The sequence below is a fragment of the Amycolatopsis dendrobii genome, assembly GCF_014145675.1.
Taxonomy (GTDB): domain Bacteria; phylum Actinomycetota; class Actinomycetes; order Mycobacteriales; family Pseudonocardiaceae; genus Amycolatopsis; species Amycolatopsis dendrobii.
The window spans coordinates 451,481-509,151 of the sequence record NZ_JACGZW010000002.1 but is presented as its reverse complement, the minus strand read 5'-3'; the positions used below and the strand labels follow the sequence as shown (position 1 = coordinate 509,151).

Below are 57,671 nucleotides of genomic sequence, written 5' to 3'. Positions count from 1 at the left end.
CGCGGCCATATCCACTTCTGGTCGTTCTTCGGCGCGGTCGCCGCGGCCGCCACGCTGATCAGCCTCGCCGCGTCGACGGTCTCGCCGGTAGCAGCACTGGCGACGTCCGTGTACGGCCTCACCGTGCTAGGCGTCTTCGGCGTGAGCGCGCTGTATCACCGCAGGCTGTGGAGCCCGCGCGCGTACAAGTGGATGAAGCGCGCCGACCACTCGATGATCTTCCTGTTCATCGCCGGCACGTACACGCCGTTCACCCTCCTGGCCATGTCGAAGCCGACCGGATACATCGTCCTGGGCATCGTCTGGGGCGGCGCGATCCTGGGCGTGGCGATGAAGATGCTGTGGCCGCACGCACCGCGCTGGCTGGGCGTGCCGATCTACATCGCGCTCGGGTGGGTCGCGGTGTTCGTCCTGCCGGAACTGCTGAGCCATGCCGGGGTCGCGGCTTTGGTGCTGCTTTGCGTGGGCGGGCTGTTTTATACCGTTGGGGCCGTTTTTTACGCGGTCAAGTGGCCTAATCACTGGCCGGAGACCTTCGGGTACCACGAGTTCTTCCACGCTTGCACAGTGCTGGCGGCGGTTTCGCATTACATCGCGATCTGGTTGGCGATGTACTCCTAGCTGCGGCTTGGTTTCTGTCGAGCTTTCTCAGGCCGTCTCCAGGCCGTCACACTGCCTGGGGACGGCCTGAGTCGTTTCCGAAGCGGCGACGGGGCTCGCTTCTTCGGAAAGAGGCCGTGGCGCTCAGAGCAGATCGAGCGCTGTCGCGATCTCCTCGACCTCAGTGCGAGTGGTGTAGTTGGGGTGCACATCGATCCACCGGATCGTGCCTTCGGCGTCGACCAGGACGACCGTCGGCATCGGTACGCCATGACTGCCGTCGGCATTGGCCGCGGTGAGGTCCAGGCCGAGAGTCGCCTGCGCGGCGCGGGCGCTCTCGGTGGGGGCGGTGAGCACGCCGAGGGCGGCAGCGATCTGGTTGCCGGGATCGGACAGCACGGTGAAGGTCAGCTCGTTCTTCTCCGCCATGGACAGCGAGCCGTCTGGCTTCTGCGGGCTGATCGCGATCAGTTCAATGCCCCGTTCGGCGAGCACAGGCACGAGCTGCTCCTGGTAAGCGCGCAGCGCCACGTTGCAGTACGGGCACCACGCGCCTCGGTAGGTCACGACCACAGCGGGCCTGCCATGCCGGGCGGATTCGAGCGTCGCCGGGTCGCCGTGAGCGTCGAGCAGCTCTCCGTCGGGCATCGCCGCGCCTGCGGCGAGCACACCCTCGGGCAAGCCGGCGGCGTCCAGTTCCGCCTGCTCGCCGCCGAAAGCCGCCAGGACCTCGGCTGGAAGTCGACCTGCGATGCCCTGCTGCATGGCGGATACCCGCTCGGCGATGGTGCTGTTGATGGTGGTCACATCAAGCCTTTCGGACACGGGAGGTGCTTCACGGGACAGGGGCCGAGCCCCAAACTGGATTGCGCTATCCAGTAGTACCGGCGGAAAACTGGATAGTCAAATCCAGTTTTGGCGAACTTCCGTATCCTGCAGGGGTGAGCGAGACCGTGACCCCGGCTGCCGAGGGCGCCGGCGCGACGAAACGGACGACCCGCGGGCTCGTCACGCGTGAGCGGATCGTCGCCGCAGCCGCACAGCTGATGTTCGAACGCGGCGTCGCAGGCACCAGCACACCCGACGTCCGGGACGCGGCTGGGGTCAGCTCGTCGCAGATCTACCACTACTTCGCGGACAAGAGCGCTCTCACCCGCGCGGTGATCGAGTTCCAGACGGCTCGCATCCTGACCGGACAGCGAGTGCTCCTCTCCCGCTTGGACAGCTTCGAGGCGCTGCGCGACTGGCGAGACGCGATCGTGCAGATCGAACACGATCTCGACTGCCGCGGCGGCTGCCCGCTCGGGAGCTTGACCAGCGAACTCGCTGAACATGACCCTGCCGCGCGCACCGCATTGGCGGAGGGCTTCACCCAGTGGACCGATGCGATCCGCGACGGCCTGCAGGACATGCTCGACCGGGGCGTGCTGCGCGACGACGCCGACCCGCACCGCCTGTCGTTGGCGACGATGGCCGCACTGCAGGGCGGCCTGCTCCTCGCGCAGGCCCAGCGCAGCACCGCGGCGCTGGAAGCCGGGCTGGACGCGATGATCGAACGCATCGCGTTCCACGCTGTCGCTCCCTGACGGGCCGGGCAGACGGCTGCGCTCAACTTCGCGAGATCGCAGCGAGTCCGCTGGCCGTAGGCCTGGGCACCGTGCTTCGCGGCCAGGATTCACCTGTCCGGGCCGACGAGGAAGTTCTCCTGGAAGCCCGCGGTGGCGTCCACCGGTGCCGACGGTCCACCGCCAACCTTCGTGCCGAGTCGATCGAGCGATGCCACGCAGTACGTGATGTGGCTTAATCGCTGTCGTCGCACTCGTATCGAGAAGAATCCATGACCGCTTCGTCGCGATCTGGTTGGCGACGCACTCTTAGCGAACCGCGCGCACGTACAGAAACACCGGTGTTGTCCGCAAGATCCTGTCCAGTTCCGGGTCTTCCACTCCTGGGGCCGGTTGCGGTTCCTCCACCGCGTCGATCGCGAACCCGGCTTCCAGCAGCGACGTGAAGACCGCCGATACCGGGCGGCGGTACATCCGCCCGGTCACCGTCTTTCCGTTCCAGTCCCAGTTTTCGCTGATCAGCTCGACGCGGTGGTAGTCCGTGCGATCGGAACGGAGCCAGCCGGTGATCGGGTGGTGGATGGAGAACACCAGGGCACCGCCCGGTTTGAGGCAGCGGTGCAGTTCCGCCAAGAGCGGGCCCCAATCCTTGAGGTAGTGCAGGACCAGCGACGCCACCACCACGTCCGTCGAGGCACTCGGCACCATGGTCAGCGGTTCGTTCAGGTCCGCGGTTTCAAGCCTGGCCCGGGCGCCCAATCGTTTCCTGGCGAGGTCGACCAGGCGGGGATCGTGGTCGAGCCCCAAGACCTCAGGCCGCGGCCAGATGCTCGGTCAGACCGCCGCCAGCGGAACCTAGTTCCAGGATCTGTTTGCCAGCCGTCTCACCGGCGAGACGCATGATCGCTGGACGGTCATAATGCGCGTTCGGCCCGCTGTTTTCGACAAAACTCGTGTATCGCTCGGCATGATCTCCGAAGAGTTTCGACACCTCGCCAAGCGTACCGATTTCAGCCGTTCAGCATCGGGGCTGCCAGGAACTGCTCCGGAACCGCGAACCCATCCACCAACGTCCGCGCATGGGGCCGCAAAGCCCCGCACAGCGCGTTAACCGCCGCAGTCACCGCCTTGGAGCGGCTTGCTGAGATGCGGCCGTGCTCAAGGAACCACGCGCGGTCTGCTTCGATCGTCGACAGGGCGTACAGGTCGCAGAGCCTCGAAAGCAGCGCAGCCGCCTCCGGGTCACTACAGCTGGAGACAGCGCGGGCGAAGGCGTCGAGGATCAAGCGGTCCACGTGTACGCGGCCAGCGAGCAGCACATGGTCCTGTACAGAGTTGAAGACACCAAAAGGATCCGAAGCAGCACCGCGGAGACGGTTGGCCACACCACTCAGCACGTGCTCTTCACGGTCCTCGAAGAGACGCTGTTGCCACTCCCGGTCGAAGAGCACCGAAGCATCGTCAGACTCTGTAAGGCGCTCCAGGAACTTCCACGCGGCCGACCGTTCCATGACGGTGTCCACCAGTTGCTCAGCGACAAATCGCGCCGTCGCCAGGGGGCTGAGGTCCTCGAAGTGTTCCTTGTACTGCGTCAGCAAGCCCTTCGCGACCAGTTGCAACAGCACGGTGTTGTCGCCTTCGAAGGTGGTGAAAACATCAGTGTCGGCTTTCAACCCGGCCAGCAGGTTCTCCGCCAAGTATCCGCTGCCGCCGCAGGCTTCGCGGGCCGTTTGGATCGCCGCGGTTGCGTGCCAGGTGTTCAGGGCCTTCAGACCGGCGGCGCGGGATTCGAGTTCGCGTTGCTCTTCTTCCGGCGCGTCGGAGGCGATGTCGTGCAGGGCGGCGACCAGTTCCTCCTGCGCGAAGTGCAAAGCATAAGTCTTCGCCAACGCCGGCAGCAGTTTTCGCTGGTGCCCCAGGTAATCGAGGATGACCACCTCGTCACCCTCCGGCCGCTGGAACTGCCGCCGCTGGTCGCCGTAGCGGATTGCCAGGGTCAGGGCTCGTTGGGTGGCGCATCCGGCGCTGCCGCCGACGCTCACGCGGCCGCGGATGAGCGTCCCCAGCATCGTGAAGAACCGGCGGCCGTCGCTCTCGATGGGGCTCGTGTAGGTGCCGTCTTCGGCTACGTCGCCGAAGCGGTTCAGCAGCGCTTCCCTTGGCACGCGGACCTGATCGAAGGTCAACCGTCCGTTGTCGACGCCGTTCAAACCCGCTTTCACGCCGCAGTCCGCGATGGTGACACCAGGAGCAGGAGCACCCGAATCGTCGCGGATCGGGACCAGGAAAGCGTGTACGCCACGGGATTCGCCGCCGGTGATCAGTTGCGCGAAGACCACCGCGAGTTGCCCGTCGCGGGCGGCGTTGCCGATGTATTCCTTGGTGGCGCCGGGATCTGGGCTGTGCACGACGAATTCGCGCGTCGAAGGGTCGTAGGTCGCGGTGGTGTGCAGGTGCTGGACATCCGAACCGTGGCCGTGTTCGGTCATCGCGAAGCACCCGAGCAGGTCCAGATTCATGATGCGGCGCAAGTATTTCTCATGGTGCGCCGCGGTGCCGAGCAGCTGCACCGCACCGCCGAACAGGCCCCATTGGACCCCGGCCTTGACCATCAGCGACAGGTCGCCGTAGCCGAGCATCTCGAACGACATCACCGACCCGCCGACGTCGCTCAGCCCGCCGTACGCGGCGTCGAAGCCGAGCGCGGGACGGTCTGTCTCAGCGAGTTTCCGCAGCTGGTCCAGCACCTGCACGCGGTGCGCCTCGACGTCGAGGCCGATCGTGTCCCGGAACTTCTCCGTGCTCATCTGCGCGCGCACGTCGCGCTTCAACCCGGCCCAGCGTCCATCGAGGACGGCGGTCAACGCGTCCGGGTCCACTTTCTCGGGCACAGCAGGGACGTCCACGGTTCCTCCGATACAGCAGGCTGCCTCCAGCCTGCCGCAGCGGAGGAAATCCCGCAGCTCAGCCCAAATCGGGCCCCTTCGACCGCAGGTCGTCGACCTTGGTCATCGCTTCGCGCAGTTCGGACAGCCACGCGTCCGCGTGCTCGCCGACCAGCCGCACCGCCCAGGCCAGCGCCTCGGACCGCGACCGCGCGACGCCGGCGTCCACGAGCGTGTCGAGGACCAGGCGTTCGGGCTGCCGCAGCCGGGTCATCACCGGCACGGACAACGTCGTGAAGTGCACCGTCGTGCCGCCCAGCTTCGCGCCCCACGCCACCTTGCGCTGGTAGCGGTGCTCAGCCTGCCGCGCGATCTCGATCCGCTCGTCGCGGGTTTCCTCGCGGAACCTGCTGATCCGCCCGTCCGCCGCCGCCGCGCGGGCCGCGTCGTCGGCGTAATCGCCGGTCAGCGCGGGCAGCTCGCCGACGATGAGGATCTCTTCGCGGTCCACGGTGAGTTCCGGGTCGCCGGTGAACCAGCCGTCCGGGAGCCTCCCGCCGAACCACGCCGCCGCGTCGTCCGCCGACGGCACTTCGGCCTGCTGCCAGCCCCGGCCTTTCCAACCTCGCCCCATGACGTCCACCATCCTTGATTACATGATTACGTCACTACTGAAGCTACGCTGATTCCACCGAAGCAGGTAGTGCGTTCACCAGGGGCGGAATTCGTCAGAGCTGGGCGATGAGCTGGTCCGCCGCGGTCACCGGGCGTTCGCAGACGTAGCCGCGGCAGACGTATGCCGCCGCCTCGCCGTCGACCAGCGGCCGATCGGCCAGCAGCGGGACGCCGTACGCGTCCGGCTCGCCGCCGAGCACGATGCCGCCGCCGTGGATGTGCCGTGCCGCGGCGGCCATCAGCTCCGCACGGTCCGCGCCGACGACCGCGACCTGCACCGGCCCGGACTGCGCCGCCTCCGCCACGGACAGCCAGTGCCCAGCGAACCGCGGCACGCGCGCGGCGAGCAGACCGACGCGACGCAACGCGAGCTCAGCCGCGTCGCGGTAGCGCGCCGCCTGGTCAGGCCCGGCCAGCGCGGACGCGGTGAGCAGCGCGCCAGCCAGCGCCGAAGCACCGGACGGGCTGGCGTTGTCCGTCGGATCGGACGGGCGCTGCACCAGGATTTCGGCGTCGTCGGCGGTGTCGTGATACGCGCCAGGTGCGGAGTCGGACGCGAAGTGCGCCAAGGCAACGTCCAGCAGCCGGGTCGCTTCGGTGAGCCAGCGCGGTTCGCCAGTGGCCTGGTGGAGGGCGAGAAGACCGTCGGCGAGGCAGGCGTAGTCCTCCAGTACGCCGACCGGTGCGCCGACCGCGCCGTCCCGCGAGCTGCGGCGGAGTCGTCCGTCCACGATGTGCAGGTCCAGCAGCAGGGACGCCGCGCCACGAGCGAGTTCGATCCACTGTGGACGTTCCAACGCGACGCCCGCTTCGGCCAGCGCGGAAATCGCGAGACCGTTCCAGGCCGCGACCACCTTGTCGTCCCGTCCCGGTTGCGGACGCTCCGCTCGCGCTTCGAGCAACGCCTGCCGGACGCGCTCGAAACGGTCGAAATCATCCGGGTCTGCCCGCAGCTGAAGGGTCGATGCGCCTTCTTCGAAAGTGCCCTCTTCGGTCACGCTGAACAGCTCAGCCGCCCACGGACCGTCCACGCCGAGCACGTCGTTGAGCTGCGCAGGAGTCCACACGTAGGTCAATCCCTCGACACCTTCGGTGTCCGCATCGAGCGACGCGGCGAAACCTCCTTGCGGCGTAAGGAGATCGTGCTCAAGGAACCGGACGATGCCTTCCGCCACCCGACGCGCCGACGCCGACCCACGACGCGCGAGATGCGCGTACACTCGAAGGAGCAACGCGTTGTCATACAACATTTTCTCGAAGTGGGGAACGATCCACTCCGCGTCCACGGAGTAGCGCGCGAACCCGCCGCCCAGCTGGTCGTGAATGCCCCCGCGCGCCATCGCGGCCGCCGCGGACTCGGCGAGATCGCGCGCCTGCGCCGAACCCGTGCGCTCGTGGTGGCGGATCAGGAACTCCAGCACCATGGACGGCGGAAACTTCGGCGCGCCACCGAAACCGCCGTGCACGGGATCTGCTTCCTGCGCGAGTTTCGTCACCGCGTCCGCCAAAGCGTCGGCATCGACGGCGGCTTCCTTCAGCGGACCGCTCTGCTCGGCAAGATGCCCGACGATCTGTTTCGCACCCTCGCGCAGATCGTCCGGCCGCTCTTCCCACGCCTCCGCGACCGCCACCAGCAGCTGCGTGAACGAGGGAATCCCCGGACGCGGCGCGGGCGGATAGTAAGTGCCGCAATGGAATGGCTCGCCCTCGGGCGTGAGGAAGCACGTCATCGGCCAGCCGCCCTGCCCGGTCATCGCCTGCGTGGCGGCCATGTAGACGGCGTCGATGTCCGGCCGCTCCTCGCGGTCGACCTTGATGTTGACGAAGTGCGCGTTCATCAGGGTCGCAGTGCCTTCGTGCTCGAAGGATTCGTGCGCCATGACGTGACACCAATGGCAGGCGGCGTACCCGACGGACAGCAGAATCGGCACCCCGCGACGACGCGCCTCGGCCAGCGCTTCCGGACCCCACTCCCACCAGTCGACCGGGTTGCCTGCGTGCTGCAGAAGGTACGGGGACGTCGCATCGGCGAGGCGGTTCGTCATGGTGCCGAGTGTGCCTCATGCCGCGCGAGACCGGTCCCGTCCCCGCGACACCAGAAGATCCGGCTTGCCCGGCACTCGCCACGCGCTCTCGTCAGAACGCCGAAATCGACCGATAAATCCGATGAATCACAACGATCGGCCTTGTCGTGCGAAAATCAAGATCACTAGAATCCTTCTCCATGAAGCGATTCCTTCGCGCAGGCTCGACGCGTTCCGTCACCGCGATCGCATTCATCGGATGTCTTGGTTTGTCCGGTTGCAGTGCCCATGCGGCTTCCGCGGCACCGAACTGGATCAGTTTCGCCCACGGCCGCCTCTCCTACGGCACCGACGCGCAAGGCAACCGGGTCCCCGATTTCTCCCGCGTCGGCTACCGCGACGGCGACGCTCCGCCGCCTGAACTGCCGGCCGCGGCGACAGTCGGGCCGCAGCCGTCCGGCGACGACACCGCACGCATTCAGCAGGCCATCGACCAGGTCGCCAGCAGCGGCAAGCCCGGCGCGGTCCAGCTGACAGCGGGCGACTACCGGCTCGAAGGAACCTTGCGCATCGGCGCCAGCAACATCGAACTGCGCGGCGCGGGCAGCGGCCCGAACGGGACCAGGCTGGTCGCGGCGGGCAAGCTGCACACGCTCGTCACGATCGCCGGCACCGGCTCGCGCGCCTCCGCCGGTGTCGCGGTACCGGTCACCAGCGGCTACGTCCCGGTCGGCGCCGACCAGCTCGACGTGAGCGATGCTTCCTCCTTCCACGTCGGCGACCACGTCATCGTGCAACGCCCGCAGGAACAGTCGTGGATTCACGCGATCGGCATGGACCGGATCCCGCCGCGGCCGAACGGAACGCCGAGCAAACAGTGGACCCCGAACTCCGGACTGCAGTTCGACCGGACGGTCACGGCCGTCAACGGCAAAACCGTCCGCTTCGACGTGCCGCTGACCAACGCACTGGAAAGCCAGTACACCCACGCCACCGTCACTCGCTACTCGTATCCCGGCCGCATCAGCGGTTCCGGCCTCGCGCACCTGTCCGCGGACGGCGCCGAGTTCGAGCAGGATCCCGCCTGGCACGACGACGGTTTCTTCAAGTCCCAGCTGGCGTCCGTGGACGCCGCGCAGGACAGCTGGATCGACGACGTGGTCGCGGACCATTTCGGTTCCGCCTTCGCGATCGGGCAGAACGCGCTCCGGGTCAGCCTGCTGCGCACCTCGTCTCTCGACGAGTCCGTCCCGCAGGACATCCACGATCAGCCCGCCGCCTACACCATCAGCGGCCAGGAAACCCTGATCCGGCAGTGCACCGTCACCGGCAGCAACCTGCACGCCTGGGTCACCCAGGCCAGGGTGCCCGGCCCCAACGTGGTCAGTCGCTGCACGGCGACGAACACCGGCTCCCGGATCCTCGACGCCGGTCCGCACCAGCGCTGGGCCAGCGGCACTCTCTACGACGACCTGACGATGAGCCCGCCATCGGGACATCTCCAGCTGTCGGACCGGCAGTGGATGGGCAGCGGCCAAGGCTGGGCAGGCGCGAACTCGGTGCTGTGGAATTGCTCCGTCGGCTCGTATCTCGTGGAAAACCCGCCGACCGCGCACAACTGGGCGCTCGGGTGCACCGGAACTCAGGACAAGCCGCAGCCGGACCACCGGAGCGGGGAGATCGGCTCGCCCGGCAAGCATCTGCCGCCGGAAAGCCTTTACGACGAGCAACTGGCTGAACGGCACTGACGAGGCCTTCCCCGCTGTCTGCGGCTTAAGACATTCGAGTGATGCTTGTTGTTGGCCGTACGACAGCCGCCCTGCTCAAGTCCATAAACGGCGAACTCCCTTGCGATTTGCAGTTCGCAAATGCAGACAGGCTTAATCGCGGCGACTAGAGTAACTACCCGGCTCCATAGGGTGACTAAGCACCTGGGCCCAGCGGACCCGGGACGATCTACGCAAGGGGAGGCGTACATCGTGGCCGACAATCAGCAGTCCAGCCTGCCTCCGATCCAGCGATTCGGCGGCGCGTCGATCGAGACGATGGCGGTGGCGCCGTTGCTGGGCGACGGGTACTCCTACGACAGAGCGACGCTGGAAGAAATCGCGAAACTCTACGAAAGCCTCGCCGACAAGTACTACCTCGACAGGGACCACGCAGGAATCATCGCGCGAACACAGTCACCCGGGCTGGAGTTTTCCAGCACGGACAACGCGGCCATCTTCCGAAATTCCGGGGAAGTCCTGAAAGGTTCGCTGGAGCAATGCGAACGGTACTGTCGTGATCAGGCAGCCAAACATCGCGCGGCACTCAAAAAATACGCGGATGCCGAGCACGCGCACTCGGCCGAAATACGCCGGGCCGGGGGACATCTGTGAGACGCGCCCTAGCGCTTACCCCGTTGGCCCTGCTCATTCTCGCCGGCTGCTCGGACACCACTCCAGGACAAGCCGTTCCGGCCGACCGCACCGGTCAACCAGCGCCAAGAAGCACCTCGGCGAACCAGGTACCCGGCCCCGGCGTGCCGAAAGTGCCGAACCCCATCGACATCACCAGATTCAAACAGAACCCGTGCGAATCCCTGACCTCGGCGCAAGTCGTGGACCTGCTCGGCGACGAGGCCCGGATCACCCCGGACCCGAACGGCCCCGGCGGGCCCGGCTGCGGCTGGTTCTCCCAGGCGAAAATCGCGGTCGTGTTCCCGAACGTGGACAAGCTGGGCCTGACGTCTGTCTACCGGGCCAAGGGCGGAGCGTATCCCTTCTTCATGCCCCTCGCTCCGGTCGAGGGATATCCGGTCGTCGCCTACGGCACGGAGGACGTGCGGGCAAGGCTCGGCGAATGCAACGTCGCGCTGGGCACAAGCGACCGCGAAACCCTGGACGTGTCGATCACTCAATCACCGGCGCACAAAGGCGAGAAGGATCCGTGCGATTCCGCCCGCGACGTCGCGGACAAAGTACTCGGCAATCTGCGAGGAGGACGCTGATGGCCGGTCGATCATTGACCCCGGCGGAGATCTACGAGCAAGTCACCGGCGGGCAAGGAGCCGAATCGCTTGGCGAAACCCGAAAAACCGCCGAGGACCTCAGCCAGCGACTGGTGGAACGGATCGACGAAATCGCCGCCCTCGCAGAAAAAGTGCGTGCCGGATGGCACGGCGTCACCGCCGAGGAGTCAGCGAGCGCGACCGCTCCCCTGATGGCCGCATCCGCGGCCATCAGCGCCAATCTCGGGTTCGCCCGGACCGCGGCGGACGGGCAGGTATCGGCCTTTCACGCTGTCAAGAACACCGTGAAACCGATCGGCGACCGACCGGAAATCAGCGTGCAGGACGTGTACGACCTGCTCCACGGCAAACCCGGTTACTTCGGCAAACTCCACCAATGGCAGGCCGACGCCCAGCACAACATCGACGCCTACACCGGCTATCACTCGGCTACGGGGACGAACTCCGACCGCATCCCGGCGCACTACGCGGAGCTGAGCGACACCGGCGCGTCCATTGGGCTCGCCAGTACCAGCACGCCGCGGAAACCGGTCGAGGCGCCTGGCGGACCGGGCGGTGAACCGCCTGACGGCCGCGGTCCTCGTGCGGTCGAGCCGCCTCCTGGCGTAGCGGGACCAGCAGCGGAGCCGGCCGGCCCCGTTCCGAAGCGACGGGAGCCAGTGCCGGCGACCCGCGGCGACCGCCCCTCGACGCACGCTGGCCGCCGCGGACCTGACCCCACGGGAAGCGGTTCTCCGGCGACGCCGTCCGAAGCGGCCAAGCAGTCCGATGCGACTCACACCAGTTCGTACCGTCCCAGCCCGATCGCATTGCCGCCCGGATATCAATTCGGGCCTTCCGGCCAGCCGATCAACCCTCTCGCTACCGAATTCGATCCGGTACCCGGCAGCGGCTACGACTTCAGCAGCCCCGGCGGCAACCCGAACGGCGGCCAAGGCAGCGGAAACCGGGTCGGCGCCCGCGCTCCCGGCGAACCGGCTCCGGCCCGCGGCGGCCAAGCCGGAACCCCAGGCGCGGCAGGGAAAAACGGCAACCTGGTCGGCAACGGCATATCGGGGAAAAGCAAGGAAAAGGACAAGGAGAGAACCGCTCCGCCCTACCTCCGAGAGACCGATCCGGACGTGTTCGGCGGGAGCGACGGCAAACCGACCCCGCCGGTGATCGGGGACCGGCCGGTTCGTTAGGCCGGGAGGAAGCGGTGCGCGTGACCGAGCTGTCCCTCGACGCCCTTCTCGGCGCGCTCCGGGAAGCTGGGTTCGCCGAGCCGCATCCGGTGTTTTCGGGGCGGCTCCGGTTCACGGCCGACGATCGGCGGCTCGACCAGACCGTGCGCGACGAGCTGGCCTGGCTCGGCCTGACCGAGCACGGGCGGTTCGTCGACGAGTTCGAGGACGTGCTCTGCGCGCTGGGCCGCGCCGACACGGAATATGTCGCCCACGTCGAGAATCAGGACGTCCGCTATGGCGTGCTCGTCGCCGTCCGGGGCCGGACTGGGGTCAAGGCGTTGTGTCGCAGCGATCGGGTGCGGCTGAAGGTGCTCGACGGCACCCGCACTCCTGCCGGGGCGCTGGTCGCGAGCCTGCCCCGGTACCGGCCAGCTCAGCTGAGCGCGTTCTCCCTGCCGCAGGAGGACTTCCAGGCGGATTTCTCCGACGAGCGCAGCCCGGCCGCCCGCGCGGTCGACGCACTGTTCCAGCAGACCTGGTTCGGGGTCGGCGAAATGGCCGTCGCCGTGCGCGAACCGGGCCGGCCAGGGCGCACGGAAGCCGGGCCGCTGAGCTACCTCGACCTCACCGACGGCCGGGTCGCGTTCGAGGTTGCCGGGCCGGAAGGAAACCGGTACATCACGGTGCTGCCCGGCGAGGACAGCCTGCTCACGGCCAAGCTCGCCGCTCTCCGCGACGGGCTGACCAGCTAGTCCAGCCCCGTCGCGGGGAACTCAGTCGCTCTTCTTGGCCGCCGCCGCGTCCGGCTTCTTCTCCGCCGCAGCCGTCTCCGGTGCCTCTCCGGCCGACTCCGGACCAGCCTCGACGGCCTCGGAACCGGACTCCGAACCAGCCTCTTCCTTGTCGAAGCTCTGCGGCACCTTCTTCAGGTGCTTGCTCATCGAGCGAACCAGGAAGACGACCGCGATCAGGAACAGGATCAGCACCAGCAGGCCGACCGGCGAGGATTTGCCGAAGTCCTCGCCCTGGCCGCCGTTGTCCCCGCTGTCCGGCTGCTGGGCCAGTACCAGCGCCGACGCGGTGAGCGGGACGACCGCGACGGCCGGCACACCGAAACTCATGGGCTCACCTTCTCCTTGATGCCTGCGAACAGATCGTCCTCCGGCAGCGTGCTGTCCACCAGGGAGCGGTTCAGCTCGTACTCCTCAGTGGGCCACACCTCGCGCTGGATCTCCAGCGGAACGGCGAACCAGCGGCTGGTCGGGTCGATCTGCGTGGCGTGCGCCTTCAGCGCCTCGTCGCGCACCTCGAAGTATTCCCCGCACTCGATCCGGGTCGTCACCCGCTCCATGATGTCGGCGCGGTTCGGGTCCCAGGACTTGAGCCACTCCTCGTACGGCGACTCCAGCCCGGCCTCCTTGAGCGCGGTGTCGAACGCCACCATCCTGGCCTTGGAGAACCCGTGCATGTAGTAGAGCTTGAGCGGCTGCCACGGCTCGCCCGCCTCCGGGAACCGCTCCGGGTCGCCTGCCGCGTCGAAGGCCGCCATCGACACCTCGTGCGTGCGGATGTGGTCCGGATGCGGGTACCCGCCGTTCTCGTCGTAGGTCGTGATGACGTGCGGGCGGAACTCGCGGATCACGCGTACCAGCGCCTCGGTGGACTCCTCCAGCGGGATCACCGCGAACGAGCCCTCCGGCACCGGCGGAAGCGGGTCGCCCTCGGGCAGCCCGGAGTCGATGAATCCCAGCCAGCGGTGGCTCACGCCGAGGATCTTCGCCGCGCGCGCCATCTCCTCGCGGCGGATCTCGGTCATGTTCGCCAGCACGTCCGGCCGGTCCATGGCCGGGTTGAGAATGCTGCCCGCCTCGCCTCCGGTGCAGGTCACGACCATGACCTCGTGCCCGTCGGCGACGTATTTGGCCATCGTGGCGGCACCCTTGCTCGACTCGTCGTCGGGATGGGCGTGCACCGCCATCAGGCGCAGTCGCTGCTTGCGGTCTTCTGTTGTCAGCTCGTCGGCTCCCACCATGGTCCGAACGGCCCTTTCCTGTCCTGTTATTCCGTGACACCTGGTTGCGCCGCGGTAAACCGCCCCGGCTCCGCGCCGCCGGAACGGGTCGCGGATACTCGACCAGGGTGGTGCCCCGGACCGGCCGCACTGCCTATTGTCCCCAGGGGTACGACAAGTTTGACCGGAGGCCCGGATTTGCAGAGCGGGGAGACCGTGACCGCCGAGGGTGGCGCCGTGCCGGCGCGGCCCGCGGACCGGTACGGCGCCGCGGGCAAGGGCAAGCCGTCGAAGCGCTGGCGCAGGTGGCTTTTCGTGGCCGTCGCGCTGGTTGTGAGCGGCGCGGTCGGCTTCGTCTACTACCTCAATCTCGGCCAGACCCCGATCGAGGCGGAGCGCGTCGGCTTCCAGGAACTGCCGAACGACGCGATGCAGGTCACGCTCAACGTCACCCGGGACGACGACAGCAAGCCCGGCGTGTGCGTCGTCCGGGTGCGCGACCGCTCCGGCGCGGAAAGCGGCCGCCGGGAGGTGCTGGTTCCCGCCGGGGCCGGCCACAGCAGGCTGAACACAGTGGTGAAGAGCATCGGGACCCCGGTGACCGCCGACGTGTTCGGCTGCTCGTATTCCATACCACGCTATCTGTCAACCCCGTAGCGGCCAACGGAGTGAAATGCGCGGCGAGCGTCCGCGCGGCGTGAAATGGACCGGCGTCGACCTGTCCTGCCGTGATACGCTCGTACACCAGCACGGCCCCCGACGGGCCGTGTTTTTCCTTTATCTCAGCCGCGTGCGTACGCGGTGGCCGGCTTGTACACCCAAGCCTGGCAGGCCCTACGAGGAGATGGTGACCGTGAGCGACACCAAGGTGACCTGGCTGACCCAGGATGCCTACGACAGGCTCAAGCACGAGCTCGACGAAATGATCGAGAATCGTCCGGTCATCGCCGCCCGCATCAACGACAGCCGCGAAGAGGGCGACCTCAAGGAGAACGGCGGCTACCACGCGGCCCGCGAAGAGCAGGGCCAGGCCGAAGCCCGGATCCGGCATCTCCAGGAGCTGCTGCGCAACGCGAAGGTCGGCGAGGCTCCGGACGACGACGGCACGGCGGGCCCCGGCAAGGTGCTCACCGTCAAGTACGACGGGGACGACGAGGAGGAGAAGTTCCTGCTCGCCACCCGCGAAGAGGGCGCGGAGGGCGCGCTCGACGTGTACTCCCCCGAGTCGCCGCTCGGCAAGGCGCTGCTCGGCGCCAAGGAGGGCGAGTCCCGCGAGTACGAGCTGCCCAACGGCAAGACCATGAAGGTCACCCTGGTCAAGGCGGTGCCTTACAGCGAGTCCTGACTCGTTTCCGCCGAACGCGCGCCCGCCCGGTTTTCCGTGGCCCGGCGCGCGTTCGGCGGTCTAGCGTGTCTTTCAGCAAAACCACTGGAGGACACCGATGAGCACCCAGCCGCTCTGCCTGACCTGCGGGACGCAGTACGCCGCCCCGCGCGCGGACTGCCCGATCTGCGAGGACGAGCGCCAATACGTGCCGCCGGGCGGGCAGCAGTGGACCGATCTGGCCACGCTCCGGGCGGACGGCGACCTCAAACCGCGGGTCGAGGAGCAGGGCCCGGGGCTCATCGGCGTCGGTTCGGATCCGCGGTTCGCGATCGGCCAGCGCGCGTTGCTGGTGCGCGCGGCGAGCGGCAACTTCCTCTGGGACTGCTCCGCCTACCTCGACGACGAGCTGATCGGCAGGATCACCGAACTCGGCGGCATCACCGGCATCGCGATCAGCCATCCGCACTACTACACGACGATGGTCGAGTGGGCGCACGCCTTCGACGTCCCGGTCTATCTGCACGAGAACGACCAGCAGTGGATCGGCCGCCCCGATCCGTCGATCCAGCTGTGGACCGGCACGACGCTCGACGTCTCGCCGGATCTCCAGCTGATCAACCTGGGCGTGCACTTCGCCGGCGGCACCGTAATGCACTGGCCGGAGGGCGAGGAAGGCCGCGGCGCGCTGCTGACCGGCGACATCGTGCAGGTGATCCCGGATCGCACGCACGTCGGTTTCATGTACAGCTACCCAAACCTCATCCCGGAGCGGCCAAGCGTCGTACGGCACGCCGCGGAACTGTTGGAGCCGTACGCGTTTGGCGCCATCTACGGCGCTTGGTGGGACGCCATCGTGCATACGGACGCCCATAACGTCGTACAGCGCTCCGCGAAGCGCTATCTCACGTACGTGTCCTAGCCGTTCGTTCGAGCAACGGCCGCACTCGCGGCGGCACTGGTGTCGACAACGCGATCGAAGTCGACGTACGCAAGACATCCGGCACGCCAACCACTTCGTCGATGACACGTTGCAGATCGTCGTTGTCACGCGCGACAAGGCGTACGAAGAGGTCGCCTTGTCCGGTGGTGGCGTGCACTTCGCACACTTCGTCGATCGCAGCCAGTGCCTCCGCGACACCGGCGCGTTTGCCCTGCGCGATTTCCAGCACGGCGAACGCGGTGAGGCTGTACCCCATCGCGGCCAGATCGAGTTCGGGCGGGAAGCCGCCGAGGATTCCGCGTTCGGTGAGCCGGTCGAGCCGCGCCTGCACGGTGCCGCGCGCGACGCCGAGCCGGCGCGCGCATTCGAGCACGCCGAGGCGCGGCGAGTCGGTGAGCAACAGCAGCAGCCGCGCGTCGAGCGAGTCAAGCACCGGTTTTCTCCCTGCGCAGGTTGTCCAAGATGACCGAGCCTATCCAGGATATGCTGAACATATTGTCCAGCTGAAACGGAAACCGTTGCGCAGCTTGCCAGGCGCGACTCATGCTCAGTGCATGACCTCCACGATGGATCCGCACGGCGCACTCGACGACGTCAGCTATGACCAGCTCCGCCAGCTCGTCGGACTGGTGGACCACGACGCCTCGACCGACCCGTTCCCGGTCAAGGCACTCGACGCGGTGGTGTTCATCGCGGGCAACGCGACCCAGACCGCGTGGTTCTACCAGGTCGCGTTCGGCATGCAGCTGGTCGCGTACTCCGGTCCCGAAACGGGACAGCTCGACCACAAGGCCTTCGTGCTCAAGTCCGGTTCCGGGCGCTTCGTGATCACCGGCGGCGTGAAGCCGGACTCTCCGCTGCTCGACCACCACCGCCGCCACGGCGACGGCGTGATCGACCTCGCGCTGGAGACCACCGACGTCGACAAGTGCATCGAGCACGCCCGCAAGGAGGGCGCGACGATCCTCGAGGAGCCGCACGACGTCTCCGACGAGCACGGCACGATCCGCCGCGCGGCCATCGCGACCTACGGCGAGACCCGGCACACGCTCATCGACCGGTCCCGCTACAACGGCGTCTACCTGCCCGGCTACGAGCCGCGCGAGGGCACCGTCAAGCGGCCCGAGGGCGCGCCGAAGCGGCTGTTCCAGGCGGTCGACCACTGCGTCGGCAACGTCGAACTCGGCAAGATGGACTACTGGGTCGACTGGTACCACCGCGTCATGGGCTTCGTGAACATGGCGGAGTTCGTCGGCGACGACATCGCCACCGACTACTCGGCGCTGATGAGCAAGGTGGTGTCGAACGGCAACCACCGGGTCAAGTTCCCGCTCAACGAGCCCGCGATCGCGAAGAAGAAGTCGCAGATCGACGAGTACCTCGAGTTCTACGAGGGCGCGGGCTGCCAGCACATCGCGTTGGCCACCAACGACATCATCGCCACCATCACCGCGATGCGGGAGGCGGGCGTCGAATTCCTCGACACCCCGGACTCGTACTACGACGACCCCGAGCTGCGCGCCCGGATCGGCAAGGTGCGCGTGCCGATCGAAACACTGAAGGAGCACCGGATCCTGGTCGACCGCGACGAGGACGGCTACCTGCTGCAGGTCTTCACCAAGCCGATCGGCGACCGGCCCACCGTGTTCTACGAGCTCATCGAGCGGCACGGTTCGCTCGGCTTCGGCAAGGGCAACTTCAAGGCCCTGTTCGAGGCGATCGAACGGGAGCAGGAGCGCCGCGGCAACCTCTGACCCGCTCCCTCCGCTTTCCCCGGCCCGTCCGCGAACCTCGCGGGCGGGCCGTTTTACGTTACGGCGCGCAACCTCAAGTTCGCGTACAGTAGTCGACATCAGGTAGGAAACCGCGCCGCGCGGACAATTCGGAACCGCGTGGAACCGACGGGGCAGCGCGTCCGTCATTCTGGAGAAGTCACCGTGGAGGAAGGGGCCCGATGCCGGACAGCGTCGACGCCAGCGAGCAGATGATCGAGGGCTGGACCAAGCAGCTCCAGCAGACTGCTGCCCGCTACCAGGCGATGGCCGAGCGCATGCAGGGCCAAACCGTCACCGAGCGGTCCAAGGACGGATCGGTCGAGGTCACCGTGGACGCCAAGGGACTGCTGAAGAACCTGGTGCTCGCGGACTCCGCGGCTGGCAAGAAGATGGCCGACGTCTCCGCCGAGGTGATGCGGCTCGTGCAGCGCGCGCAGGCCCGGATTCCCGAGCTGTTGCAGCAGGCCGCGGCCGAGACCGTCGGCGGAGACGAGACCACGGAAACGCTGGTGGCCGACGCGCAGCGGACCTTCCCCGCGCCGCCCGCCGAGGAACCGGCCGAGTCCGCGTCCGACCGGGTGCGCCGGTTCCTGCCCGAGGACGCTGAGGAAACCGGTGCCCCCGCGCCCCCGCCAGCGCGTCCGGCAAGCCCGCCTGCCTCGCCGCCGCCACCGCAGCAGCAACGCCGCCGCAGGAGCTCGTCGGACGATGACGACGACTTCGGCGGATCGATCCTGCACTGACTCAAACCGTTCCAGGGGGAAGAAAAACCATGGCACCCAGGGGTTATGAGATCGGCGGCGATCTCGAGGCGCACGCCCGTCAGCTCGACGGGATCGCCGACGGGCTGAAGCAGGCTGTCGACGCGGCGAACCAGGTCAGCATGCCGACCGACGCGTACGGCATCCTCTGCCAGCCGTTCCGGATGATGCTCGACCCGGTCGAGAACTACGGGATCAACGCGCTGGAGAACACCGTCACGGCGATGGACGCGCAGGCGCAGAAGGTGCGCGACGCGGCGAAGGCGTACGACAGCTACGAAGGCGAAGCCGCCGGTTCGATGAAGGCGAGCGACTGATGCCCGAAGGAAATCCGCTGGTCGCAGAGTCCAAAAAGGACGGCGACGGCCCCGGGCCCTTCACCGAGGGCAACGGCGATTACGGCTACGCCACCGGCATCAACATCGCCGAATCGGCGACCGACGCGTTCAAGGGCATCGCGGACGGCGACTGGGTTTCCGGCGGCCTCGGCGTCGCGAGCCTCGCCGGCGAGATCGCGGGCGCGGCGATCGACCCGTTCGGCTACCTGATGTCGTCGGTGGCGTCGTTCCTGATGGAGCACGTGCAGCCGCTGAAGGACATGCTGGATTCGGTCGCGGGCAACCCGCCGGTGATCCAGTCCTATGCCGACACCTGGGGCAACGTCGCGAAGGCGTTGCAGGAACGGCAGAAAGACCTCGAGAACGCGGTCAAGACCGGCACCGCGGAGTGGAAGGGCGACGGCGCGGACGCCTATCGGAAGTCCGCGGCGGAGGCGGCCGAGGCGATCGGCGGCGCGGCGACGGTCGCGAGCGCGATCGGCACCGTCACCATGATCATGGGCCAGGTCGTCGCGTTCGTGCGCGGCCTGGTGCGCCAGCTCATCGCGGACCTGGTGGGCAAGCTGATCTCCTGGGTCATGGAGGAGGTGTTCTCGCTCGGGTTCGGGACGCCGCTGGTGGTCGCGCAGGCCGTCACGGCGATCTCCAAGTGGGGCGAGAAGATCAGCGAGCTGCTGACGAAGCTGTGCGAGACGATGCGCCGCGTCTCGCCGCTGCTCGGCAAGCTCGCCGAGGTGTTCACGAAGATCATCAAGGTGCTGGGCAAGCTGGCGGGCAAGGTCACCGGCCTCGACGTCATCAGCACGAAGAACATCAAGGCGGGCGGCTTCTTCCACCGCGGCGGTTCCGGCGGCGGTGCGGGCGGTTCCGGCGGCGGGCACCACACCGGATCCGGCGACGGGGACGTGGATCCCGGTTCGCCGTCCGGTTCGCGTCGCTCCAACGGGTCGGACAGCGCCGACGGCGACGGTCCGAACGGCAGCCACAACGGTTCGGACGGTTCCGACGCACCCGGCGACCACGCGGGCGATTCGGGCAGCCCCAACGGATCCGACAGTCCGAGCAGCGACAGCCCGTCGTCGGGCGACTCGCATTCGTCGTCGCCGGACGGCACCGGACCGTCCGCAATAGACACTGCGACATCGTCTTCCCGGCGCGGTTCCGACAGTACTGGCGGGAGCCACACCGACTCCAGCCCGTCGACGTTCGCCGGCGATGCGAGCCCGACGTCGCGCGGCGGAAGCAGTCCCTCGGACAGTTCTTACTCGCCGCAAAGCTCTTCGCACAGCGATGGCCCGTCCTCGGTCAGCGCGCCGCCCAGCTCTCCGCACTCCGGCGGGGCACCGCACTCGTCATCGGGCGGCGGCACGCATTCCGGTGGCACCGAGCCGAGCCCGCATCACTCGAGCAGCAACGATTCGACGTCGGCGAGCGGGTACGCGCCACCTCGCGCGGACGCTCCCTCGCCGCAATCCGCTCCCCCGCAGCACATCCGCTCGAACGACGGCGGCGGTTCGACACCGAACCAGAGTCCGGCGGGCGGCGGAATTCCGCAGCAGGGTGGCGGCGGCAGCCCGACCAGCGCTCCGGCCAGCGGCGGCAGCCCGTCGCCTCGGCCCAGCGGCAGCGGCTGGACCGGGACGCCCGGGTCGCGGGCTCCTGAGGTGCCGAACCGGGTTCCGGACAGCGGCCCTTCCGGTCGGCGGCCGAGCGGTGGCCCGAGCCCGGCGGACGGTGGCGGGCCGAGCCGTACTCCGGACCGCTCCGGTCCTGGGCCGCAGCGGCCTTCGGATGGCGGCTCGACGCCGCCGCAGCGCACTGGCGACGGCGGGTCCAGTCGGCCTGCGGACGGTGGTTCTGCACCGCGTACCGGCGACGGTGGGTCGACGCCGCGCACTGGCGATTCCACTGGTGGCGGCGGTTCTTCGCCGCAGCGTCCGGCGGATTCGTCGAGCAGCGGTCCGCAGCGTCCCGGCGACGGCGGCGATGTCGGACAGCCCAAACGGCCCGGTACGGAACCGGGTCTCGGTCGTTCGGAACCAGCACCGGCGTCCGGCGGCGGATCGCCCTCGTCGACGAGCCGCGGGTCCGGCGACGGTTCCGCACCTCCGGCCGCGGCGGCTGTCGCGACCGGTCCCGGTGGCGCCCAGCGCGGACCGGAGGCAGGCGGCGCACGGCGTCCCGACGGCTCCCCCGAGCCCGTCGCACGCGGCGGTGCCCGTACTGACGCGCCGCCCGCCAAGCCTGGCGAAGCCAACAGTCCACAACGGACGGGGAAGGAATCCCCGGCCCAGAACGGCAAACCGAACGCCGAGGAGCCGGGGAAGCCGAAGGACGGCGGCAAGCCCGAGAAGACTGCCCCGGACAAGAAGCCCGGGCAGCACGAAGACGCGAAAGACAAGCCGGGCAACGACAAGTCCGACCACAAACCGGATCGCGACGCGCCCGAACGCAAGCCGGAGCACGCCGACCCGGAGCCCAAACCTGAGCACCAGGACCCGAAGCACCACGATTCGGACGGGTCGAACCACCACGACGACACCGACGGCACCTCGCCGCACCACGACGAGCCGCTGTCGCCGGACGAGGTCAACCACCGGCACGCCGAGGACACTCCGGCGGGCAGTTCGTACCACCGCGGCGACCCGGAACTCGGCGATCTGCCGCACCGCGTCCAGCCGGACCCGGACGGGCGCTACACGGTGGACGTGCACGTCACGGCGGACGGCCACGCCCGCATCGGCGACCGGCTGTACACGCCGGAAGAGTTCGCGGACGTCCTGCGGCGCAACGGAAACTACGACGGCAGGCCGATCCGGCTGATCGGCTGCGACGCGGGGTCGAACGATTTCGCGCACCGGCTGTCGCGCGACCTCGACACCGAGGTGCTGGCCCCGAGCAAGCCGGCGTGGACCGATTCGAACGGCCGGGTCTTCTCCTCCGCCTACGAAATCGGCCCGGACGGACGGATGCGGCCGCGGATTCCGCCGGACGGCGAATGGTCGGTGCACCGCCCGGACGGCACGTCGCACCACGTCGGCGACGACGGTTTCGCCCCGGACGGCAAGCACCACAACCCGGACGACATCGACGCCGACAGCGCCGTCGACCGCGGACAGCCGCCGTTCAACCAGGAACAGCGGGACCAGGACGTGCGCGATCTCCGGCAGGAGAACCGCGACCGCCGCGCCGAGGGTCTCGACGACGTGCGCGAGCTGAACGGCAACCGCAACCCGCTGACTGACGACGTGCGCCGCCCGCACGAACGAGCCCTCACCACGGCGAGGTACCGCGACGCGAACGGCGACACCGTCGATCTCTACAGCTTCAGCGGCAAGTCCCACGACTGGGCTCCGGCGAAGGACGGTCCCGAGTGGCCGAAGTCCGAGCGGCTGTTCGGCACCAAGGACGCCGGTCCGTACCGGCCCGAACTCGGCATGCCGGATCCCGACGGCAAGTTCGGCCGCACCCACGACTCGGAGCCGAAGCTGCTCGAAGAAATGGTGCGGCACAATTTCGCGGCCCGTTCCGGACTCGACCGCGACGAAATCGACGACATCGTCAAGAAGCAAATCGAGAAGTCCCGGCGCGAGGAAGCGGCGTACCTCAAGAACAACCACGAAAACATGTACCGCGAAGGACTTCGCGGCGACACGGCGCGCGCCCGGGACCGAATGGACGGCGCACTCGAGGAAATCAACCGGCGCGGTGCGGAACGCGCGCACCAGAACGGGCAGAGCTACACGCCGGTCACGCGCGAAGACATGAGCGGCGACCTGCGGATGGTGGTGGACCTGCCCTCGACCAAGCGGGACATGATTCCGAACGAGTACCAGATCTGCGACTCCTGTACCGATGTTATCCTTCAGTACAAGCAGCTTTTCCCGAATGTCCGGGTCGAGGTCGTCAACCTCGCCGGTGAAAGGTTGATGTGATGACGGCGTCTCCGGGCGACGGCGCGGAACTGGTTCGCGCGATCTTCGCCGGTGCGGTCGAAGCCGGTTTGCGCGCGGAATCGGTGCGCGGAGCATCCGATGCCGAGATCGACGCGATGGCGGCAGACCAGCGCGCCCGGGCCGTGCCCGCCGCGGCGAGGGAAGTGCTGCGCCTCATCGGCACGACGCACGGACTGTGGCTGCCGGGCAGTTCGCTGGGCGTGGACGCGGTGCGCGGGGAGGCCAAGAACCACGCTGCCGCCACCGCGAACGCGCAGAACGCCGAACTGTCCGATGTGGACGGCGCGCTGGTGCTGGCCGCGCACGGCGGGTACACCTACCACGTGGTCGACGGGGCCGACGCCGATCAGGACGACCCGCAGGTGTGGCTGCTGACCGAAGACGAGCCCGCGCGCGTCGCCTGGCCTTCGGTCAGCGCGTGGTTCAAGGCCATCACGCCGGACGTCGAGCGTTACCGCGAGCGGCTGGAGGTCATGCGCGAGACCGGGTCCGATTTCCTGCCGCCGTGGGCGCAGGACATCGTCGTCGGCGGATGACCGTGCCGCCCGCAGACCAGCGAAGCGGGACCGCTGTTGCCCGGCGTTCGGTCGGCATCGACGTCGCGTGGAAGCAGATCGAGAAGTTGTCGCCGCAGGTGGCCTTCTACTTCGACTACCTCGCGCAGGACACCAGCGCACTGGCGAACGTCGTGCGCCGGGAACTGATGCTCGCGCAGTACCGCACCGTCGTCGACCCGGACGCCGAGGACCCGGACACCTGGGGCGACCTCGGTCTCGCCGCACAGGCCGCGGCCGCCGCTTTCACCGCGGCGTGCGCGCCGGAGGGCCAAGAGGTCGAGGCGGTGGTCGGCCGCCCTCGGCGCTTCGCGGCCACCGGCCCCACGTCGCGCACCGGCCCGGCTGCCTGGCTCACCGCGGCCTGGCTCGCCGTGATCCAGCGGGATGACGTGCTGATCCAGCAGCTGGCGTCGGTACCGCTGGACGTGCTGCGCGCGTCCGGTATCGAGTACGACGCCTATATGTACCCGTGGGTCGAAACGCTGCAGGCGTTCCTCGCGCACCGCGAGGTCACCCCGGAGATGTTCCTGCCCGCGATGGACGGCACCGACCCCGACACCGCGCGGTTCACTCCTCCGGCGGCGATGCTGCAGCTCGTGTACCCGCCGATCCGGATGTTCTATTACGTGCTGCGCCGGGACTCGGAGAAGTTCGCCGAGGCGTTCGTCTCCGCGCTGGAGCGGCACCGCGAGTACTGGACCGCCGAGGACCGCGCCACCGATCCGGACGGGTTCCTCGCGCTGGCCGCGCTGGCGGTCGCGGTGCTCGCCCGTTCGGTCGGGATGACGTTCGACGTGCAGTCCGGTTACACGCCGGCCAACCTGCTCGCGGGCATTCTCCCGCCGCGGAACGGTTGATCGAAATGAAGCGTTCGCCCGGTGAGGAGCCGCTGAACTCATGACCCGGCCACCGGTGCCGCTCACCGCAGCCCAGCAGCAGGAGCTCGTCCAGCAAATCGGCCAGGCGGCCGCGGCCGCGCTGCCCGCGGGCTGGCAGCAGCTCCAGGCAGTCTGCCGCGCCGCGGGAAGGCACGTCGAAGTCGACGTCTCCGTGCTCGCCCCGGACAACCGGACTTATCCGGTCCAGCCGCATCCAGACCTGCTGCGGCTGTTCGGCGTGCTGCGCACCGGGATGTACCAGCCGGGCCGCGGCACGTGGCTGACCGCGACCCTGGTGTTTTCGCCGCAGCGGCCGCCGTTCACGGACTATCAGCCGGACGTCGAACCGCGGTGGCGGCAGGCGCCTCCGCCGATCGGTTTCCAGGACGAGCTGCGGTTCTTCCCGCGCGAGGACCAGTTCGTACCGCCGTGGCTGCGGCAGCGGGCCGGTGCGATGCCGCCTCCGGGTGCTGCTCCCGGACAGCCGGTTTCGCCGTCCGTCCCCAGCCCGGCGGCGCCTCCGCCGTTGCCAGGCAACGAAAATCCACCGGCCGCTCCTCCAGCGCAGGCCGTCGAGCCCTCGGTTCCCGCGCTCCCGGTGGACGAGCCCAGCTCGCCCCCGCCGCTGCCCGCGACTCCGCCGCCGCTGCCCGACGAGGGGCAGGCCGCGTCGGCGTCGGCTGGCGACGAGGCGCAGGCCGGGCCCAGCGAGGCCGCGGCGACCGCCCCCGATGCTTCCGAACCGGAAGACGGAGCACCGGCCGAGCCAGAAAAGGCTGCTGCGGAAGCACCGGAAACCGTTGCGTCCGAAGAGGATTCAGCGAGTCCGGCGGTCGAGCTGCGTACTCCGCGGGTCTACGACGGGTTCGACGAGGCGGGAAATCCGGTCGTCGAGCGAGAAGCGTTGCCGGCGGAGGAGCGCGAGCGAGTTCTCGCCTATCTCGACGGCGCGCCGGTCATCCTGGCGTCCCGCAGCAAGGACACCGACGCCTTCGATCCGTCGCGCACGGACGCTGTTCCGCTGAACTTCCGGACCGACGGCAGCTGGGTGTGGCCCGGCGCGGTCGCCTATTACCTGCGTGAGCACGGGATTTCGCCGGATCCGGAGCTGCTCGGGCACATCCGGGCGGCCGGATACGCCGTGCCGGAGGTGGACGAAGCGACGCAGGAACGAATGCTCGATGCGATGGTCAGCATGCCTGCCGAGGAAAGCCGTCCCAGCGAAGCGGAACCGCCTGCGGCTCCGAAGGACCCAGAGCAGCTGTTAAGCGAGATCTCAACGGCCCTCGTCGCCGCGGCTCCGCAAGGATGGCAGCAGATCGTCTTCGACTTCATGACGCTGGGCAGGCACGCGAACCTCGCCTGCGGCGCGCGGATGGCCGACGGGAGCACGCAACAGATTCCCGTCGCGCGAGAGCTGTCGAAGCCGTTGGCTGAACTGCGGCGCGCCAAGTACGTCCAAGGACGCGGCACCTGGTACACGCTCTCGCTGGTCATCGACCTGCCGTCGAACTACCAGGCCAGCTTCAACGAGGACGACGAACCGGCCTTCCACACACCGCCCCGGCCCGAGGATTACGTGCTGGACCAGGAACTTTACCCACGCGAAGAGGATTATCTCCCGCTGTGGTTCAGTGCCCGGCTGCCGGAAAGTCCACAGTAGACTCTTCAGCTGACGATCGTGAACCCCGCGTCGGCGAGCGCGGCCTCGACGTCCTTGCAGTGTTCCGGGCCGCGGGTTTCCAGGGCGAGGGCGACGTCGACCTCGCCGAGGGCGAGGCTGCCGGAGATGCGGGAGTGCTCGACGTCGAGGACGTTCGCGCCCAGGTCCTTCACGCACGACAGCACCGAAACCAGCGAGCCCGGCCGGTCCGGCACGCGCAGGTGCAGCTTCAGGTAGCGCCCGCCCGCGGTCATGCCGTGCTGAATGATCTGCTGCAACAGCACGGGATCCACGTTGCCGCCGGAGAGGATCGCCACCACCGGCGGCTCGAAAGCGCCGGGATGCTGCAAAAGCGCGGCCACTGAAGCGGCCCCGGCCGGTTCGACGACCAGTTTCCGGCGCTCCAGGCACAGCAGCACCGCGCGGGACAGGGATTCCTCGGTGACCGTCACGACGTCGTCGACCAAAGACTCGACGTGCGCGTAGCTGACCTTGCCCGGCTCGCCGACCGCGATCCCGTCCGCCATCGTGTGCACCTCGCGCAACCGGACCGGCGCGCCCGCCGTCAGCGAGGACGGATACGCGGCGGCGTCTTCGGCCTGCACGCCGATCACCCGGATCTCCGGGTGCAACGCCTTCACCGCCGCCGCGACCCCGCCGACCAGCCCGCCGCCGCCGGTCGGCACGAGGATCGTCTTCGCGCCCGGCACCTGCTCGAGAATCTCCAGCCCGACGGTGCCCTGGCCGGCGATGACGTCGGCATGGTCGAACGGATGGATGAAGACCGCACCGGTGCGTTCCGAGAACGCGACGGCCTCGGCAAGGGTTTCGTCGACGACCGCGCCGTGAAGGTGGACCTCCGCACCGTAACCGCGAGTCGCGGCGAGTTTCGGCAGCGGAGCGCGCAGCGGCATGAAGACGGTCGAGGAAATCCCGAGCAGCGACGAGGCCAGCGCGACCCCCTGCGCGTGGTTGCCCGCACTGGCCGCGACGACGCCGCGCGCACGTTCCTCGGCGCTCAGGCCGTGGATGCGGGTGTAGGCGCCGCGGATCTTGAAGGAACCGGTGCGCTGCAGGTTCTCGCACTTGAGATACACCGGGCCGCCGTGCAGCCGGCGCAGGTCACGGGCGTGCTCCATCGGCGTGACGCGGGTGATGCCCTCGAGAAGCTTGCGAGCTTCCTGGATGCGCTCGACGCTGACCAGTTCCATGGCGCCGATGATGCCACCGACGGACGGCCGGGGTGCGCCGCCCGCCGGACCGGTACCCTGATTACGGCAGCCACACATGATCAGGGAGTGCGACCATGGCACGCGCGCAGCACGGGACCACCTCCGGGGCCAAGTCCCGCACCGGTCTGCTGCCGCTCGCCGCGGGCATCCTCTCCGCAGTGGCCCTCACCGGAGCCGCCTTCGCGACCGTCGAAGCGGCCGCCTGCACCGGCCCCGCCCAGTACATCCGGCACGACAACCACATCGAACTGGTCGGCGGCTGCGTGAACGGCAGCGAACTCCCGGCGACGACCGGGACCCGGCAGGCCAATGCGATACCGGAGAACAGCAAGCCCTGACCGGCTGGCTGGGCCGGGCTTCGGTTGGGCTGAGCTTGGGCCGCGGTGGTTCCGCGGGGTTCGGCAGGCGAGGTGGGGAAGCGGTTCGCCAGGCGGCAACGGTTTCGCCGGGTGAGGCGGGAAACGGTTCGCCAGGAGACTACCGCTTCCCCGGATTTGTCAGCCATGGCCGGGAAGCGCTTCGCCCGGCGGCGACGGTTTCGCCGAGTGAGGCGGGAAACGGTTCGCCAGGAGACTACCGCTTCCCCGGATTTGTCAGCCATGGCCGGGAAGCGCTTCGCCCGGCGGCAACGGTTTCGCCGAGTTCGTCGGGCGAGACGGGAAGCCGGGGCGGCGTGATTCGGCCGCTGGAGCAGCTTGACCACGTCAAGCGAGGCAGCCGGAGTCCACGCAGCGGACGACTTCGGCGAAGACGGCCGCGCCTCGCTCTGGAACTGGCCCCCGCCCCGCCAGTTCCCGCGATGGCAGAGGGCAGATATGCGCTGCCGCGCGAGCCCTGGGCACCTGGCTCGGCCAAGCTTCGGCTGAGTTGAGCAGCTGGGGCTGGAGGCGGGCAAGGGTTTCGCCGCAGCCCACTGTTCAGCCAGCGGCCACGCGGCGACCGGCCGAGGCACAAGCCCGGCAAAACCAAGCTCCCCGGCCGTGAACGGGGCACCGGAAACCAGTGCCCCGCCCGAAATCAGCCCAGCGCCTGCGTCAGGTCCGCCACCAAATCGCGCCCGTCCTCGATGCCCACCGAAAGCCGGATCAGGTCTTCCGGAACCTCCAGGGTCGAGCCTGCCGTCGAGGCGTGCGTCATCTTGCCTGGGTGCTCGATCAGGCTCTCGATCCCGCCGAGCGACTCCGCCAGTACGAACAGTTTCGTGCGGGACGCGACTTCCAGCGCCGCAGCCTCGCCGCCCGCGACGCGGAAGGACACCATTCCGCCGAAGCGGCGCATCTGCTTCGCCGCTACCTCGTGGCCGGGGTGTTCCGGGAGGCCCGGGTAGTAGACCTTGGTGACCTTCGGGTGCTTCGCCAGGGTGCGGGCGACCAGGTCGGCGTTGTCGCTGTGCCGTTCCATCCGCAGGGCCAGCGTCTTGAGACCGCGCAGGGTCAGCCACGCGTCGAACGGGCCGGGGACGGCACCCGCGGCGTTGCGCAGGTAGAAGAGCTGCTCGCGCAGTTCGTCCTCGTTGGTGACGACCGCGCCGCCGACGACGTCGGAGTGGCCGCCCAGGTACTTGGTGGTCGAGTGCACCACGATGTCCGCGCCCAGGGCCAGCGGGGTTTGCAGGTACGGCGTGGCGAAGGTGTTGTCCACGACCAGCCGCGCGCCCGCGTCGTGGGCGGCACCGGCCAGTGCGGCGATGTCGGCGACGCCCAGCAGCGGGTTGGTCGGCGACTCGCACCAGATCAGCTTGGTCTCCGGGCGCATCGCGGCCCGGACGTCGTCGATGCGGCTCAGGTCGGCGACCGTGTGCTCGACGCCCCACAGGCTGAGCACCTTGTCGATCAGCCGGAACGTGCCGCCGTACGCGTCGTTGCCCAGAACCAGGTGGTCGCCGGGGCGCAGGACCGTGCGCAGCACCGCGTCGGACGCGGCCATGCCGGACGCGAACGCCAGCGTGTGCCGGGCTCCCTCGAGCGAGGCGAGGGCTTCCTCCAGCGCGGTCCGCGTGGGGTTCGCGGTGCGCGAGTACTCGTAGCCGCCCTCGCGGGTGCCGCCCACGCCGTCCTGGGCGTACGTGGACGTTTGGTAAATCGGCACGATGACGGCACCCGTGCGGGGATCGGGCTGCTGCCCGGCGTGGATCGCGCGTGTTTCAAAACCCAGGACGGAGTAGTCGTCGGCCATGGTTCCCAGGGTACGGGGCACCCCCGACAATCCCATCAGCTGGGAGGCAACTCACCATGCGGGAGAGGCTGCCGGTACAAACCCGCACCGGCAGCCCCGCGGTCACCAGCCCTGCGGAGCCGGGTAGCCGCCCTGTGCCGGGGCGCCCGGGCGGTAGTTGACCCAGTCGGCGGTCGGCTTCACGATCGCCAGCACCAGGGTCGCGACCGGCGGGATCAGCGCGATCAGCGAACTGCCGATGCCCGCGCCCATCAGCCGCGCGCTGCCGGAGTACCCCGCGGTCAGGACCCCGGCCATGATGAGGCCGAAGGCGGTGAACGCGATCACCAGCCCGCAGCCGATGATCGTGCACAGGCGGGCGGCGGGCTTGTGCAGGAACAGGCCGATGCCGCCGAAGAGCAGCAGGCCGACGATCACCGCGTATACGACGGCCGACAGGTAGAGCTGCCAGACCGTGACGTGGACAGACGAGATCGCGACGACCGAGACGATGACCGAGATGATCGCGAAAATGCCGCCGATGATCGCGAGGATCCCCGCGATGATCGCGGTCGCGCCGTTCGGCTTCTGCTGGTAAACGCCAGGTCCGCCCGGGTAGGCCGGGTACGGCTGACCCGCGGCGGGAGGAGCGAACGGCTGCTGCGGGGCGCCTGGGTACGGCTGGGCCGGCGTCGGCTGGCTCGCCGGATACGGCTGCCCGGGGAACGGGCCGCTCTGCGGCTGCTGGGGCTGACCCTGCGGGTTCTGGGGGTAGGTCACGGGGAGTCCTCGGTGCATCTGGTCCCGCCGGGCGGCGGGCGGAGTGCCTGTATCGTGCCAGGTCCGTCCCCTTTTCGGGGCGGATTTACCACTGTCGCGAGGGTGACGAAGCAGGCACCGCGGGTACGCGGTACCGCAGGTAGCCGAACGTCCGCGGCAGCCCGGCCAGCACGAGCACCAGCAGCACCGCGGCCGCGAGCGCGACGCGATCGAGCGCGGCGAAATTCTCGAACCGCAGCAGCGTCCGGAAGTACTGGACGTACGCCGGGGAACCGCTCAGCGCGGGTTCCAGCAGCAGCGCACCGAGGGCGAGCAACGCGCCCGCGATCAGCAATACCGCACCGGCTGTCGCGCGGAAAAAGGTCGCGATCGCGCCGATCAGCAAGACCAGAGAAGCGGCCAGGTACGCGGCGAGATCGGCGAGTGTCAGCGGCGAGAGATCGCCGAGGCTGAATCCGGAAGGAATGTCGAGGAACAGCCTTGCCGGAAGGTAGCCGGACGTCGCCGCGGCGACGAGTCCGAACAGTCCCGCCGCGATCGCGGTGCTCCCGTTCGGCCGGTACGGAGCCGGTTCCGCCAAGGAGGATTCCCGTTCCCGCTGCCGTGCCGGAAGTCCGTGCAGGCCGCTCACGGCAGGTCCCCCTCGGGCTGGGAAAGCGATTCGGACGGCGCTCACCCTAGCCCGGAAACGCACCGTTGGGGACCGGCGCGAGCGCATGTGCGCCGCAATTCCCCCGGCTGCCGGAACCGTCGGGAAAAGCCCACCAGCTCCGCGCGAATCCCGCGAAAAACGGACTGGAAACGACGAAGGGCGCCGCCGTCGGAAGACGGAGGCGCCCTTCGCGGAGATTCAGCGAGTCACCACTGCTGCGGCGGCTGCTGGCCCGGCTGGCCGTAGCCCGGAGGGGGCTGCTGCCCGCCCGGCGGCGGGTACTGGCCCGGCTGGCCGAAACCGCCCGGCTGCTGCGGCGGCTGGCCGTAGCCCGGCTGCTGGCCCGGCTGGCCGTAACCGGGAGGCGGCTGCTGCCCGAAGCCCGGCTGCGGGTTCGCACCGCTGCCCGGGTTCGGACCGCCCGGCTGCGGGAAGCCCCCGCTGCTGGGGTTCGGTCCGCCGGGCGGCGGGAAACCGCCTGCCTGCGGCTGGCCGAAGCCCGGCTGTCCGCCGCCGAAACCGCCCGGCTGCTGCGGGCCGCCAGGACCGCCGGGGCCGCCCGAGGACGAACCGAGGCCGACGTACTGCGAGGTCGCCGGGATGATCGCGACCACGCCGATGATCAGGATGATGATGCCGAGGATCAGCGTCAGCATGCCGCCGCCGCTCGTCGCGCTGGACGAGGCGCCGCCGTACTTGCTGGCGAAGGAGCTGCTGACCGAGGTCCCGGACTTCGCCAGGATCGAGAACAGCAGCAACAGCACGCCGCCGACCAGCACGCCGATCGGAGCGAGCTTGCGCATCACGGCCGCGCGCGAGGCGAGAGCCAGCGCGACGCCGCCCGCCAGCGCGACCACCGCGCCGACCAGGATCATGATCACGTAGAACAGCAGCGTGCCCGGCGCGGCGAGGCCGGCCTCGTCGAACAGCTTCTGGTACCGGCTCGAGCTTTCGTACAGCTTCGAGTAGTCGCTGGTGTCGCTCATGTAGCTGAACGAAACGATCAGCGCGATCAGGCCGAGCACCGCGGTGACGCCGCCGGCGATGTAGCCGTACAGCGCGTTCCCGCCGCCCGCGGACGGCGCGGCGGACGCGCCGAACGGGGCGGGCTGGCCGAAGCCCGGCTGACCCGGCTGCCCGGGCTGGCCGAACGCGCCCTGCGGCGGGGCGCCGAAGCCGCCCTGGTCGAACCCGCCCGGCTGGCCGAAGCCCTGCGGCGGCTGACCAGGCTGACCCGGTTGGCCCGGCTGCCCGGGCTGACCCGGCTGTCCGAAGCCCTGCGGGGCGCCGAACCCGGCGACCGCGGCCGGGTTGTCCGCCGCGCTCGGCGGCGGGGCGTACGGGATGTTCTGCGGCTGCTGGCTCGGCGGGACCAGCTGCGTCGACTCGGCGTTGCCCTCGGCGCTCACGGGGTTGACCACCTGGGTGGCGTTCGAGTCAGCCGGCTGTCCCGGCTGCACGACCTGCGTCGGTTCCGGGGTGTCGCCGAAGGTGCCGCCGCCCTGAGCGGGCTGCTGCGGCTGGCCCGGCTGGACCACCTGGGTCGGCTCCGACGCGCCGAAGGGACTGTCCTGCTGCGGTGTAGGACCACTCGACGGGCCCTGCGGCGGCTGCTGGCCGCCGTCCCAGGGCTGGTTCGGTGGCTGCGGAGCACTCATGTGGGTCTTGAACCCCCTTGACGAGGACGCGAAAAAGTTCTATTCGGCCGTAACGCTATCGGATGCCCGGCCGGGACGCGCGCAGACGCCCCGGCCGGCCTCCGTGAGCTTGCGCCTATCGGCCCGCGAGGAACGCGAGCAGATCGTGCCTGGTGACGACGCCCGCCGGCTTGCCGTCCATCAGCACCAGCGCGCCGTCGGCCCCTTCGAGCGCCTTCATCGCGGCGCTCACCTGCTCGCCCGCCCCGATCGTGGGCAGCGGCGGCGACATGTGCGTCTCCAGCCGGTCGGCCAGCTGGGCCTTGCCGGTGAACAGCGCGTCGAGCAGGTCGCGTTCGTTCACCGCACCGACCACCTCGGCGGCCATCACCGGCGGTTCGGCGCTGACCACGGGCATCTGGCTCACGCCGAATTCCGACAGGATGGCCACCGCCTCGGCGACCGTCTCGTTCGGATGCGAGTGCACGAGGCTGGGCAGCGCGCCGGACTTGCGGGTGAGCACGTCGCCGACCGTCCCGCCGGAGGAATCCGGCGGGAGGAAGCCGTAGGACGACATCCAGGCGTCGTTGAACACCTTGGTGAGGTAGCCGCGGCCGCCGTCGGGCAGCAGCACGACCACGACGTCGTCCTCGGTCAGCCCCTCGGCCAGCTTCAGCGCGGCGGCCACGGCCATCCCGCACGAACCGCCGACGAGCAGGCCCTCCTCGGTCGCGAGCCGGCGCGTGGTCTCGAACGAGTGCGCGTCGCTGACCGGGATGATCTGGTCCGCGACGTTCCGGTCGTAGGTCTCCGGCCAGAAGTCCTCGCCGACGCCCTCGACCAGGTACGGCCTGCCGGTGCCGCCGGAATACACCGAGCCCTCGGGATCAGCGCCGACGACCTGGACGCGGCCGTCGCTGACCTCCTTCAGGTATTTGCCGGTGCCGGAGATCGTGCCGCCGGTGCCGACGCCCGCGACGAAGTGGGTGATCTTGCCGTCGGTCTGCCGCCAGAGCTCCGGGCCGGTGGAGTGGTAGTGGCTGGCCGGGTTCTCCGGGTTGGCGTACTGGTTGGGCTTCCAGGCTCCCTCGATCTCGCGCACGAGCCGGTCGGACACGTTGTAGTAGGAGTCGGGGTGCTCGGGCGCGACCGCGGTGGGGCACACGACGACGCGGGCGCCGTACGCGCGCAGCACGTTGCGCTTGTCTTCGCTCACCTTGTCCGGGCAGACGAACACGCACTGGTAGCCCTTGCGCTGGGCGACCATGGCGAGCCCGACCCCGGTGTTGCCCGAGGTGGGCTCCACGATCGTGCCGCCCGGGCGCAGCTCTCCGGAGGCCTCGGCGGCCTCGATCATCCGCAGCGCGATTCGGTCCTTCACGCTGCCGCCCGGGTTGACGTACTCGACCTTGGCGAGCACGAGCGGCTTGAGCCCCCGGGTAAGCGAATTCAGCTTGACCAGCGGGGTGTTGCCCACGAGGTCCACGATGTGTTCTGCGTACTCCACGCGACCAGCCTAAACAGCCGGACCCATGACCGGCCAGCGCGGGACCGGCAGGCGGTCTCCGGGTGCGCGTCGGGGCCACGGGCGGCGCCAGGCGAGGTCAGGCCTCCCCGGCGCGGACCTCAGGCAGCCACCAAGCCGCGCGTCGACACCGGGGCGGGCCCGAGGGCCGCCGCACGCCGATCCGTGATCCCGTCCCGGAGATCCGTCCCGGCCCGCAGTGCCAAGCAGTACCGCTTAAGGGCCACCATGTCCGGTTCACCTCCTGGTTGGGATTCCTCTTCTTGTTGACTCTTCACGAATCCTAGTGGTTCCGCGGTTATTCCGGAACACCCGAAGGAACCAGCCGGAGCCAGCCGTCGTCGCCGGGTTCTTCGGTCCAGCCGGGCGGCCAGGAGCGTTTGTAGCCGGGCTTCGCGAGCGCGCCGGCCAGCCCGGCCTCCGAGTGCACTCCGAATTCCGCGTGCTTCTCGAACTGCGCGCCGCGGAATACGTCGCGGTCGCCGCCGAGGACAGCGCCGCGGAAGTCCGCGCGTTCGCGGAACACCGCCTCGTGGAAATCGGCTTTGGTGCGGAATTCGGTGCCGCGGAAGGTCGCGAATTCCTCGAATTTCGTCTGGTAGCACACGATGGAACGGATTTTGCAGTGCGTGAGGGTCAGCGCGATGAGCCTGGCTCCGGAGAAGTCGAGGTCGATGTCCGGCCAGTACGACCCGTTCGGCTCCTCGCCGCCGCCAGGACGCAGGTGCAACATCAGGATCCGCTGCGCGGCCTTGCGGACCTGCACCTCTTCGTCCGTGCCGTCCAGCGGCATCCGCAGGTACGCGCAGAGGACGTTGACGATGGTCTGCCGCTGGTCCGCGTGGCTCTGCGCGAGCCGTTCGAGCGCGTACAGACCGGCCAGCCGGACCGGGGCCTTGTCGCTGCCGAGCTGGTCGGCGGCCTTGCCGTACATGTCGGTGATCCGGCGCTGGGTCGCGTCGTGGTCCTTCTGTTCCAGATCCAGTTCGGCGGACCGCTGCCGTCGCGCGGCGAGCAGGAGCGCGGCCGCGCCACCGGTCCCGACGACGATGCTGGAGGCTGTGCGCAGCGCGTCGAGCCGCGACGAATCGGCCGGGGTCCCGCCGCCGAGCAGCCACAGCAGCAACGCCGCCGCGACGGCCGCGAGCAGCACGATGCCGGTCCCCCACCACGCGATCGTGCGGGTGGACAACACCCGGTTGCGCTCTGTCACGGCAGAAATCCTCCCACGGGCGCAAGGTGGTCCATGTCGCCTTCGGCTTTCGAACGGACGCCGGAGACGGCAAGATGGTGAGCAACCGCTTAGTGCCGCCGACCCGAGGATGTGTCTGTCATGCCCGAAGCCGTCATCGTCTCCACCGCCCGCTCCCCGATCGGCCGCGCCGGGAAGGGCTCGCTGGTCGGGATGCGCCCCGACGACCTGGCCGTGCAGATGGTGCGCGCGGCGCTGGACAAGGTGCCCCAGCTGGACCCGGCCGACATCGACGACCTGATGCTCGGCTGCGGCCTTCCCGGCGGCGAGTCCGGCTTCAACATGGGCCGCGCGGTGGCCGTCGAACTCGGCTACGACCACCTGCCCGGCTGCACGATCACCCGGTACTGCTCCTCCAGCTTGCAGACCACCCGGATGGCGCTGCACGCGATCAAGGCGGGCGAGGGCGACGTCTTCATCTCCGCGGGCGTCGAGGCCGTGTCTCGGTTCGCGAAGGGCAGCTCCGACTCCTGGCCGGACACGCACAACCCGCTGTTCGCCGACGCCGAGGCGCGCACCAAGGCCACCGCCGAGTCCGGTGCGGACAGCTGGCAGGACCCGCGCGAGAACGGGCAGCTTCCGGACGTCTACATCGCGATGGGCCAGACCGCGGAGAACCTCGCGCGGCTCAAGGGCGTCACCCGCGAGGAGATGGACGAGTTCGGCGTGCGGTCGCAGAACCTCGCCGAGAAGGCCATCGCGGACGGTTTCTGGGCCAAGGACATCACCCCGGTCACGCTGCCGGACGGCACGGTCGTGTCGAAGGACGACGGGCCGCGCGCGGGTGTCACGCTCGAGGGCGTGTCCGGGCTGAAGCCGGTCTTCCGCCCCGACGGCCGGATCACCGCCGGCAACTGCTGCCCGCTCAACGACGGCGCGGCGGCTGTCGTGATCATGTCCGACACGAAGGCTCGCGAACTGGGCCTGACGCCGCTGGCGCGCGTCGTGTCGACCGGCGTCACCGGCCTGTCGCCGGAGATCATGGGCTACGGCCCGGTCGAGGCGTCGAAGCAGGCGCTGTCCCGCGCTGGACTGTCCATTTCGGACATCGACCTGGTCGAGATCAACGAGGCGTTCGCCGCGCAGGTCATCCCGTCCTACCGCGACCTCGGCATTGACCTCGACCGGCTGAACGTCAACGGCGGCGCGATCGCGGTCGGCCACCCGTTCGGCATGACCGGCGCGCGGATCACCTCGACGCTGATCAACTCGCTGCAGCACCACGACAAGCAGTTCGGCCTCGAGACGATGTGCGTCGGCGGCGGGCAGGGCATGGCGATGGTGCTGGAGCGGCTTTCCTAGTTCCGGCAACGAAAAGGGCCGTCCGCGAGCGCAACGCGGGCGGCCCTTTTCATTGGGCGGAACGTCAGTGCATCAGCACCGGCGGAGCGACCTCGTCGGACTCCGTCGCCGCGGGCACCACGCGCTTCTTCGGCAGGAAGAACGCGGGCACCAGGCACAGCGCCAGCAGGATCGTGCCCCACAGGAACGTCGTCGCGAACGATTCGCCCGCGAGGCCCGCCGCGGCGTCGTGCGTGGCCGGGTTCATCGTCGCCGCGGTGGCGACCAGCTGGCCCTGGCTCGTCGGGACGCCGAACTTCCCGGCGAGCAGCGCCGCCAGGATGATCGACATCACCGCGGACCCGATCGCGCCCGCGGTCTGCTGCAGGATGTTCGTCGCGGTCGAGGCCTTCGCCATGTCCTTGGACTGCAACGTCTGCAGCGCGGCCGAGGTGATCGGCATCATCGTGCAGCCGAGGCCGAGCCCGACCACGAACAGCGCGGCGAGCAGCAGCGGATACGACGTGGTAGCGGTGACCTGGGTGAACGCGATCATGCCGGCCACGATCAGCACCAGGCCGGGCACCACGATCTTGCGCGGCGCGATCTTGTCCGCCAGCCGTCCGGCGATCGGCATCGACACCACCGCGCCGAGGCTCTGCGGCACCAGCAGCAGACCGGCGTTCAGCGCGGTTTCGCCGCGCACCAGCACGAAATACGTCGGCAGCAACAGCATCGCGCCGAAGAATCCGATGCAGAACACCGCCATCGTGGCCATCGCGACGGAGAACGACCGGTTGCGGAAAAGCTTCAGGTCGATCAGCGGATGCTCCACGGTCCGCGCCCGCAGCACGAACGCGACCAGCAGCACGATCCCGGCCAGCGCGGGCAGCCACACCTCGAGCGCGCCGACGGTGCCGGTCGACGGGATCCGCGAGACGCCGAAGATCAGCGCGGCGAGGCCGGGCGACACCATCAGCATGCCGAGGAAGTCGAAGCGGCCGGACGGTTCCGGGTCGTCCTTCGGCAGCAGCTTCAGCGCGAGCAGGAACGCGATCAGTCCGATCGGGACGTTGATGTAGAAGATCCAGCGCCAGCTCACCGAGTCGACCAGCCAGCCGCCGAGGATCGGGCCCGCCATCGGGCCGAGCAGCATCGGGACGCCGAGCACGGACATCACGCGGCCGATCCGCTGCGGGCCCGCGGTGCGGGTCAGGATCGTCATGCCCGCGGGCATCAGCATGCCGCCGCCGAGGCCCTGCACGACGCGGAACGCGATCAGCGATTCGACGTTCCAGGCGAGCCCGGCGAGCATCGAGCCGATCAGGAAGGTGCCGATCGCGAGCAGGTACAGCCGTTTCGTGCCGAACCGGTCGGACGCCCATCCGGTGACCGGGATGACCGTCGCCAGCGCCAGCATGTAGCCGGTCGCGACCCACTGGATGGTGTCGAAGGACGTGGTGAACTGAATGGTGAGCTTCTGGAGCGCGACGTTGACCACGGTGGTGTCGAGGATCGCCATGATGGCGCCGAGCACCACCACGGAAGCGACCTTCAGCACTCCCCGGTCGAGTTTGTCACCGGCATCCGGCGCGGCCGGAGTCGCAGGTGCGGACATGCGGAACCCCATCTGTTAGTGGTGATGCGCAAGCCCGCGACGCGACAATACGACCGCGGTTCCCCCTTGCGCGCGCTCCAGACTAGCCGAGCGGCAAGCGGCGACGCAGTCTTTTTCGCTGCCGGGCGAAATGCGTGGGGACTTTTCGCGCAGTCGCGATGACCTGCGAAAAGTCCCCACTCGTCAGCAGATACTGTCCGTGCGCACCGGGTTGCCCAAACCGAACAACGGCCGCAGTTTCAGCCCGATCCAGGTACCGAAAAGCGCGAACGCGCCCCACAGCCAGCCGTGCAGGCTGCCGACGGAAATTCCGCCGAGGTACGCGCCGATGTTGCAGCCGTTCGCCAGCCGCGCGCCGATTCCCATGAGGATTCCGCCGAGAATCGCGGCGACGGCGGTGCGCCACGGGATCGAGCTGTGGATCTTCCACGCGCCCGCGGCCGCGGCGGCGACGAACGCGCCGATCATGATGCCGATGTCGGTGAGACTCGTCTTGTCCTGCCAGATCGGCTTGGACAGCGACGTCGCGTTCGCCTTCAGCTGCCAGAACTCCCACTGCTCCGGGTGCAGTCCGAACACCTGCAGAATTTTCGCGCCCCACAGGCTGAACGCGCTCGTGACGCCCCAGATGCCGCCGGAAACGAGGTACACCGCGCCGGCCAGCACGCCGAGCACGACCGCGCCGACGAGGATCGGCCAGGAGCCGCGGAAGATCCGGGCGAACCCGCGTGCGGTCGGGACAGTGTCGACCGGCGGCGGCACGCGGCGCTTCTGCACCACGCGAGTCGCGAGGACGATCGCGGCGAGCACCGCGATCGTGATCGCCCACGAACCGAACCAGCCGACGTGGTCCGACAGCAGGAATCCGGAAACCTGCGGCCAGCCGGTGAAAAGCGGGTAGCCCCACGTGTAGAGGACCGATCCGGTGATGAAACCGCCGAGGGTCAGCACGATCGTCGACTGCCCGGCCCCGACCGCGAACAGCGTCCCGGACGCGCACGCGCCGCCGAGTTGCATGCCGATCGCGAACAACGTGGCCCCGACGAACAACGCGAGCCCGATCGGCCCGACGTTCGCCACCGGCACCGGTTTGCTGCCGAAGAGGCCCGCGCCGGTGCCGCAGATGAGGGCGATGAGCGTCGCGGCGGTGCCGAGCAGGAGGGTGTGCGCGCGAAGGCCCTGGCCGTTGCCGACGGCGATCAGCTGCCGCCACGCGGACGTGAACCCGAAGCGGGAGTGGAAAAGGGCGAGGCCGAGCGCCAGCCCCAGCACGAGCAGGACCCCGAACTTCGCGCCGTGCGCGGCCCAGACGTAGGCGGTCAGCCCGACCGCGAGCACCGCGGCGACGGCCAGCGGGACAACCTTGACCGGCTCCTCCGGTTTAGGCGCCGGAGCCGCGCAGGAGGTCGGGAAGTCGAGCAGTTTTCGCTCGTCGACAGGGGAATCGGTGGTCGCCACCACGTCTCCTGGGGGTGTCGGGGATCAACGGGACCCGCCCGGCGGCGGGCGGCGATCCACGTTAGGTCCGCGCGGGCGCCGCACGCAGCCTGTCCCACGGAGTGCGACGAACGGCCGAAACCGGGCGTCCGGACGGCCCCTTTGTACCGCCCCGGTCAGCTCTTGATGCAGATGGCTTCCTCGGGATCGGAGTACCAGCGGGCGGTGGTCGAACCACTGCCCTCGCACGCCGAACGGTCCTTCGCACCGGGCACCAGCTTGACGATTTCCGCGTTCTTCTGCGGGTCCGTGCACGCGACCTTCTGGTAGGTCGTCGAGGCGGTCTGCAGCCCGGAGAGGCAATCCCCTTGCTGCACATTGGGAACGAGGCAGAGCACGCGGTGGTTCTTGCCGCCGGTGGTGTAGCGGTAGTAGTCGCCGCGCGGGCAGGTGCCGCTGCGGCTGGAGCGGACGACCGCGACCTTGACGTTCGCTCCGGGGTCGGCGCAGTCGACGGTCTTCGTCGTCGTGGTCGAGCCGGACTTCTCGATGTGCATGCAGTCGCTGGCGTGGGTGTTGCTGGTCGAGTTGCCGAACGTGAAGAAGCCGATGACGACCCCCGCCGCCACGACCACCACCGCGACGGCGACCAGCACCACGGTCCGGGTCGGGAAGCTTCGCTTCGGGCTCTGCCGCGGCGGCATCCCGCCCGGACCGTAGTGCTGCTGGAACGGCGACGGGCCGTTCTGTCCGTAGCCCTGCTGCGGTCCGTGCCCGTGCGGGGGAACGCTCACGTGATGCCTCGCAAACCCGAAAGAAAGATTCCGTCCGGGCACATCCAACACGACGGCCGCCGGGGCTCGCAGAGGTTCGGAGCAGAAAAACAGAAAAGGCGCTCCGCGTAACGCGGAGCGCCCCTTCCCGGGAAACCTGTACGACGGTTAGTCGCGCAGGTAAGACAGCAGACGCAGGATCTCGAGGTAGAGCCACACCAGCGTGGTCATCAGGCCGAAGGCGGCGTACCAGGCCCACTTCGACGGCATGCCGGCGCGGATCATCTTGTCGGCCTGGTCGAAGTCGAGCAGGAAGCTGAACGCGGCGATGCCGATGACCACCAGGCTGAAGACGATGGCCAGCGGGCTGCCGTCGCGCAGCGGGTTGAAGCCGAAGAACACCGCGGTGACCAGGTTGACCAGCATCAGGATGGCCACACCGGCGACCGCGCCGACGATCCACTTGGTCAGCTTCGGCGTGACCTTCACCGCGCCGGTCTTGTAGACGACCAGCATCGCGACGAACACGCCCGCGGTGCCGATGAGCGCCTGCAGGGCGATGCCCGGCAGGAACACCTCGAACAACCCGCTGAGCGCACCGAGGAACAGGCCTTCGGCACCGGAGTAGACGAGCGTGAGCGGACCGCTCGGCTTCTGCTTGAAGATGATGACCAGCGACACGACGAGGCCCACCACGAGCCCGCCGATCAGCGCGCCGAGGAGCGGACCGCTCGGCGAAAGCCTGCCGAGGGAGTCGCGCACGAGCTGGGACTGCGCCCAGATCGCGGTGAGCACGCCGACGACGAGCGCGACGCCGAGCGACATGCCGGTCTTGATGACGACGTCGTCGACCGTCATCGGACGGTCGGCGGAGGCGGTGCCCATCTGGCCGGGGCCGTAACCCGGGACGCCGCCTTGGCCCTGCGGCTGGCCGTAGGGCTGGTCGAAGCCGACGTTCGGCCCGTACTGCCCGGTCGCGGCCGCGCCGCGCGGGAGATTGCGGAACGCCGGGTTGCTGCTGGAACGCACCTGTCCTCCTGGACTTTATGGCACCTTGCATCGGGTTCAACGACCGCGGCGGCTCGCTGGTTCCCGTTCGGGTAAAGCCGATTTTACTCATCACCCGCACGGGTGGGGCGACCCCCGTTACGGCCACCGTAGGCGATGAAGGTCACGACCGTTCACCGCAGGTCACCCGATGGTCTCTAGACAACCCCCATGGTGACCCGCGAACCTTCACATCGCGTGTCCGGGAAGTGACCGAACGCGTGTCGGGGAGTTGTTCGATCAGGTGAACTGCGAGGACGCCGTTCAGGCGTCGGCAGGCACGTCGAAGGAGCCAACACACCATGGGGTGGATCTCACGCCCGCGCGCTCGCTGGCGCGCGGCCACCGGACTGGTCGCGACCGCACTGCTCGGCGCACTCTCCGTAACCGCATTAGGGACGACCCCGGCCGCCGCCGCGGGCGCGGTGAAGGGCCCCGGCCTGACGATCGTCCACAACGAGGGCGGCACCGATTACGAGGATTGGCTCGGCTCGTACAAGGTGGGCGGCAAGAACGTGTTCTGCGTTCGGTTCCATCTGAAGGCGCCGGGCAGCGACGAGGCGTACCAGCCAGGCGATGAGCTGCTGACGAAGTGGGGCGAAAAGCTCCAGCCCGACGTCGCGGGCAACATCTCGTATCTGTTGCTGCGCTACGGCAACACCTCGAACAACGACGAGGCCGCCGCGCTGGCCCACCTGCTGCACTCGTGGACTGCCAAGACACACGCTCCCGGCGACACGGACTTCGGCACGCCCCCGGACAAGGCGGCTTATCCCGAGCAGAAGTACCTCAACGCACTCACCCCGGCCGCCAAGGACGACGTGGCCAAGATGAAGGCCGAGGCCGAGGCGAACCGCGGTCCGTGGACCGCGTCGGTCACCGCGCCGAAGGGCGATCAGCACCTCGGCCAGCCCGCGACCTGGACGGTCACGGTGAAGAACTCCCAGGGCAAAGGCATTCCGGACGTTCCGGTGAAGCTGACCGCCACCGACGGGACGGTCGGCCAAGCAGACAAGCAGGCAGACGCGGAGAAGGCGTCCGATTCCTCTTCCGGCAACCCCGCGCCCCAGGCCGCGCAGAAGGACACGACGATCAAGACCGATGCGAACGGCACAGTCACGGCGAAGGTCACGCCGACTGGCGACCAGCCGAAGCTCGTCGCGTCGTTGTCCGCGCCCGCCGACAAGCCGACCGTGCAGAACCCGGTCAACACCAAGGACGGCATCCAGAGCGTCGTCGGCACCGGCGGCGAGAAGCGACTGACCGCACAAGGCGTCGTCGCCGTGGCGAAGCCGGGCAAGGTGCAGGTCACCAAGACCGACGCCAAGACCGGCAAGGGCATCGGCGGCGCGACGCTGCGGGTCACCGGCAAGGACCGCAAGACCGCGGCCACCAGCCAGGACGGCAAGCCGCTCACCGGGCCCGACGGGCAGCCCGCCGTGGTCACCACCAGCGGCGACAATGGGACCGCGACGGTGGAGAACCTGCTGGCCCCGCAGGAGGTCTGCGTGGTCGAGGTGAACGCGCCGCCGGGCTACACCAACGCGTTCGACCCGAACAACCCGCCCGCCGCGTGCGGGTCGCTGACGCCGGGCGGCACACTTGCCCTGACTGTGGCCAACACGCCGAACGAAGTGCCGCACGCGATTCCCGCCGGCGACCTGCCGGTGACGATGGCCAAGGGCACCGTCGAGACGAGTTTCTCCACGGGCGGCATCGCGGGTCTCGCGGCGCTGGTGCTCGTCGGTTCGGCGCTGGTCGGGTTCGCCGCTCGGCGGTCGGCCCGGCGGTAAGCGAAAGCAGCAAGGACAGATGACCGGAAAAGGACGGCTGGTCGGCGGGTTCGTGCTCGGCGCGGCAAGCGTGCTGGCAGTGGAACTCGCGACGGTCGTGATCAGTTCGCCGCCGACGACGGTGGTGGCCGGGAGCGCGTCCCCGGTCGCCGCCGCCGTTCCGGCCGCTTCCCCGCAGCAGCTGGCTCCCGCGCCGCCGTCGAGCAGTTCGGCGGCACCGCCGAGCAGTTCCGCGGCCGCACCGCCGGCCGCGCCCGCGGAGCATCGGCAAGCTCCGGAACCGGGACCGCAGGCGCCGGGCACGATCCGGCTGCCCGGCGGCGGGACCGCGGCGATGGTGCGCCAGGACCTCGGGCCGGGCAACACGCTTCCGGTGCCGTCGGACATCGGACAGGCGGCGTGGTGGGGCGCGGATTTGGAAGCGGTCAGCGGCGCCAGCGTGTTCGCGGGCCACGTGAACTGGCGCGGCGCGACCGGGCCGTTCTCGGAATTGTGGAGCGAGCGCATCGGCGGCGTGGTGACGATCGTGGACCGCGCGGGCAAGACGAGCCGGTACCGGATTTCGCAGCTGGTCACCGTGCACAAGAACGATCTGCCGAGCCGCGCCGACGACCTCTTCGGGCAGGCCGGTCCGCATCGAGTGGTCCTGGTGACCTGCGGTGGGCGCTGGATCGGCGGGAGCGACGGGTATGAGGAGAACCGCGTCGTGATCGCCGACCCGGCATAAGGAGCGATGCCGGAGATCTTCCTGTCCGTGAGCAAGAGACGCTTGAGGTGACCGCCGGACCGGGCGAGCGCACCGCGCGACGCTCCCGCGACACGGGCTCAAGTTCCTGGCATTGAATCCGATTTCCGCGGCTCTCACGGATCGTTGACCGCGCTTCCGGTGCCGGATCAGGAGTGAGGGGTCCCCTCGCGGCCCGCTGAAACCGCGCGAGGGGTCCGTTCGCGCAGTTTCTGACCGGCCCGTCGTTCGCGGAAATCCGCCGCCACCTGCGGGACCCCGTTCCGCCGCTAAGTTACTTGCGAGTAACCTCACCCTGCCGCGTTGTGGTCAGGGCGGCGTCCATGCAGCAGAATGCCCATGGGTCCAGGCGGCGGCACGGCGGAGGGTGATGGAGATGGCGACGTTCTTGGTGACAGGCGCGACCGGGTTGATCGGGCGCCAGGTCACCCGGCAGCTGCTCACCCGGCCGGACGTGGAACGGGTCGCGCTGGTGGTGCGCGCGTCGTCGCGGGAGAAGCTGGCCGCGCTCGTCGACGGATGGCCGCATCCGGACCGCGTGACGCTCGTGACCGGCGACCTCGGCGAACCGCTGATGGGAGTGTCCGAAGCGGACCGGGAGGCGCTGCGCGGCGTCGACCACGTCATCCACCTCGCCGCGCTCTACGACATCACCGCCGACGACGAAACCAGCATCCGGGCCAATGTGGACGGTACGCAGAACGTCATCGACCTCGCCGCGGACCTGAACGCCGGGTGCCTGCACCACGTCTCGTCGGTCGCCGTCGCGGGCGACCACGAAGGACTGTTCACCGAGGACATGTTCGACGTGGGACAGCGGCTGATCACGCCGTATCACCGCACCAAATTCGAGGCCGAGAAACTCGTCCGGGACCAGCACGAGGTGCCGTGGCGGGTGTACCGGCCCGCGGTCGTGGTCGGCGATTCGCAGACCGGCGAGATGGACAAGATCGACGGTCCGTACTACCTCTTCCCCGCGATCAGCAGGCTCGCCGGGCTGCCCGACCTCCCGACCGCGGGCCCGGATCTGGGCGACACCAACGTGGTTCCGGTCGACTACGTCGCGAAGGCCATGCTGGAGCTGGTCGCCACGCCGGGGCTCGACGGGCGCGCTTTCCACCTCGTGAACCCCGAACCGCAGCCGGTGGTGTCGGTCTACAACGCGTTCGCCCGCGCCGCCGGGGCGCCGACGATCACCGTGCAACTCGGCGACAAGGTGTCGAAGGGAATCGTCGGGCTGGTCAAGCTCAGCGAGCACATTCCCGGATTCACCATCGCCCGCGACGCGGTGCTGGAACGGCTCGGCATCCCGCCGGTACTGCTGGAAACGATGGCTTTCCCGTCGGTGTTCGCGTCCGCGGAGACGCGCAAGGCGCTGGCCGGAAGCGGCGTCGAGGTGCCGCGACTCGAGGAATACGCCTCGACGCTGTGGCGCTACTGGCGCGAACACCTCGACCCGTTCCGCGCGCGCAAGCACGGTCCGCGCGGCGAACTGGACGGCCGCCGGGTGATCATCACCGGCGCGTCGTCGGGCATCGGCAGGGCGACCGCGCTGAAGGTCGCCGCGGCGGGCGGGGTGCCGCTGCTGGTCGCGCGGCGGCAGCACGAACTGGAAGAGGTGCGCGACGAGATCATCGCGGCGGGCGGCACCGCGTCGGTCTACCCGGCGGACCTCACCGACGAGGATTCGGTGCGCAAGGCCGTGGACGCGATGCTGTCCGAACACGGCCGGATCGACATGCTCGTGAACAACGCCGGCCGGTCGATCCGGCGGTCGATCAAGCTGTCGTACGACCGGATGCACGACTACGAGCGCGCGATGGCGATCAACTACTTCGGCGCGGTGCGGCTGATCCTGGCGGTCCTCCCGCACATGTCGGAGCGGAAATTCGGGCACATCGTGAACGTTTCCTCGATCGGCGTGCAGGGAATCGCGCCGCGCTTTTCCGCCTATGCCGCGTCGAAGGCCGCGCTGGACTACTTCTCCCGGATCGCGGCGACCGAAACGCACGGCGACGGGATCACCTTCACCACCATCCACATGCCGCTCGTGCGCACGCCGATGATCCGGCCGACGAAGATCTACGACGCCTTCCCCACGAAATCGCCGGAGCAGGCGGCGGACATGGTGCTGAAAGCGCTGGTCCAGCGTCCGAAGCACATCGGCACCCCGGCGGGCCAGGCGATCGGGCTGACCTACACGCTCGCGCCCGGGCTGACCGACGCGATCGCGTACCAGGGTTTCCGGATCTTCCCGGACTCCGCGGCGGCGGGCGGCAGCGGGAAACTGAAGATCGGAAGGGGCGAGAAACACCTGTCCCGCGCGGCGATGGCGCTGGCCCGGCTGTCGCGCGGGTTCCACTGGTAGTGACGGCTCGGCGCGGCGGGTGAGGCCGTTCAGGCGAGATCGCCACGAAGAATCGACCCGGGGCGGTGATTCACCACTCCTGGCGGCACGCACGCCAGGTGCGCGGGTACGGTCGTGGGCATGGTTCCCGAGCGAGACAACGGCCTCCTCCCGCTGCGGCGCGAGTACACCGAAGCCTGGCGCGGCTTCGACCGCACCGAGGTGCGGCAGTACCTCGACCACCTCGAAGGCCAGCTGCACCGGCTGATCACCGACCGCGACGCGGCGGCCGCCCAGGTCGCCACGCTGTCGCGCGAACTCGAGACGGCGCGCGGCGAGGTGTCGAAGCTGCAGTCGCGGGTCGAGGAACTGATGAAGCCGCCGGAGCGGCTCGAGGACCTGGACGAGCGGATGCAGCGCACTGTCACGCTCGCGAACGCGCGGGCCGAGGAGATCACCAAGCGCGCGCAGGTGGCGGCCGAGAAGCACTGGGCGTCGTCCACCGAGGCGTCCACGAAGCTGCGCGAGCGGTACCACCGCCTGGTCGAGGAACTGGACAAGCAGGCCGAAGCGCTGCACTCGGAGCACGAGGCCGCGCTGAAGGAAACCCGCGCCGAAGTGCAGCGGCTGACGGTCGAGGCGGCACAGCGCCGGGAACTCCTCGACAACGAAGCCGAGCGCAAGCGCCGCAAGATCGAACGCGACTTCGACGCGAAGATCACCGCCGAGCGCACCGCGCACGAAAAGATGATCGCCGACCAGCGCACGGCCAGCAAAAATCAGGCTGAGCGCCGCATCTCGGAAGCCACCGCAGAGGCGACTCGCCGCGTCGAGGAGGCGACGGCGGAGGCCAAGCGCCGTCTCGACGAGGCCACCACGCAGGCGGCCCAGCGCACCACCGCGGCGACGCGCAAGGTCGAGCGGCTCGCCGAGATCCGCGAACAGGCCCGCAAGAACCTGGCGATGGCGGACGAGGTCCTCGGGCGCAGCGAGAGCTTGCTGACGGCACTGCCGTCGGAATCGGTGCTGCCCGCCGCCTCGAAGCTGGTCGGTGGCGATGACCCGGCGAAGCCGGACCCGTCGCCGGGGCCGGTCGAGACGAAGGCCGCGCCGTCGCCCAAGCCGAAGAGCGGGAACGGTTCGGGTGCCAAGGCCACGACCGGGAACGGCTCGTCCGCGAGTGGCGGGGCGGCGGAAAGCGCGGCTGGAAACGGCGCGAAGAACGGGAACGGTTCGACGGCGAACGGTGCGAAGTCCCAGCCGCAGGCGGCGGGCAAGCCCAGCAGCTGATCCACAATCCGCAGTAAGCCCGCCAGTCCGGACAACGGGGTGGCGGGCTTACTGCGGTTATCCGAGCAGGCCTTTCACCCGCAGCGGGGAAGGACGGACCACCGCGCGAAGCTGGCCCGCCCTCAGGGATTCGCGGTGCGCGTCAGCAGTCGCGGCCCGCCGCGTACGCCCCGGCCAAGTCCGTGAGGGCGACCTTCAGGGACTCTGCTTCCCTCACGGGCCGCAGGTGGCCTAGACCGTCTGAGGCCAGGGGTTCGCTGATTCCAGTTCCGCCGCCAACCCCAGCAGGACCGGCTCGCCACCGGGGCGGGCCACCAGTTGTACGCAGGTCGCCAGGTCGTGAACGGGGTGGCGGCCGACCGGGACCGACAGTGCCGGGTATCCGGCAAGGTTCCACGGGCCGGTAAAAGCGGCCACCCGGGAGGACGGAATCGCGTTCGCCAGCCAGGATTTCCGGTGCCAGCGGCGGGCTTTCAGCGGGAGCGTCGCCAGTGTCGGAGTCACCAGCACGTCGTGCGACTCGAAGAACCGCGCCGCGATTGTCTGCCATTCGTCGCGGGCTCGGTCGGTGACCAGGCGCGACGTCAGGCGGCCTAGGCGGACGTGAGTTCGCGTGCGGGGCTGGAGACGCGACAGGTCGAAGGCGCCGGCGGCTTGTTCGGCGGGGCCGGCGAACCAGCGGGCGAGCAGGCCGCCCAGTGCGCGGAGGGGGTAGGCGGGCGTCGCGGGCGAGACCGAATGGCGAACGGAAAGGAGTGTGGCTGCCTGGTCGACGGCGGCGCGAAGCGGGCGCGGCAGGGGGGATCGAGTGAAGGGGACCTGGGTCGAGGTCGCGATCCGCAGCGGACCGGGCGTCTCCGGGGTGGCCCATTCCGGGCGGTCGGCCAGGACGGACATCAGGAGGGCGGCGTCGGCGACCGTCGTGGTCAGGGGGCCGTGGGTGGAGAGGCCGAACCAGCCTGGGGTTTCTTCGCGGACCACGTCGCGGCCGGGTTTCAGGCCGACGATTCCGCACATTCCGGCGGGCAGCCGGATGGATCCCAAGCCATCGGTGCCGTGCGCGATGGGGACCAGGCCTGCGGCTACCGCGGCCGCGCTGCCGCCGGAGGAACCGCCTGCGGTGAAGGTCGGGTTACGGGGGTTGCGGGCGATTCCGGCGGGGTCGTCGCTGGTCGGGAAGATGCACAGCTCCGGCACGCGGGTCAGGCCGACGATGACCGCGCCGGCTGCGCGCAGGCGGGCGGCGATCAGGCCGTCGGCGTCCGCGAGGGCGCGAGGGCCTGCTTCAGAGCCCCAGCCCAGGTATTCGCCGGTGACCTCGGTGACGTCTTTGACCGCGACGGGGACGCCGGCCAAGGGCAGCGAAGCCAGGTCCGGGCGGGCCGCGACTTCGGCGGCTTCGGCTCGGGCCTCGGCGGAGCGCACTCGGCGGAAAGCGCCGACGACGCCGTCCGCCGCAGCGATCCGGGCGAGGGCTTCCTCGGTCACCTGGACCGGGTCCAGCTCTCCTGCCCGCACTCCGCGAGCGATCTCTACCGCCGTCTGCGCCATGGGTCAGAACACTAGATCGCGCCGGCGCGCAGGGCATAGGCCACGGCGTGCGCACGGTTGTTCAGACCGCATCGGGTCATCAGGCCGTACAGCACGTTCTTGACCGTCCGCTCCGAATAACAGAGCTTCGTCGCGATCTCCTCGGTGCCGTAGCCCTCGGCGACCAGCCGCAGCACGTCGCATTCGCGCGAAGCCAGGCCGGACAGCGTGAGGCCGTTCGGCTCCAGCACGTCGCGGCGCATTCGCTGCACCTGTGCGAGCAGCGCGCCCTGCAGCCGCGGCGGGAGCGTCGCCGTGCCGTCGCCCGCGGCCAGCACTGCCGCGACCAGTTCGCCGCCGCCGGTTTCGCGGCGCGGCAGGATCGCGACGACCCCGCATTCGACGGCCGTCATCAGGTCGCTCTCGCGGAAGTGGTCGACCACGATCACCAGATGCGGTCCGGTCAGCTGCTCGGACTGCCTGCCGAGGTCCCGCACCTGCGACAGCACCCGGTCGGTCACGTGCTCCTCCATCACGAGGACCACGTCCGCCTGGCTCGCCGCGTCGTGGCCGAGCAGGGCCAGTTCCGGGCGCGAACCCAGCAGGCTCGCGGCTCCGGCCCGGGTGATCGGGTCCGAGGCGAGCACTGCGACCTTGACGAGCTTCACGATTAACCCCCTCCACATTGCCTGGACGCAGTGTGGCGGGCGAGACTTCACGTTTTCTGGCGTGCTCGTGAAGGCCGGTGAAGAAAACCAGGGTTTTCGCTGTTCAAAGGCCTCTTTTCGGCTCTGGACCGGAGATCTCGCGGAACGCTTGCGCCGCCCGGTCGAGGCATTCGGGCATCCGGTCGAGCGCGGTGGCCCACTCCCGTTTGGCCTCCCGGTAGCGGGCCCGCGCCGCGGCGGGCCAGCCGGCCACCTCGGGTTCCACCGCGGACTCCAGCTCGGCGAGCACCGCGCCGAGGTCGCCGGTCGTGCGGCGGATCCGGGACAGCACCTCGGCGGCCTGGTCGAAGCCAGGATCGCCGCTCATGGGTGGTCGGCGCACCGCACGCGCTCATCTGAGCACTTTGCGGTGGTGGACGCGCCCGTACCGCGCGCGACGTCCACGAGATCTGCCAGACTTGCCAGAATGCGATCGAACTGCTGCTCCCAATCGTTCATCGCCTGGCCGAACCGCACCGCCGCCTCGCCGCGCCACGACGCCTGCAGCGCCGCCATTTCGCTGTTCACCGTGCCGAAACAGGCGTTCGCCGCGTCGATCGCCGCCGCGAACCTCGCCCCCGCCGGGGCCGGAACCGGGTCCACGCCTCCTCCTCACCGTCGCCGCGCCGAAGCCGCGAATCGGGCGCGCGGGCTCCTCGTCGAGGCTGCCGCAGGGATTCCCGTCCGGAAACCGGGGAGCGTGGCCGATGCCCCTTTGTCGGGGCAGGTGTGCCTGCCGGACCGCCCCGCCGGTTTGCCCGGCGTTCACCGCCGGGCCTCCCCCGCGACCATGTCCACCAGACAATTCGCTGGACAAGACCGGCAAAAGCAACCCGGGGCGGTCCCGCGACGTCACCTTTTCGGCGTAAGCTCACCAGTGGCATCCGGCGTGTGACGATCCGTCAGCGCGTGAAGGGAGACCGATGTCGGCATCCGGCGGCGTCCCGGCGCCGGAAATCCAGCTGCTCGGACCGGTGCGAGCCTGGCTCGGCGACCGGCAGCTCGACCTCGGTTCTGCTCATCGGCGCACAGTCTTCGCGGTGCTCGCCTTCTCGGCGAACCGCACCGTCTCCCGTGAAGTGCTCATCGACGCAGTGTGGGGCGACGCGCCCCCGGCCAGTGCGCAAGGGAGCATCTACACCTATATCTCCGGACTGCGCCGCGTTCTCGAACCGGGCCGCCGCAAGGGCGCCGAATCGCGGTTGATCGCGTCCACCGGGTCCGGCTACTCGCTCTGCGTCGAACCGGAGCAGATCGACGTCCACCGCTTCAGTGCGCTGCGCGACCTCGGCAACCGCCTGCTCGCCGAGGGACGCCGGGCCGAGGCGCGGAGCGTGCTCGACGAGGCTCTCGCGGAGTGGGACGGCACGCCGCTGCAATGTCTCTCCGGGCATTACGCCACCGCGCAGCGGGTGCGGTTGGAGGAGCTGCGGCTGGCGACCGTCGAACGCCGGGCCGAGCTGGCGATGGACTCGGGCGAGTCCGCCGGGCTCGTCACGCAACTCGGCGAGCTCGCCGCGGAACACCCGTTCCGCGAGCCGCTGCACGGACTGCTCATGCGAGCACTCGACCAGACGGGCAGGCACCACGAGGCGCTCACCGTCTACACCGAGCTGCGCGAGCGGCTGGTCGAAGCGTCCGGCACCGAGCCGGGTCCGGCGCTGCGGGAGCTGTACGAAAAGCTGCTGGCCGCCGACGCGGCGGTGACGCCCGCGCCCGTCACGAAGGTTCCCCGCTTCCCGTTGCCGGTCCTGCCGCCGCGTCCGGCGACGTTCGTCGGGCGGGAAGACGAGTTGCAGTTGCTCAGCGAGGCCGTCGCCGGTCTCGGCGGCGGCCTCGGCCGTTCGGTGTGGGTCAAGGGCGAACCGGGAATCGGCCGGACCGCGCTGCTGGCCGAGACCGTCGCGCTGGCGCACGAAACCGGTTACCCCGCACTGTTCGCCGCCGCGGACTCGCTCGACCAGGGCTTTGCCCTGCGTCCGCTGCTGGACGCGCTCGGCGTGCACCCGCGGGCCTCGGACCTGCGCCGCGCGGAACTGGCGGTGGCGCTCGCCGAGAACCCGGAGCTGGACCCGGTTCAGGGCATTCTCGGACTGGTGCGACAACTGTGCGCGGACGGGCCGCTCGCGCTCGTGGTCGACGATCTGCAATGGGCGGACGAGACGACGTTGCAGGTGTGGCAGCACCTCGCGCGCGAGACCCGGCGACTGCCGCTGCTGCTCGTCGGAGCGAGCCGCCCGCTCCCCCGCTCGGCCGCGCTCGAAGCGCTCGCCGCGGACCTGTCGTCCGGCGCGACCTCGCTGCTGCGACTGGAACCGTTGCCGGACAACGAGATCCGGAAGCTCTCGGCCGACCTGACCGGCGCGCCGCCGAACCGGATGCTCTCGGTGCTGCTCGGCCATGCCGCCGGAAATCCGCGCTACGCCACGGAAATCGTCGAAACCCTGCTCGCCAATTCGATGATCCTGCTCGACGGCGCGCACGCGATCGTCGACGGTTCCTCGTGCCGCTCGATCCCGTCGCCGCTCGGCTCGCGGATCACGCTGTACCTGATCTTCCTCTCCAGCTCCGCGCGAGACCTGTTGCGCTGGGCGGCCTTGCTGGGCAAGGAATTCTCGCTCGCCGACATCGCGATCGCCACCGAACGCGCGCCGACGGCGCTCGTGCCCGCCGTCGAAGAAGCGCTCACCGCGGGGGTGCTGGTCGAGTCCGGCGATCTGCTCAAGTTCCGGCACCCGTTGCTGCGCCGCGTGTTGTACGAAAAGACTCCCGCCGCGATGCGCGTCGCCCTGCACCGGCAACTGGCCGAAGCGCTCGACGGAGCGGGTGCAGGCGCGGAACGCGTCGCCGAACAACTGGCCGCCGCGCCGGCGCAGGTGGACCCGTGGATGGCGAACTGGCTGGTCGAGCACATCGGCACGGTCGCCGCGCAGTCGCCGCGGATCGCGGTGGACCTGCTGAAACAGGTGGTCAAGCAGGCCGTTCTGCCCGCCGAGGCCCGCGAACCGCTCACCGCCACGCTCGCCCGGCTGCTGTTCTGGCTCGGCCGGGAGCCGGAGGCGGAGGCGCGGTCGGTCGTCGCGCGCACCAAGGACAGCAGGCAGGCCGCGGAAATGCGCTGGATCCTCGCCTACATCTATTACCGCCGCGGCGAATTCGCCGAAGCCTCGGCGGAAGTCCGCCGTACGCTGGCCGATCCGAAGGTGCCGGAGATGTGGCGCGGACGGCACGAAACCCTGCGCGTGACCATCGAACGGTTCGCCGTCGACCATCAAGCGGCCGCACCGGATCTGTCCGAACTGGGCGTGCTGGACGGGCTCGACAACGACGCGGACCTGAGCACCGCGCGCCGGCTCGCCGCGACCCGGGCGGTGCCCGGGGAAATGCACCTGGCCGGCGCGGTGCACTACTACTGGCGCGGCCGCTGGGGCGAGGCACTGGCCGAACTCGACACGGTGATCCGGGGCGGCGCGGAAACCGCGTCGTATGTGTTGCGCAGTCCGGGATCGGCGTTGCTGGTGCACGGCGTCGGCGCGCTGATCGCGAGTCACCGGGACGAACCGGACGAGGCGCGCGCGCATCTCGACGCGGCGGCCCGGCACCAGTTCCCGCACGGCCTCGAACCGAACGGCGGCGACTACCTGCTCGCCGCGCGCGCTCAGCTCGCCGAGCTGGAAGGCGATCCGGACGCCGCGCTCGCCGCGCTTCTCCCGCTGCTGGACCAGAACTACCCGCCCGCGGCGCGTCAGCAGTGGCTGCCCGACCTGGCGCGGCTCGCCATGCAGCTCGGCGACCAGCCGCACGCGTTCCGGGCACTGCGGCTGATGGGCGACACCAGCGGATACGACACTCCGCCGTCGCACACCGCGGCGACCGCGCACTGCCGGGGCCTGGTCACCGCGGATCCGGACGCGATCCTCGGCGCCGCCACGCACTACGAGGCCGCCGGGCGGATGCTCAAACACGCTCGCGCCAGCGAGGACGCCGCGATCCTGCTCGCCGAGTACCGCCGCCTCGACGAGGCGCGCACGGCTTTCCTCGCGGCACTCACCAGCTACACCTCGGTCGGCGCGGCGTGGGACGTGCGGCGGGCCGAGACACGGATGCAGCCGTACGGCATCCGGCGGGCCAGTCCGGTCCGCGCGCGTGCGGCAGGAGAGTGAACCGGGGTGGACTCGCGTCCATGATCGAGGCGGTAAACTCGGTCAACACGGCGAATGGAACGGCATGCCAGGGGATTTGCGGGTGACGGTGCTCGGCCCGTTGCGCGCCTGGCGCGGGACGACCGAAATCTCGCTCGGACCCGCGCGGCAGCGCGCGGTCTTCGCCATGCTGGCGGTCGCCGCCGGACGGCCGGTGCCGCGCGCGGAGCTGATCGCGGGCGTATGGGGCGATTCGCCGCCGGCCAGTGTCGAAGGCAGCGTGCACACCTACATCTCCGGGTTGCGCCGCGCGCTGGAGCCGGAACGCACCCGGTGGTCCGCGTCGAGCGTGCTCGGCTCCGGCCCGGCGGGCTACACGCTCGACCTCGCGCCGGAAGCGCTGGACGCGGCGAAGTTCGAACAGCATCGGGAAGACGGCAAGCGCGAGGCCGAGGCCGGGGCGCACAACCGGGCGGTCGCCGAATTCAGCGCCGCGCTCAAGCTCTGGCACGGCGAAGCGCTGTCCGGGGTGCCCGGCAATTTCGCCGAGCGGCATCGCGCATATCTGGCCGAGCTGCGGCTGGACACACTGGACCGAGCCGCCCGCAGCAGGCTGGAAATGGGCGGCCACCAGGAGATCATCGCCGAGCTGACCGCGCTCACCGCCGAGTACCCGCTGCGTGAATCGCTGCGGGCGTCGCTGATGCTCGCGCTCTACCGCAGCGGCCGGCATTCCGACGCGCTCGACGTGTTCCGCGACGCACGCCGCACGCTCCGCGCCGAGCTGGGCGTGGAACCTGGGCCCGGGCTGCGCGAACTGCACCAGCGCGTGCTCGCCGAGGACCCGGCGCTGGAGCTGCGGCGGCCGGAGCTGCCCGAGCCGGTCGTGCGGGCGCCGCGGGACCCGTTGCTCGGCCGGGAAGCCGAGGTCAGCAAGCTGCGCCAGCTGCTCGACGGCGTCCGCGCGGGCCGCGGCCGGGCGGTGTGGATCGAGGGCGAGGCCGGGATCGGGAAGTCGGAGCTGCTGGCGCACGCGTTCGGCGACGCCGCTGGTCTCCAGCTCGCCTGGGTGGCCGCGGACGAGCTGAGCATGCGGTTCCCGTTGCAGGTGATGCACGAATGCCTGGCGATCGACCCGCATTCGCCGGATCCGCGCCGCGCGCGCGTCGCGCTGAGCAGCGAGGAACCGGTGCGGCGCGTCGGCGACCCGGTGCTGGACTCGGTGGACCGGCTGCTGGCGCTCGTCGACGAACTGTGTGCCGAATCGCCGTTGCTGCTCGTGGTCGACGACCTGCAATGGGCGGACGAGCCGAGCGTGCTGGTGTGGCACCGGCTGTCCGCGGCCGCCCGGCAGCTGCCGTTGCTGCTGGTCGCCGCGACGCGGCCGGCGCCGGAGCGGCCGGAGATGACTCAGCTGCGCCGCGGCGTCGAGACGCGGGACGGGATCGTGCTCGACCTCGGCCCGCTCGGCGAGGACGACGTCCTGGCCCTCTCGCAGCGGCAGATCGGCGCGGATCCCGGACCGCGGCTGCGGGAGCTGCTCGCGCGCGCTGACGGTAATCCCTTGTACCTCAAGGAAATGCTGGACGCGCTGGTGCACTCGGGTGCGGTCGAGCACCGCGACGGGCTCGCCGACGTCCCGGATCCGCTGCGCTTCGAGCCGCCGGAATCGATCGTCGCGGCGGTCAACCGGCGGCTGGAGCTGTTGCCCGCGCAGACCCGGCACGTGCTGGGCTGGGGCGCGATCCTCGGCATGGAGTTCGCCGTCGGCGACATCGCGGCGGTGCTCGGACAGCGTCCGTCGGACCTGCTCGGCCCGCTCGAAGAGGCCGTGGCGGACAACATCCTGCTCGACACCGGAACCCAGCTCGCGTTCCGGCTTCCGTTGCTGCGCCAGACGTTGTACCACCATCTGCCGCCGGAAACGCGGGCCGCGCAGCATCGGCAGGCGGCCGAAGCGCTGGCGAAGATCGGCGCGCCGGTGAAGCGGGTCGCCGAGCAGCTCGTGGCCGTTCCGTCCACTGTGGATCCGTGGGTGCTGGACTGGCTCGTCGAGCACCAGAGCGCGGTGTCGAACCGGGCCCCGCTGATCGCGGTCGAACTGTTGGAGCGCGCGCTCGCCGTGGTCGAGGACGACGATCCGCGCCGCGAACCGTTGCTGGTCGCGCTGGTGCGGGTGTTGTTCCGACTGGAACGGAACCCGGAAGACCTTGCACTGCAAGCACTCGATGTGGCACGCGATCCGGACAACGCGGCGGAGATGCGCCATGTCGTGTCCGCGATGCGGTTCCGCCGCGGCGACGTGCAGCTCGCGGTGGAGACGCTCGGGAATCCGGCGGAGGATCCGGGAGTGCCGGAGCTGTGGCGGGTCAAGGGCCGCCACCTGCTCGCGAACTTCCGGCGCGGCGGGCTCGACGACCTCGACGTCGCGGAGAAGAACGCGCACGTCGCCCGAGCCGAGGCCAACGGCGACGGCTACCTCACCGCGCACGCGCTGCAAACGTTGTGGCTGGTCGATTCCGTGCGACGGCACCACCCGAGCGCGCTGAAGCACGTGGACGAGGCGATCGCGGCCGTCGGCGACGAGCACGAACTGGCCGACCTGCACCTGGATCTGCTGGACAACCGCGTCTTCACGCTGCAGAACCTCGACCGGCTGGACGACGCGAACCGCACGTTGCAGGAGGCCGCCGAGGTGACGCGGCGGCACAGCATGCCGAGCGGCCTGCAGGTTTCGGTTGCGGTGCACCGGTATTGGGAAGGCCGGTGGGACGAAGCGCTGGTGGAGCTGGACACGGTGACCGAGGACGGTCCGGCGATCACCTTCTTCGGCCTGCGGGAACCGGGCGCGGCGGCGCTGCTGCTGCACGGCGTCGCGGCGCTCATCGCGGCACGGCGGGGCGAGCACGCGCAGGCGGCCGCGCTGCTGGACGCGGCGGAGGAACACGCGCCGGCGACCAGTGCCGAGCGGGAGAGTTTCGACTTTTTGCTTGCCGCGCACGCACTTGTCGCCTATCAGCAGGGTGATCTGCAGAAGGCGATCACGGTGTTCGAGCCGATTTTGAATCCGACCTACGCGCAGATGATGTTGCGGCACCAGTGGTTGCCGCAGTTCGCGCAGATCGCGTTGGCGGCGGGCGACCGGGCGGCGGCGGAGCGGGCACTCGAGGTCTGTGTCGAAGAGGCGGAGAAGGAACTCGAACCGGCGCGGGCGTTCGCGGCTGCCGAATGGTGCCGGGGGTTGCTGGGCGAGGATCCGGAGCCGGTTCTGCGGACGGTCGAGCATTTCCGTGCGGTGGGGCGGAAACCGGAGCTGGCCAGTGCGTTGGAGGACTCGGCGGTGCTGCTGGCGCGGGTCGGCCGGCTGGATGCCGCGCAGGCGGCGTTCGATGAGGCGGCTTCGCTGTACACGGAGCTTTCGGCGGCGTGGAATCTGGAGCACGCGGAGACGCGATTGCAGGCGGTCGGCGTGCAGCGCGGGGCTTCGTTGGCTTCGGCGCGGCCAGAGCGTGGCTGGGAGTCGCTGTCGACGCTGGAGGTCCGGATCGCCCGGCTGGTGGCTGCCGGCCGGTCGAATCCGGAGATCGCGACGGAG

At 69.5% G+C, this 57,671-nt stretch carries 48 protein-coding genes and 1 pseudogene (2 of these 49 running past the window's edge); 25 read left to right on the top strand and 24 right to left on the bottom strand.

All coding sequences use genetic code 11. The features are described 5' to 3' along the window. A protein-coding gene (gene trhA, locus H4281_RS06495) for a PAQR family membrane homeostasis protein TrhA (RefSeq protein ID WP_199817900.1) crosses the window boundary here: on the top strand, positions 1 to 621 show its 3' portion. The gene continues 54 nt to the left of window position 1, outside the view; the window shows 621 of its 675 coding nt (coding positions 55-675); its start codon lies beyond the left edge, outside the window; the stop codon is at positions 619 to 621. Positions 622 to 744: 123 nt separating this feature from the next. On the opposite strand, the gene H4281_RS06490 is transcribed toward trhA, so the two are convergent. After that, positions 745 to 1,425, bottom strand: coding sequence for a peroxiredoxin-like family protein (locus H4281_RS06490; RefSeq protein WP_312872070.1), 681 nt, complete (start codon positions 1,423 to 1,425; stop codon positions 745 to 747). Between the two features lie 116 nt (positions 1,426 to 1,541). On the opposite strand from H4281_RS06490, the gene H4281_RS06485 reads away from it, so the two are divergent. Continuing rightward, entirely contained in the window at positions 1,542 to 2,186 is a 645-nt protein-coding gene (locus H4281_RS06485) for a TetR/AcrR family transcriptional regulator (protein ID WP_237597202.1), read from the top strand. A 288-nt stretch (positions 2,187 to 2,474) separates the two neighbouring features. Here H4281_RS06485 and H4281_RS06480 read toward each other — a convergent pair whose 3' ends face one another. From H4281_RS06480 to H4281_RS06465, 5 genes are all read right to left on the bottom strand, one after another. Then, the gene (locus tag H4281_RS06480; protein WP_246411447.1) at positions 2,475 to 2,972 is read right to left on the bottom strand and encodes a class I SAM-dependent methyltransferase; all 498 of its coding nucleotides are present in this window, start codon (positions 2,970 to 2,972) and stop codon (positions 2,475 to 2,477) included. A gap of 4 nt (positions 2,973 to 2,976) precedes the next feature. After that, the gene (locus H4281_RS45495) at positions 2,977 to 3,156 is read right to left on the bottom strand and encodes a class I SAM-dependent methyltransferase (RefSeq protein WP_246411445.1); all 180 of its coding nucleotides are present in this window, start codon (positions 3,154 to 3,156) and stop codon (positions 2,977 to 2,979) included. A 19-nt stretch (positions 3,157 to 3,175) separates the two neighbouring features. Beyond that, on the bottom strand, positions 3,176 to 5,071 hold the full coding sequence (locus H4281_RS06475; protein ID WP_182889935.1) for an acyl-CoA dehydrogenase family protein: 1,896 nt from the start codon (positions 5,069 to 5,071) through the stop codon (positions 3,176 to 3,178). Positions 5,072 to 5,129: 58 nt separating this feature from the next. Beyond that, positions 5,130 to 5,684, bottom strand: a complete 555-nt coding sequence (abmR, locus tag H4281_RS06470; protein ID WP_182889934.1) for an ATP-binding transcription factor AbmR — start codon at positions 5,682 to 5,684, stop codon at positions 5,130 to 5,132. Between the two features lie 94 nt (positions 5,685 to 5,778). Next, complete coding sequence (locus tag H4281_RS06465) at positions 5,779 to 7,770, bottom strand: thioredoxin domain-containing protein (protein WP_182889933.1); 1,992 nt, start codon at positions 7,768 to 7,770, stop codon at positions 5,779 to 5,781. A 179-nt stretch (positions 7,771 to 7,949) separates the two neighbouring features. Here H4281_RS06465 and H4281_RS06460 point away from each other — a divergent pair, with 179 nt between their 5' ends. The 5 genes from H4281_RS06460 (at position 7,950) to H4281_RS06440 (ending at position 12,680) form a co-directional block, all read left to right on the top strand. Further along, positions 7,950 to 9,497 carry a pectate lyase family protein gene (locus H4281_RS06460; protein ID WP_182889932.1) on the top strand — a complete coding sequence of 516 codons (1,548 nt, stop codon included), beginning with the start codon at positions 7,950 to 7,952 and terminating at the stop codon, positions 9,495 to 9,497. 231 nt (positions 9,498 to 9,728) lie between these two features. After that, positions 9,729 to 10,130 carry a hypothetical protein gene (locus tag H4281_RS06455; protein WP_182889931.1) on the top strand — a complete coding sequence of 134 codons (402 nt, stop codon included), beginning with the start codon at positions 9,729 to 9,731 and terminating at the stop codon, positions 10,128 to 10,130. Next, positions 10,127 to 10,741 carry a DUF3558 domain-containing protein gene (locus tag H4281_RS06450; RefSeq protein WP_312872069.1) on the top strand — a complete coding sequence of 205 codons (615 nt, stop codon included), beginning with the start codon at positions 10,127 to 10,129 and terminating at the stop codon, positions 10,739 to 10,741. The genes H4281_RS06455 and H4281_RS06450 overlap by 4 nt, the downstream gene beginning before the upstream one ends. Continuing rightward, entirely contained in the window at positions 10,741 to 11,946 is a 1,206-nt protein-coding gene (locus H4281_RS06445) for a hypothetical protein (protein WP_182889930.1), read from the top strand. Before H4281_RS06450 ends, H4281_RS06445 begins: the two co-directional genes overlap by 1 nt. Before the next feature lie 20 nt (positions 11,947 to 11,966). Further along, positions 11,967 to 12,680: an ESX secretion-associated protein EspG gene (locus H4281_RS06440; RefSeq protein ID WP_312872068.1), complete on the top strand. Its 714-nt coding sequence runs from the start codon at positions 11,967 to 11,969 to the stop codon at positions 12,678 to 12,680. A 21-nt stretch (positions 12,681 to 12,701) separates the two neighbouring features. On the opposite strand, the gene H4281_RS06435 is transcribed toward H4281_RS06440, so the two are convergent. Then, the gene (locus H4281_RS06435; RefSeq protein WP_182889928.1) at positions 12,702 to 13,049 is read right to left on the bottom strand and encodes a hypothetical protein; all 348 of its coding nucleotides are present in this window, start codon (positions 13,047 to 13,049) and stop codon (positions 12,702 to 12,704) included. Then, positions 13,046 to 13,960 carry a mycothiol conjugate amidase Mca gene (mca, locus tag H4281_RS06430; protein ID WP_037816719.1) on the bottom strand — a complete coding sequence of 305 codons (915 nt, stop codon included), beginning with the start codon at positions 13,958 to 13,960 and terminating at the stop codon, positions 13,046 to 13,048. The genes H4281_RS06435 and mca overlap by 4 nt, the downstream gene beginning before the upstream one ends. A 195-nt stretch (positions 13,961 to 14,155) precedes the next feature. Between mca and H4281_RS06425 the strand changes: the two genes are divergently transcribed. From H4281_RS06425 to H4281_RS06415, 3 genes are all read left to right on the top strand, one after another. Beyond that, positions 14,156 to 14,596: a DUF4307 domain-containing protein gene (locus H4281_RS06425; RefSeq protein WP_312872067.1), complete on the top strand. Its 441-nt coding sequence runs from the start codon at positions 14,156 to 14,158 to the stop codon at positions 14,594 to 14,596. Positions 14,597 to 14,783: 187 nt separating this feature from the next. Next, on the top strand, positions 14,784 to 15,284 hold the full coding sequence (gene greA, locus H4281_RS06420) for a transcription elongation factor GreA (RefSeq protein WP_037816721.1): 501 nt from the start codon (positions 14,784 to 14,786) through the stop codon (positions 15,282 to 15,284). A gap of 97 nt (positions 15,285 to 15,381) precedes the next feature. After that, positions 15,382 to 16,185: an MBL fold metallo-hydrolase gene (locus H4281_RS06415; RefSeq protein WP_182889927.1), complete on the top strand. Its 804-nt coding sequence runs from the start codon at positions 15,382 to 15,384 to the stop codon at positions 16,183 to 16,185. On the opposite strand, the gene H4281_RS06410 is transcribed toward H4281_RS06415, so the two are convergent. Beyond that, positions 16,169 to 16,639 carry an Lrp/AsnC family transcriptional regulator gene (locus H4281_RS06410; RefSeq protein WP_009083170.1) on the bottom strand — a complete coding sequence of 157 codons (471 nt, stop codon included), beginning with the start codon at positions 16,637 to 16,639 and terminating at the stop codon, positions 16,169 to 16,171. The two genes, H4281_RS06415 and H4281_RS06410, sit on opposite strands and share 17 nt — an antisense overlap. Before the next feature lie 121 nt (positions 16,640 to 16,760). Between H4281_RS06410 and hppD the strand changes: the two genes are divergently transcribed. The 7 genes and pseudogenes from hppD to H4281_RS06375 all read left to right on the top strand — a co-directional run. Next, positions 16,761 to 17,960, top strand: coding sequence for a 4-hydroxyphenylpyruvate dioxygenase (hppD, locus tag H4281_RS06405; protein WP_037816724.1), 1,200 nt, complete (start codon positions 16,761 to 16,763; stop codon positions 17,958 to 17,960). Between the two features lie 200 nt (positions 17,961 to 18,160). Continuing rightward, positions 18,161 to 18,724 carry a YbaB/EbfC family nucleoid-associated protein gene (locus H4281_RS06400; protein WP_182889926.1) on the top strand — a complete coding sequence of 188 codons (564 nt, stop codon included), beginning with the start codon at positions 18,161 to 18,163 and terminating at the stop codon, positions 18,722 to 18,724. A gap of 29 nt (positions 18,725 to 18,753) precedes the next feature. Beyond that, the gene (locus H4281_RS06395) at positions 18,754 to 19,059 is read left to right on the top strand and encodes a type VII secretion target (RefSeq protein WP_116206174.1); all 306 of its coding nucleotides are present in this window, start codon (positions 18,754 to 18,756) and stop codon (positions 19,057 to 19,059) included. Further along, positions 19,059 to 23,015: a DUF8616 domain-containing protein gene (locus H4281_RS06390; protein ID WP_182889925.1), complete on the top strand. Its 3,957-nt coding sequence runs from the start codon at positions 19,059 to 19,061 to the stop codon at positions 23,013 to 23,015. Before H4281_RS06395 ends, H4281_RS06390 begins: the two co-directional genes overlap by 1 nt. Next, positions 23,015 to 23,572, top strand: a complete 558-nt coding sequence (locus H4281_RS06385) for a hypothetical protein (RefSeq protein ID WP_182889924.1) — start codon at positions 23,015 to 23,017, stop codon at positions 23,570 to 23,572. The genes H4281_RS06390 and H4281_RS06385 overlap by 1 nt, the downstream gene beginning before the upstream one ends. After that, positions 23,542 to 24,450 carry an immunity 49 family protein gene (locus H4281_RS06380; protein ID WP_312872066.1) on the top strand — a complete coding sequence of 303 codons (909 nt, stop codon included), beginning with the start codon at positions 23,542 to 23,544 and terminating at the stop codon, positions 24,448 to 24,450. The genes H4281_RS06385 and H4281_RS06380 overlap by 31 nt, the downstream gene beginning before the upstream one ends. Positions 24,451 to 25,306: 856 nt before the next feature. Next, positions 25,307 to 25,660: pseudogene (locus H4281_RS06375) on the top strand (ferredoxin); the annotation flags it as partial. A 479-nt stretch (positions 25,661 to 26,139) separates the two neighbouring features. Here H4281_RS06375 and ilvA read toward each other — a convergent pair. Continuing rightward, the gene (gene ilvA, locus H4281_RS06370) at positions 26,140 to 27,345 is read right to left on the bottom strand and encodes a threonine ammonia-lyase (protein ID WP_182889923.1); all 1,206 of its coding nucleotides are present in this window, start codon (positions 27,343 to 27,345) and stop codon (positions 26,140 to 26,142) included. Positions 27,346 to 27,440: 95 nt separating this feature from the next. Here ilvA and H4281_RS06365 point away from each other — a divergent pair, with 95 nt between their 5' ends. After that, positions 27,441 to 27,704: a hypothetical protein gene (locus tag H4281_RS06365; RefSeq protein WP_182889922.1), complete on the top strand. Its 264-nt coding sequence runs from the start codon at positions 27,441 to 27,443 to the stop codon at positions 27,702 to 27,704. 679 nt (positions 27,705 to 28,383) lie between these two features. Here the strand turns inward: H4281_RS06365 and H4281_RS06360 are convergent. The 6 genes from H4281_RS06360 to H4281_RS06335 form a co-directional block, all read right to left on the bottom strand. Next, positions 28,384 to 29,541, bottom strand: coding sequence for a cystathionine gamma-synthase (locus H4281_RS06360; protein ID WP_043828077.1), 1,158 nt, complete (start codon positions 29,539 to 29,541; stop codon positions 28,384 to 28,386). A 102-nt stretch (positions 29,542 to 29,643) separates the two neighbouring features. Continuing rightward, a complete protein-coding gene (locus H4281_RS06355) occupies positions 29,644 to 30,300 on the bottom strand; it encodes a hypothetical protein (protein WP_182889921.1) in 657 nt (218 codons plus the stop codon). Positions 30,301 to 30,385: 85 nt separating this feature from the next. Then, on the bottom strand, positions 30,386 to 30,931 hold the full coding sequence (locus H4281_RS06350) for a hypothetical protein (protein WP_237597213.1): 546 nt from the start codon (positions 30,929 to 30,931) through the stop codon (positions 30,386 to 30,388). A gap of 227 nt (positions 30,932 to 31,158) precedes the next feature. Further along, on the bottom strand, positions 31,159 to 32,610 hold the full coding sequence (locus H4281_RS06345; RefSeq protein ID WP_182889920.1) for a hypothetical protein: 1,452 nt from the start codon (positions 32,608 to 32,610) through the stop codon (positions 31,159 to 31,161). A gap of 115 nt (positions 32,611 to 32,725) precedes the next feature. Further along, positions 32,726 to 34,096: a cystathionine beta-synthase gene (locus H4281_RS06340; protein ID WP_182889919.1), complete on the bottom strand. Its 1,371-nt coding sequence runs from the start codon at positions 34,094 to 34,096 to the stop codon at positions 32,726 to 32,728. A gap of 316 nt (positions 34,097 to 34,412) precedes the next feature. Then, positions 34,413 to 35,327 (bottom strand): pentapeptide repeat-containing protein, encoded by a 915-nt coding sequence (locus H4281_RS06335; protein WP_182889918.1) that lies wholly within the window; start codon positions 35,325 to 35,327, stop codon positions 34,413 to 34,415. Between the two features lie 120 nt (positions 35,328 to 35,447). Here H4281_RS06335 and H4281_RS06330 point away from each other — a divergent pair, with 120 nt between their 5' ends. Further along, positions 35,448 to 36,668, top strand: coding sequence for an acetyl-CoA C-acetyltransferase (locus H4281_RS06330; RefSeq protein ID WP_043828073.1), 1,221 nt, complete (start codon positions 35,448 to 35,450; stop codon positions 36,666 to 36,668). Between the two features lie 64 nt (positions 36,669 to 36,732). Here H4281_RS06330 and H4281_RS06325 read toward each other — a convergent pair whose 3' ends face one another. From H4281_RS06325 to H4281_RS06310, 4 genes are all read right to left on the bottom strand, one after another. Next, complete coding sequence (locus H4281_RS06325) at positions 36,733 to 38,265, bottom strand: DHA2 family efflux MFS transporter permease subunit (RefSeq protein ID WP_182889917.1); 1,533 nt, start codon at positions 38,263 to 38,265, stop codon at positions 36,733 to 36,735. A gap of 183 nt (positions 38,266 to 38,448) precedes the next feature. Next, on the bottom strand, positions 38,449 to 39,726 hold the full coding sequence (locus tag H4281_RS06320; protein ID WP_370648129.1) for a YeeE/YedE family protein: 1,278 nt from the start codon (positions 39,724 to 39,726) through the stop codon (positions 38,449 to 38,451). A gap of 152 nt (positions 39,727 to 39,878) precedes the next feature. Continuing rightward, entirely contained in the window at positions 39,879 to 40,496 is a 618-nt protein-coding gene (locus H4281_RS06315; protein WP_220506767.1) for an LppU/SCO3897 family protein, read from the bottom strand. 147 nt (positions 40,497 to 40,643) lie between these two features. Next, entirely contained in the window at positions 40,644 to 41,504 is an 861-nt protein-coding gene (locus H4281_RS06310; RefSeq protein ID WP_182889914.1) for a Bax inhibitor-1/YccA family protein, read from the bottom strand. Between the two features lie 320 nt (positions 41,505 to 41,824). On the opposite strand from H4281_RS06310, the gene H4281_RS06305 reads away from it, so the two are divergent. From H4281_RS06305 to H4281_RS06290, 4 genes are all read left to right on the top strand, one after another. After that, positions 41,825 to 43,315, top strand: coding sequence for an MSCRAMM family protein (locus tag H4281_RS06305; protein WP_182889913.1), 1,491 nt, complete (start codon positions 41,825 to 41,827; stop codon positions 43,313 to 43,315). Positions 43,316 to 43,334: 19 nt separating this feature from the next. Beyond that, the gene (locus H4281_RS06300; protein ID WP_182889912.1) at positions 43,335 to 44,042 is read left to right on the top strand and encodes a class F sortase; all 708 of its coding nucleotides are present in this window, start codon (positions 43,335 to 43,337) and stop codon (positions 44,040 to 44,042) included. A gap of 394 nt (positions 44,043 to 44,436) precedes the next feature. After that, positions 44,437 to 46,428 (top strand): SDR family oxidoreductase, encoded by a 1,992-nt coding sequence (locus tag H4281_RS06295; protein WP_182889911.1) that lies wholly within the window; start codon positions 44,437 to 44,439, stop codon positions 46,426 to 46,428. A 120-nt stretch (positions 46,429 to 46,548) separates the two neighbouring features. Further along, the gene (locus tag H4281_RS06290) at positions 46,549 to 47,697 is read left to right on the top strand and encodes a coiled-coil domain-containing protein (RefSeq protein ID WP_182889910.1); all 1,149 of its coding nucleotides are present in this window, start codon (positions 46,549 to 46,551) and stop codon (positions 47,695 to 47,697) included. Positions 47,698 to 47,928: 231 nt separating this feature from the next. Here H4281_RS06290 and H4281_RS06285 read toward each other — a convergent pair whose 3' ends face one another. From H4281_RS06285 to H4281_RS06270, 4 genes are all read right to left on the bottom strand, one after another. Further along, entirely contained in the window at positions 47,929 to 49,248 is a 1,320-nt protein-coding gene (locus tag H4281_RS06285; RefSeq protein ID WP_182889909.1) for an amidase, read from the bottom strand. A gap of 11 nt (positions 49,249 to 49,259) precedes the next feature. Next, positions 49,260 to 49,895: a response regulator transcription factor gene (locus H4281_RS06280; protein WP_182889908.1), complete on the bottom strand. Its 636-nt coding sequence runs from the start codon at positions 49,893 to 49,895 to the stop codon at positions 49,260 to 49,262. A 103-nt stretch (positions 49,896 to 49,998) separates the two neighbouring features. Then, entirely contained in the window at positions 49,999 to 50,262 is a 264-nt protein-coding gene (locus H4281_RS06275; protein WP_220506765.1) for a hypothetical protein, read from the bottom strand. Next, entirely contained in the window at positions 50,259 to 50,537 is a 279-nt protein-coding gene (locus H4281_RS06270) for a WXG100 family type VII secretion target (RefSeq protein WP_182889906.1), read from the bottom strand. Before H4281_RS06270 ends, H4281_RS06275 begins: the two co-directional genes overlap by 4 nt. Before the next feature lie 320 nt (positions 50,538 to 50,857). Here H4281_RS06270 and H4281_RS06265 point away from each other — a divergent pair, with 320 nt between their 5' ends. Then, positions 50,858 to 54,097 (top strand): ATP-binding protein, encoded by a 3,240-nt coding sequence (locus tag H4281_RS06265; RefSeq protein ID WP_182889905.1) that lies wholly within the window; start codon positions 50,858 to 50,860, stop codon positions 54,095 to 54,097. Positions 54,098 to 54,161: 64 nt separating this feature from the next. After that, positions 54,162 to 57,671 carry the 5' portion of an ATP-binding protein gene (locus H4281_RS06260; protein WP_182889904.1) on the top strand. It continues 111 nt past the right edge of the window, so only the first 3,510 of its 3,621 coding nucleotides appear in the window; its start codon is at positions 54,162 to 54,164; its stop codon lies beyond the right edge, outside the window.

Excerpts from the sequence above, each read along its gene's own strand:
- abmR (WP_182889934.1), bottom strand. The coding sequence starts at position 5,684 with ATGGGGCGAGGTTGGAAAGGCCGGGGCTGGCAGCAGGCCGAAGTGCCG.
- H4281_RS06465 (WP_182889933.1), bottom strand. The coding sequence starts at position 7,770 with ATGACGAACCGCCTCGCCGATGCGACGTCCCCGTACCTTCTGCAGCAC.
- H4281_RS06460 (WP_182889932.1), top strand. The coding sequence starts at position 7,950 with ATGAAGCGATTCCTTCGCGCAGGCTCGACGCGTTCCGTCACCGCGATC.
- H4281_RS06445 (WP_182889930.1), top strand. The coding sequence starts at position 10,741 with ATGGCCGGTCGATCATTGACCCCGGCGGAGATCTACGAGCAAGTCACC.
- H4281_RS06435 (WP_182889928.1), bottom strand. The coding sequence starts at position 13,049 with ATGAGTTTCGGTGTGCCGGCCGTCGCGGTCGTCCCGCTCACCGCGTCG.
- mca (WP_037816719.1), bottom strand. The coding sequence starts at position 13,960 with ATGGTGGGAGCCGACGAGCTGACAACAGAAGACCGCAAGCAGCGACTG.
- greA (WP_037816721.1), top strand. The coding sequence starts at position 14,784 with ATGGTGACCGTGAGCGACACCAAGGTGACCTGGCTGACCCAGGATGCC.
- H4281_RS06415 (WP_182889927.1), top strand. The coding sequence starts at position 15,382 with ATGAGCACCCAGCCGCTCTGCCTGACCTGCGGGACGCAGTACGCCGCC.
- hppD (WP_037816724.1), top strand. The coding sequence starts at position 16,761 with ATGACCTCCACGATGGATCCGCACGGCGCACTCGACGACGTCAGCTAT.
- H4281_RS06400 (WP_182889926.1), top strand. The coding sequence starts at position 18,161 with ATGCCGGACAGCGTCGACGCCAGCGAGCAGATGATCGAGGGCTGGACC.
- H4281_RS06395 (WP_116206174.1), top strand. The coding sequence starts at position 18,754 with ATGGCACCCAGGGGTTATGAGATCGGCGGCGATCTCGAGGCGCACGCC.
- H4281_RS06390 (WP_182889925.1), top strand. The coding sequence starts at position 19,059 with ATGCCCGAAGGAAATCCGCTGGTCGCAGAGTCCAAAAAGGACGGCGAC.
- H4281_RS06385 (WP_182889924.1), top strand. The coding sequence starts at position 23,015 with ATGACGGCGTCTCCGGGCGACGGCGCGGAACTGGTTCGCGCGATCTTC.
- ilvA (WP_182889923.1), bottom strand. The coding sequence starts at position 27,345 with ATGGAACTGGTCAGCGTCGAGCGCATCCAGGAAGCTCGCAAGCTTCTC.
- H4281_RS06365 (WP_182889922.1), top strand. The coding sequence starts at position 27,441 with ATGGCACGCGCGCAGCACGGGACCACCTCCGGGGCCAAGTCCCGCACC.
- H4281_RS06360 (WP_043828077.1), bottom strand. The coding sequence starts at position 29,541 with ATGGCCGACGACTACTCCGTCCTGGGTTTTGAAACACGCGCGATCCAC.
- H4281_RS06345 (WP_182889920.1), bottom strand. The coding sequence starts at position 32,610 with ATGAGTGCTCCGCAGCCACCGAACCAGCCCTGGGACGGCGGCCAGCAG.
- H4281_RS06330 (WP_043828073.1), top strand. The coding sequence starts at position 35,448 with ATGCCCGAAGCCGTCATCGTCTCCACCGCCCGCTCCCCGATCGGCCGC.
- H4281_RS06325 (WP_182889917.1), bottom strand. The coding sequence starts at position 38,265 with ATGTCCGCACCTGCGACTCCGGCCGCGCCGGATGCCGGTGACAAACTC.
- H4281_RS06305 (WP_182889913.1), top strand. The coding sequence starts at position 41,825 with ATGGGGTGGATCTCACGCCCGCGCGCTCGCTGGCGCGCGGCCACCGGA.
- H4281_RS06300 (WP_182889912.1), top strand. The coding sequence starts at position 43,335 with ATGACCGGAAAAGGACGGCTGGTCGGCGGGTTCGTGCTCGGCGCGGCA.
- H4281_RS06295 (WP_182889911.1), top strand. The coding sequence starts at position 44,437 with ATGGCGACGTTCTTGGTGACAGGCGCGACCGGGTTGATCGGGCGCCAG.
- H4281_RS06290 (WP_182889910.1), top strand. The coding sequence starts at position 46,549 with ATGGTTCCCGAGCGAGACAACGGCCTCCTCCCGCTGCGGCGCGAGTAC.
- H4281_RS06285 (WP_182889909.1), bottom strand. The coding sequence starts at position 49,248 with ATGGCGCAGACGGCGGTAGAGATCGCTCGCGGAGTGCGGGCAGGAGAG.
- H4281_RS06275 (WP_220506765.1), bottom strand. The coding sequence starts at position 50,262 with ATGAGCGGCGATCCTGGCTTCGACCAGGCCGCCGAGGTGCTGTCCCGG.
- H4281_RS06265 (WP_182889905.1), top strand. The coding sequence starts at position 50,858 with ATGTCGGCATCCGGCGGCGTCCCGGCGCCGGAAATCCAGCTGCTCGGA.